General features: G+C 70.3%; 54 protein-coding genes and 4 pseudogenes. 48 read left to right on the top strand and 10 right to left on the bottom strand.

Going from position 1 to position 43,329, the window contains the following annotated elements:
- Nucleotides 1-209: 209 nt before the first annotated feature.
- On the top strand, nucleotides 210-416 hold the full coding sequence (locus tag A5655_RS29315) for a PE-PGRS family protein (RefSeq protein WP_156765024.1): 207 nt from the start codon (nucleotides 210-212) through the stop codon (nucleotides 414-416).
- 4 nt (nucleotides 417-420) lie between these two features.
- On the opposite strand, the gene A5655_RS24805 is transcribed toward A5655_RS29315, so the two are convergent.
- On the bottom strand, nucleotides 421-678 hold the full coding sequence (locus A5655_RS24805) for a hypothetical protein (protein ID WP_156765023.1): 258 nt from the start codon (nucleotides 676-678) through the stop codon (nucleotides 421-423).
- A gap of 170 nt (nucleotides 679-848) precedes the next feature.
- On the opposite strand from A5655_RS24805, the gene A5655_RS24800 reads away from it, so the two are divergent.
- From A5655_RS24800 to trmD, 5 genes are all read left to right on the top strand, one after another.
- On the top strand, nucleotides 849-1,268 hold the full coding sequence (locus A5655_RS24800) for a nuclear transport factor 2 family protein (RefSeq protein WP_067015041.1): 420 nt from the start codon (nucleotides 849-851) through the stop codon (nucleotides 1,266-1,268).
- Between the two features lie 161 nt (nucleotides 1,269-1,429).
- Nucleotides 1,430-1,966 carry a 30S ribosomal protein S16 gene (gene rpsP / locus A5655_RS24795; RefSeq protein WP_067015030.1) on the top strand — a complete coding sequence of 179 codons (537 nt, stop codon included), beginning with the start codon at nucleotides 1,430-1,432 and terminating at the stop codon, nucleotides 1,964-1,966.
- A gap of 5 nt (nucleotides 1,967-1,971) precedes the next feature.
- Entirely contained in the window at nucleotides 1,972-2,214 is a 243-nt protein-coding gene (locus A5655_RS24790) for an RNA-binding protein (RefSeq protein WP_003878715.1), read from the top strand.
- A gap of 7 nt (nucleotides 2,215-2,221) precedes the next feature.
- A complete protein-coding gene (gene rimM, locus A5655_RS24785) occupies nucleotides 2,222-2,737 on the top strand; it encodes a ribosome maturation factor RimM (protein ID WP_067015026.1) in 516 nt (171 codons plus the stop codon).
- Nucleotides 2,738-2,746: 9 nt separating this feature from the next.
- Nucleotides 2,747-3,433, top strand: a complete 687-nt coding sequence (gene trmD, locus A5655_RS24780; protein WP_067015024.1) for a tRNA (guanosine(37)-N1)-methyltransferase TrmD — start codon at nucleotides 2,747-2,749, stop codon at nucleotides 3,431-3,433.
- 5 nt (nucleotides 3,434-3,438) lie between these two features.
- On the opposite strand, the gene A5655_RS24775 is transcribed toward trmD, so the two are convergent.
- Nucleotides 3,439-4,392: a hypothetical protein gene (locus A5655_RS24775; protein ID WP_067015021.1), complete on the bottom strand. Its 954-nt coding sequence runs from the start codon at nucleotides 4,390-4,392 to the stop codon at nucleotides 3,439-3,441.
- A gap of 310 nt (nucleotides 4,393-4,702) precedes the next feature.
- On the opposite strand from A5655_RS24775, the gene rplS reads away from it, so the two are divergent.
- From rplS to A5655_RS24755, 4 genes and pseudogenes are all read left to right on the top strand, one after another.
- Nucleotides 4,703-5,044: a 50S ribosomal protein L19 gene (gene rplS, locus A5655_RS24770; RefSeq protein WP_066930268.1), complete on the top strand. Its 342-nt coding sequence runs from the start codon at nucleotides 4,703-4,705 to the stop codon at nucleotides 5,042-5,044.
- 48 nt (nucleotides 5,045-5,092) lie between these two features.
- On the top strand, nucleotides 5,093-5,953 hold the full coding sequence (gene lepB / locus A5655_RS24765; RefSeq protein ID WP_067015014.1) for a signal peptidase I: 861 nt from the start codon (nucleotides 5,093-5,095) through the stop codon (nucleotides 5,951-5,953).
- Between the two features lie 2 nt (nucleotides 5,954-5,955).
- A pseudogene (locus A5655_RS24760) lies at nucleotides 5,956-6,691 on the top strand (ribonuclease HII); the annotation flags it as partial.
- Nucleotides 6,692-6,724: 33 nt separating this feature from the next.
- Entirely contained in the window at nucleotides 6,725-7,030 is a 306-nt protein-coding gene (locus A5655_RS24755; protein WP_003875077.1) for a DUF2469 domain-containing protein, read from the top strand.
- A gap of 20 nt (nucleotides 7,031-7,050) precedes the next feature.
- Here the strand turns inward: A5655_RS24755 and A5655_RS24750 are convergent, their stop codons facing one another.
- On the bottom strand, nucleotides 7,051-7,791 hold the full coding sequence (locus A5655_RS24750) for a GAF and ANTAR domain-containing protein (protein ID WP_067015008.1): 741 nt from the start codon (nucleotides 7,789-7,791) through the stop codon (nucleotides 7,051-7,053).
- A gap of 101 nt (nucleotides 7,792-7,892) precedes the next feature.
- On the opposite strand from A5655_RS24750, the gene A5655_RS24745 reads away from it, so the two are divergent.
- From A5655_RS24745 to A5655_RS24705, 9 genes are all read left to right on the top strand, one after another.
- Nucleotides 7,893-8,873: an NAD-dependent epimerase/dehydratase family protein gene (locus tag A5655_RS24745; protein WP_067015006.1), complete on the top strand. Its 981-nt coding sequence runs from the start codon at nucleotides 7,893-7,895 to the stop codon at nucleotides 8,871-8,873.
- Nucleotides 8,874-8,911: 38 nt separating this feature from the next.
- A complete protein-coding gene (fdhD, locus tag A5655_RS24740; RefSeq protein ID WP_067015005.1) occupies nucleotides 8,912-9,727 on the top strand; it encodes a formate dehydrogenase accessory sulfurtransferase FdhD in 816 nt (271 codons plus the stop codon).
- A 4-nt stretch (nucleotides 9,728-9,731) separates the two neighbouring features.
- Nucleotides 9,732-9,905: a 5'-phosphate oxidase gene (locus A5655_RS24735; protein ID WP_067015004.1), complete on the top strand. Its 174-nt coding sequence runs from the start codon at nucleotides 9,732-9,734 to the stop codon at nucleotides 9,903-9,905.
- Nucleotides 9,906-10,033: 128 nt separating this feature from the next.
- Nucleotides 10,034-10,411 carry a YraN family protein gene (locus A5655_RS24730; RefSeq protein WP_067015002.1) on the top strand — a complete coding sequence of 126 codons (378 nt, stop codon included), beginning with the start codon at nucleotides 10,034-10,036 and terminating at the stop codon, nucleotides 10,409-10,411.
- Nucleotides 10,411-11,922 carry a YifB family Mg chelatase-like AAA ATPase gene (locus A5655_RS24725; RefSeq protein WP_067015001.1) on the top strand — a complete coding sequence of 504 codons (1,512 nt, stop codon included), beginning with the start codon at nucleotides 10,411-10,413 and terminating at the stop codon, nucleotides 11,920-11,922. Before A5655_RS24730 ends, A5655_RS24725 begins: the two co-directional genes overlap by 1 nt.
- A complete protein-coding gene (gene dprA / locus A5655_RS24720; RefSeq protein WP_067014993.1) occupies nucleotides 11,919-13,070 on the top strand; it encodes a DNA-processing protein DprA in 1,152 nt (383 codons plus the stop codon). Before A5655_RS24725 ends, dprA begins: the two co-directional genes overlap by 4 nt.
- Nucleotides 13,071-13,101: 31 nt before the next feature.
- Complete coding sequence (locus tag A5655_RS24715; RefSeq protein WP_067014991.1) at nucleotides 13,102-13,950, top strand: siderophore-interacting protein; 849 nt, start codon at nucleotides 13,102-13,104, stop codon at nucleotides 13,948-13,950.
- A gap of 7 nt (nucleotides 13,951-13,957) precedes the next feature.
- Nucleotides 13,958-15,121: a lactate 2-monooxygenase gene (locus tag A5655_RS24710; protein ID WP_067014986.1), complete on the top strand. Its 1,164-nt coding sequence runs from the start codon at nucleotides 13,958-13,960 to the stop codon at nucleotides 15,119-15,121.
- 32 nt (nucleotides 15,122-15,153) lie between these two features.
- The gene (locus A5655_RS24705) at nucleotides 15,154-16,044 is read left to right on the top strand and encodes a tyrosine recombinase XerC (protein ID WP_067014984.1); all 891 of its coding nucleotides are present in this window, start codon (nucleotides 15,154-15,156) and stop codon (nucleotides 16,042-16,044) included.
- Between the two features lie 87 nt (nucleotides 16,045-16,131).
- Here A5655_RS24705 and A5655_RS24700 read toward each other — a convergent pair.
- Nucleotides 16,132-16,575 (bottom strand): annotated as a pseudogene (locus A5655_RS24700) (M23 family metallopeptidase); the annotation flags it as partial.
- A 270-nt stretch (nucleotides 16,576-16,845) separates the two neighbouring features.
- On the opposite strand from A5655_RS24700, the gene rpsB reads away from it, so the two are divergent.
- From rpsB to A5655_RS24685, 3 genes are read left to right on the top strand one after another with little or no spacing between them, the layout of a single operon-like run.
- Nucleotides 16,846-17,688 (top strand): 30S ribosomal protein S2, encoded by an 843-nt coding sequence (gene rpsB / locus A5655_RS24695; protein ID WP_067014976.1) that lies wholly within the window; start codon nucleotides 16,846-16,848, stop codon nucleotides 17,686-17,688.
- 11 nt (nucleotides 17,689-17,699) lie between these two features.
- On the top strand, nucleotides 17,700-18,518 hold the full coding sequence (gene tsf / locus A5655_RS24690) for a translation elongation factor Ts (RefSeq protein WP_067014974.1): 819 nt from the start codon (nucleotides 17,700-17,702) through the stop codon (nucleotides 18,516-18,518).
- Nucleotides 18,519-18,548: 30 nt separating this feature from the next.
- On the top strand, nucleotides 18,549-19,964 hold the full coding sequence (locus A5655_RS24685) for an amidase (RefSeq protein ID WP_067014971.1): 1,416 nt from the start codon (nucleotides 18,549-18,551) through the stop codon (nucleotides 19,962-19,964).
- Here A5655_RS24685 and A5655_RS24680 read toward each other — a convergent pair whose 3' ends face one another.
- A complete protein-coding gene (locus A5655_RS24680; protein ID WP_067014968.1) occupies nucleotides 19,965-20,387 on the bottom strand; it encodes a MarR family winged helix-turn-helix transcriptional regulator in 423 nt (140 codons plus the stop codon). It lies immediately after the preceding gene.
- Between the two features lie 97 nt (nucleotides 20,388-20,484).
- Between A5655_RS24680 and A5655_RS24675 the strand changes: the two genes are divergently transcribed.
- Genes A5655_RS24675 through A5655_RS24625 form a run of 11 tightly spaced genes read left to right on the top strand, consistent with a single transcriptional unit; the run spans nucleotide 20,485 to nucleotide 26,492 of the window.
- On the top strand, nucleotides 20,485-21,021 hold the full coding sequence (locus A5655_RS24675) for a DUF1360 domain-containing protein (RefSeq protein WP_067014965.1): 537 nt from the start codon (nucleotides 20,485-20,487) through the stop codon (nucleotides 21,019-21,021).
- A gap of 14 nt (nucleotides 21,022-21,035) precedes the next feature.
- Entirely contained in the window at nucleotides 21,036-21,449 is a 414-nt protein-coding gene (locus A5655_RS24670; RefSeq protein ID WP_067014963.1) for a ChaB family protein, read from the top strand.
- Entirely contained in the window at nucleotides 21,439-21,918 is a 480-nt protein-coding gene (locus A5655_RS24665) for a Na+/H+ antiporter subunit E (protein ID WP_067014962.1), read from the top strand. The genes A5655_RS24670 and A5655_RS24665 overlap by 11 nt, the downstream gene beginning before the upstream one ends.
- Nucleotides 21,915-22,169 (top strand): hypothetical protein, encoded by a 255-nt coding sequence (locus tag A5655_RS24660; RefSeq protein WP_067014959.1) that lies wholly within the window; start codon nucleotides 21,915-21,917, stop codon nucleotides 22,167-22,169. The genes A5655_RS24665 and A5655_RS24660 overlap by 4 nt, the downstream gene beginning before the upstream one ends.
- Complete coding sequence (locus A5655_RS24655; protein ID WP_067014957.1) at nucleotides 22,166-22,471, top strand: monovalent cation/H(+) antiporter subunit G; 306 nt, start codon at nucleotides 22,166-22,168, stop codon at nucleotides 22,469-22,471. The genes A5655_RS24660 and A5655_RS24655 overlap by 4 nt, the downstream gene beginning before the upstream one ends.
- Entirely contained in the window at nucleotides 22,468-22,728 is a 261-nt protein-coding gene (locus A5655_RS24650; protein WP_067014955.1) for a DUF4040 domain-containing protein, read from the top strand. The genes A5655_RS24655 and A5655_RS24650 overlap by 4 nt, the downstream gene beginning before the upstream one ends.
- Nucleotides 22,725-23,468 carry an MnhB domain-containing protein gene (locus A5655_RS24645; protein ID WP_067014952.1) on the top strand — a complete coding sequence of 248 codons (744 nt, stop codon included), beginning with the start codon at nucleotides 22,725-22,727 and terminating at the stop codon, nucleotides 23,466-23,468. Before A5655_RS24650 ends, A5655_RS24645 begins: the two co-directional genes overlap by 4 nt.
- Complete coding sequence (locus tag A5655_RS24640) at nucleotides 23,465-23,815, top strand: sodium:proton antiporter (RefSeq protein WP_067014948.1); 351 nt, start codon at nucleotides 23,465-23,467, stop codon at nucleotides 23,813-23,815. The genes A5655_RS24645 and A5655_RS24640 overlap by 4 nt, the downstream gene beginning before the upstream one ends.
- Before the next feature lie 7 nt (nucleotides 23,816-23,822).
- Nucleotides 23,823-25,646, top strand: a complete 1,824-nt coding sequence (locus tag A5655_RS24635) for a complex I subunit 5 family protein (protein ID WP_197508793.1) — start codon at nucleotides 23,823-23,825, stop codon at nucleotides 25,644-25,646.
- A 23-nt stretch (nucleotides 25,647-25,669) separates the two neighbouring features.
- The gene (locus A5655_RS24630) at nucleotides 25,670-26,167 is read left to right on the top strand and encodes a DUF421 domain-containing protein (protein WP_067014945.1); all 498 of its coding nucleotides are present in this window, start codon (nucleotides 25,670-25,672) and stop codon (nucleotides 26,165-26,167) included.
- A 46-nt stretch (nucleotides 26,168-26,213) separates the two neighbouring features.
- The gene (locus A5655_RS24625; protein WP_067014941.1) at nucleotides 26,214-26,492 is read left to right on the top strand and encodes a DUF2795 domain-containing protein; all 279 of its coding nucleotides are present in this window, start codon (nucleotides 26,214-26,216) and stop codon (nucleotides 26,490-26,492) included.
- Between the two features lie 16 nt (nucleotides 26,493-26,508).
- On the opposite strand, the gene A5655_RS24620 is transcribed toward A5655_RS24625, so the two are convergent.
- The gene (locus A5655_RS24620) at nucleotides 26,509-27,348 is read right to left on the bottom strand and encodes a glucose 1-dehydrogenase (RefSeq protein WP_067014935.1); all 840 of its coding nucleotides are present in this window, start codon (nucleotides 27,346-27,348) and stop codon (nucleotides 26,509-26,511) included.
- A 270-nt stretch (nucleotides 27,349-27,618) separates the two neighbouring features.
- Here A5655_RS24620 and A5655_RS24615 point away from each other — a divergent pair, with 270 nt between their 5' ends.
- Both A5655_RS24615 and A5655_RS24610 read left to right on the top strand, forming a co-directional pair.
- Complete coding sequence (locus A5655_RS24615; RefSeq protein ID WP_067014933.1) at nucleotides 27,619-28,176, top strand: MPT63 family protein; 558 nt, start codon at nucleotides 27,619-27,621, stop codon at nucleotides 28,174-28,176.
- Between the two features lie 94 nt (nucleotides 28,177-28,270).
- Nucleotides 28,271-29,206 (top strand): lysophospholipid acyltransferase family protein, encoded by a 936-nt coding sequence (locus tag A5655_RS24610; RefSeq protein WP_067014929.1) that lies wholly within the window; start codon nucleotides 28,271-28,273, stop codon nucleotides 29,204-29,206.
- A gap of 72 nt (nucleotides 29,207-29,278) precedes the next feature.
- On the opposite strand, the gene A5655_RS24605 is transcribed toward A5655_RS24610, so the two are convergent.
- Nucleotides 29,279-30,025 (bottom strand): winged helix family transcriptional regulator, encoded by a 747-nt coding sequence (locus tag A5655_RS24605; protein WP_067014926.1) that lies wholly within the window; start codon nucleotides 30,023-30,025, stop codon nucleotides 29,279-29,281.
- Nucleotides 30,026-30,224: 199 nt separating this feature from the next.
- A complete protein-coding gene (locus A5655_RS24600) occupies nucleotides 30,225-30,461 on the bottom strand; it encodes a CsbD family protein (protein WP_066930240.1) in 237 nt (78 codons plus the stop codon).
- Between the two features lie 316 nt (nucleotides 30,462-30,777).
- Here A5655_RS24600 and pyrH point away from each other — a divergent pair, with 316 nt between their 5' ends.
- From pyrH to A5655_RS24560, 8 genes are all read left to right on the top strand, one after another.
- Nucleotides 30,778-31,527, top strand: a complete 750-nt coding sequence (gene pyrH / locus A5655_RS24595; protein WP_066930239.1) for a UMP kinase — start codon at nucleotides 30,778-30,780, stop codon at nucleotides 31,525-31,527.
- Between the two features lie 16 nt (nucleotides 31,528-31,543).
- Nucleotides 31,544-32,101 (top strand): ribosome recycling factor, encoded by a 558-nt coding sequence (gene frr, locus A5655_RS24590; RefSeq protein ID WP_067014923.1) that lies wholly within the window; start codon nucleotides 31,544-31,546, stop codon nucleotides 32,099-32,101.
- Between the two features lie 16 nt (nucleotides 32,102-32,117).
- On the top strand, nucleotides 32,118-33,047 hold the full coding sequence (locus A5655_RS24585; RefSeq protein WP_067014918.1) for a phosphatidate cytidylyltransferase: 930 nt from the start codon (nucleotides 32,118-32,120) through the stop codon (nucleotides 33,045-33,047).
- 24 nt (nucleotides 33,048-33,071) lie between these two features.
- On the top strand, nucleotides 33,072-34,166 hold the full coding sequence (rlmN, locus tag A5655_RS24580) for a 23S rRNA (adenine(2503)-C(2))-methyltransferase RlmN (protein ID WP_067014916.1): 1,095 nt from the start codon (nucleotides 33,072-33,074) through the stop codon (nucleotides 34,164-34,166).
- Between the two features lie 129 nt (nucleotides 34,167-34,295).
- Nucleotides 34,296-34,796, top strand: a complete 501-nt coding sequence (locus tag A5655_RS24575) for a protein disulfide oxidoreductase (RefSeq protein ID WP_067014911.1) — start codon at nucleotides 34,296-34,298, stop codon at nucleotides 34,794-34,796.
- Between the two features lie 4 nt (nucleotides 34,797-34,800).
- Nucleotides 34,801-35,694: a cytochrome c biogenesis CcdA family protein gene (locus tag A5655_RS24570; RefSeq protein WP_067014907.1), complete on the top strand. Its 894-nt coding sequence runs from the start codon at nucleotides 34,801-34,803 to the stop codon at nucleotides 35,692-35,694.
- Between the two features lie 4 nt (nucleotides 35,695-35,698).
- Nucleotides 35,699-36,190 (top strand): histidine kinase, encoded by a 492-nt coding sequence (locus tag A5655_RS24565; RefSeq protein ID WP_067014903.1) that lies wholly within the window; start codon nucleotides 35,699-35,701, stop codon nucleotides 36,188-36,190.
- Nucleotides 36,191-36,225: 35 nt separating this feature from the next.
- Nucleotides 36,226-37,032, top strand: a complete 807-nt coding sequence (locus A5655_RS24560; protein WP_067014888.1) for a DUF4097 family beta strand repeat-containing protein — start codon at nucleotides 36,226-36,228, stop codon at nucleotides 37,030-37,032.
- Here the strand turns inward: A5655_RS24560 and A5655_RS24555 are convergent.
- Nucleotides 37,025-37,279: a DUF2631 domain-containing protein gene (locus A5655_RS24555; RefSeq protein WP_067014885.1), complete on the bottom strand. Its 255-nt coding sequence runs from the start codon at nucleotides 37,277-37,279 to the stop codon at nucleotides 37,025-37,027. The genes A5655_RS24560 and A5655_RS24555 overlap by 8 nt on opposite strands.
- 80 nt (nucleotides 37,280-37,359) lie before the next feature.
- Here A5655_RS24555 and dxr point away from each other — a divergent pair, with 80 nt between their 5' ends.
- The 5 genes and pseudogenes from dxr to A5655_RS24530 all read left to right on the top strand — a co-directional run.
- Nucleotides 37,360-38,547, top strand: coding sequence for a 1-deoxy-D-xylulose-5-phosphate reductoisomerase (dxr, locus tag A5655_RS24550; RefSeq protein ID WP_067015037.1), 1,188 nt, complete (start codon nucleotides 37,360-37,362; stop codon nucleotides 38,545-38,547).
- 19 nt (nucleotides 38,548-38,566) lie between these two features.
- The gene (locus A5655_RS24545; RefSeq protein ID WP_067014877.1) at nucleotides 38,567-39,781 is read left to right on the top strand and encodes an RIP metalloprotease; all 1,215 of its coding nucleotides are present in this window, start codon (nucleotides 38,567-38,569) and stop codon (nucleotides 39,779-39,781) included.
- Nucleotides 39,778-40,944 (top strand): flavodoxin-dependent (E)-4-hydroxy-3-methylbut-2-enyl-diphosphate synthase, encoded by a 1,167-nt coding sequence (ispG, locus tag A5655_RS24540; RefSeq protein WP_067014874.1) that lies wholly within the window; start codon nucleotides 39,778-39,780, stop codon nucleotides 40,942-40,944. The genes A5655_RS24545 and ispG overlap by 4 nt, the downstream gene beginning before the upstream one ends.
- A 65-nt stretch (nucleotides 40,945-41,009) precedes the next feature.
- Nucleotides 41,010-41,864, top strand: a complete 855-nt coding sequence (locus A5655_RS24535; RefSeq protein WP_067014871.1) for a GNAT family N-acetyltransferase — start codon at nucleotides 41,010-41,012, stop codon at nucleotides 41,862-41,864.
- Between the two features lie 154 nt (nucleotides 41,865-42,018).
- Nucleotides 42,019-43,164, top strand: a pseudogene (locus A5655_RS24530) (NTF2-like N-terminal transpeptidase domain-containing protein); the annotation flags it as partial.
- 65 nt (nucleotides 43,165-43,229) lie between these two features.
- On the opposite strand, the pseudogene A5655_RS29485 reads toward A5655_RS24530, so the two are convergent.
- A pseudogene (locus tag A5655_RS29485) lies at nucleotides 43,230-43,316 on the bottom strand (penicillin-binding transpeptidase domain-containing protein); the annotation flags it as partial.
- Between the last annotated feature and the right edge of the window lie 13 nt (nucleotides 43,317-43,329).

Below are 43,329 nucleotides of genomic sequence, written 5' to 3'. Positions count from 1 at the left end.
GCCACGACCAACAGGTCTAGCCGGCCCGCGGCCGTACGGTTGGCCAGTGCCCGTCACCGACCTGTTCGCGCGGCGGGGCCATCGAGTTCGGCGTCGCCGGCCATGGCGGCGCCGGCGGCACCGGCGGCGACTCCGGGACGGTCACGGGCAGCGCACCCGGTACCGGGGACACCGGTGGGGCCGGCGGGGCGGCCGGCGCCGGCGGCGAGGTGATCGGAATCGGGTTCGGCGGTGACGGCGGTACCGGCGGGGCCGGCGGCAACTCCCCGACCGGCCACGGCGGAAACGGCGGTACCGGCGGAGACGGCGGCGGCCCGGGGCTGATCGGCCCTGCCGGTCACGGCGGCGCCGGCGGCCAAGGCGGCACCGGCCCCGGCGGCGACGGCACCAGCGGACAGCCAGGACAGCCCGGCTAAGGCGTCAGTGCCAGGGCATGTCGCGCCAGGAGTAGTTCGCCCCGTCGCCGATGTCGTGCACGCCGTAGTAGTCCCAGTAGTAGTCATGGCAGATGTTGCCGTCCCACGGGACGGGCCGGCCCGCGGGAAGGACGTCACCGGGGCACCAGTGCTGGCAGGATTTCCCGGCCGGGCACGGGGCGGCCTGGGCGGAGGGCGCGACCAGCCCCGCGCCGCCGAACATCAGCAGCGCCGTTGCTAATCCCGCGATCGTTGCTTTCATACCCACGGGATTATTCCCCTCGGCGGCCGCTGGTGTCCTGCGAAAACGGGAAAATTGCCGCGCTTGGCTCATGTCGGGCTCCTTCGTTGCTGGCGGTCCTGCGCCAAGTGCACACCGCCCGCGGCGCTACCGATCCCAACCGCGGATTCGTCGCAGTGTTCAATCGATGCATGTTGAGCCTGGCCGAAATATCCGACCGCCTAGAGATCCAGCAGCTGCTGGTGGACTACTCCACCGCCATCGACAACCGCCGCTTCGACGACCTGGACAAGGTCTTCACGGCCGACGCCTACATCGACTACACCGCCCTCGGGGGCATCGAGGGCCACTATCCGGAGGTCAAGAAATGGCTGTCCGAGGTGCTGCCGAACTTTCCGGTCTACGCGCACATGCTCGGCAACTTCTCGGTGAACATCGACGGCGACAAGGCCTCATCGCGCGTCATCTGCTTCAACCCGATGGTGCTCGGCGGCGACAATGACCAGATCCTGTTCTGCGGCCTGTGGTACGACGACGAGTTCGTCCGCACCCCCGAGGGTTGGCGGATGACGCGGCGGGTGGAGACCAAGACCTTCCAGAAGGTCATGTAGCGGGATTTCTGGCGGGCGGCCCTGTTCTGGCACAATGGGCGGCTGTCCGCCGCGCGACCAAGGCCGTGTGGCGGTCATACACGCGAGGCAAAACCGGACCCCGGCATCCCGCCCGGGTCGCTGAATTGCAGCGTGACACATACAGGAGAAGTCGCTTAACCATGGCTGTCAAAATCAAGCTGACCCGGCTTGGCAAGATCCGCAATCCCCAGTACCGCATCGCCGTCGCCGACGCCCGGACCCGCCGCGACGGCCGCTCGATCGAGGTCATCGGCCGGTATCACCCGAAGGAAGACCCGAGCCTGATCGAGATCAACTCCGAGCGCGCCCAGTACTGGCTTTCGGTGGGGGCCCAGCCGACCGAGCCGGTCCTCAAGCTGTTGAAGATCACCGGTGACTGGCAGAAGTTCAAGGGGCTGCCGGGCGCCGAGGGCAGCCTGCAGACCAGGCCGCCCAAGCCGTCCAAGCTGGAGCTGTTCAACGCCGCGCTGGCCGAGGCCGACGGCGCGCCCACCACCGAGGCGGCCAAGCCGAAGAAGAAGGCCCCGGCCAAGAAGGCCGCCAAGGCGGCCGAGGCGCCTGAGGCGGCGGCTGAAGAGGCGGCCGAGCCCGCCGCCGCCGCGGAGCCGGCCGCCGAGGCCGCGCCGGCCGAGGGCGGCGAGCAGTCCGAGCAGTCCGAGCCGGCCCAGGAAGGCTGACCGAGGTGAGCACCGTCGTCGTCGACGCTGTCGAGCATCTGGTCCGCGGGATCGTCGACAATCCCGACGATGTCCGGGTGGACATGGTCACCAGCCGGCGTGGGCGCACCGTGGAGGTGCACGTCCATCCCGACGACCTGGGCAAGGTGATCGGTCGCGGCGGACGCACCGCGACCGCGTTGCGCACGCTGGTCGCCGGCATCGGCGGCCGCGGCATCCGCGTCGACGTGGTGGACACCGACCAGTAGCGCTCCCGTGGAGTTAACGGTCGGGCGCGTGGTCAAGGCGCACGGCATCGGCGGCGAGGTGGTCGTGGAAATCCGCACCGACGATCCCGCGGCGCGGTTCGCCCCGGGTAACACGTTGCGCGCCAAGAACTCCCGTACCGGCGAGGAGCGCACCGTCGTCGTCGACCAGGCGCGCGAGCACGGCGGCCGGCTGCTGGTGCGATTGGCCGGGGTGGAGGACCGCGACGCCGCCGACGCGCTGCGCGGCAGTTTGTTCGTCGTCGACTCCGACGAGCTGCCGCCGATCGACGAGCCGGACACCTACTACGACCACCAGCTCGAAGGGCTTGCCGTCCGCACGACGGCGGGGCTCGACGTCGGAGTCGTCGCCGAGGTGCTGCACACCGCGGCCGGCGAATTATTGGCGGTGCGGCGCGATTCCGGCGAGGTGCTGGTGCCGTTCGTCGGCGCGATCGTCACGTCGGTGTCACTGGACGACGGGTTGATCGTGATCGATCCGCCCGACGGCCTGCTGGAGCTGTAGGGGGCAGTCGTGCGAATAGACGTCATCACGATTTTCCCGGCGTACCTGGATCCCCTGCGACAGTCGTTGCCGGGCAAGGCGATTGCGTCGGGGCTGGTCGACCTGCACGTGCACGACCTGCGCCGGTGGACCCACGACGTGCACCATTCGGTGGACGACGCACCCTACGGCGGCGGCCCCGGGATGGTGATGAAGGCCCCGGTCTGGGGCGACGCCCTGGACGAGACCTGTTCGGGTGAAACGCTTTTGGTGGTTCCGACGCCGGCTGGCGCGTTGTTCACGCAGGCGACCGCCCAGCGCTGGACCACCGAGCGGCACCTGGTGTTCGCCTGCGGGCGTTACGAGGGCATCGACCAGCGGGTCATCGAGGACGCCGCCCGACGGATGCGGGTCGAGGAGGTCTCCATCGGGGACTACGTGCTGCCCGGCGGGGAGTCGGCGGCCGTGGTGATGATCGAAGCGGTGCTGCGGCTGATCGCCGGGGTGCTGGGCAATCCCGCGTCGCTACAGGACGATTCGCACTCGCCCGCGCTGAACCGGCTGCTGGAGGGGCCCAGCTACACCCGCCCGCCGAGTTGGCGCGGGCTCGACGTCCCCGAGGTGCTGCTGTCCGGTGACCACGCGCGAATCGCGGCCTGGCGCCGCGAGGTTTCGCTGCAGCGCACCCGCGAGCGCCGCCCCGACCTATTGGGCTGAGCCCGTCAGATCCGGCCGTTGGGGAATATCGTCTTGACGGCCTGGGTGATCGTCTGGCGCGCGGTGGCGTCGTCGGACGGCTGTAGCGACTGGACCACCATCACGTAGCGGTGGTCGGCGCCGATCACGCCGGTCGACAGGTGCACCCAGTCGGCGCCGATGCAGCACATCCAGCCCTGCTTGACCGCCACCGGCTCGGCGAACAGGCCGTCTGGGATGCCGAACCGCTGCGGGTAGCCGTCGACTCCGGTCGGCGTGGACCGGGCCAGATCGTTGACGATGACCGCGGCCCGCTCGGTCGGCAGCCCGCCCGACCCGTCGAGCAGCGCGTCGTAGTAGTGGATCAGGTCGCTCAGCGAGCTCATGGTGTTCCACCAGCGCCCGTCGCTGGGCGGCGTGGTGGAGGACAGCCCGTACCGGCCCGCGACCTGGGTGATGATGTTGTCGCCGCCGCCCTGGCCCCAGAACTTTTCGGCCGCGCCGTCGTCGGACGACTGCAACATGACGTCCAGGGCCTGGCGGTCGTCGGGGGACAGGGCGGCCCTGCCCTGGGACTCGGCCAGCAACAGATCGTCGGCGATGAAGAGCTTGGCCACCGACGCGGTGCCGACGATTTGGCTGTTGCCGTTGGAGACCAGCTCATGCGTCTTGCGGTCCAGGACGGCGACCGACAGCGTGGCCCCGGCGCCGGCCGCCTCGTCGATGGCCCGCTGGATCCGCGCCGGCAGGCCGCCGAACACCGTGCCGGACAGCGCCTCCGGCGGCCCGTGCATCGGCAGGGTGTCCAACAGCAGCTGAACCGTCTCCGGCTGTGGTTGGGACTGCCGAACGGGCTGGCCGTGCCCGGGGATGGAGGGCTTTCCCTGGCCCTGCGGCTCGACCAACGCCTCGTCGCACCCGGCCAGCACCAGCGTCACCGCCGCCACGGCGGCGAGCACGGCGAGCGGGCGGGTGCGCATGCGTCGGTCTCCTCGGTCTGCGCGGACGTTAAACGCGCACGTGGCGGGGCCGTTTCGGCCCGAATCATGTGTACCACTCACCAGCGTCTTTGGGGTGCTTAGAACCGCGAGGTTTACCTGTGATTTTCAATGCACGCGGGCCGTCTGGCACAATTGTTCAGTTGTCTCGAACCCGTCAGCGGGCCGGGCCGTTTCCCGGCGGCTGCGAGATGCGCACTAAAAGCCCGAAAACCATCGGCTTGATGACCGCCCCACGCCCGCGTGTGGGCAGCCGTCGCAGGCCGCGACCGCAAGGAAGAGTGTTCCTACGATGAACCGGCTGGACTTCGTCGACCAGACGTCGCTGCGCGACGACATCCCGGCCTTTAGCCCGGGCGACACCATCAACGTGCACGTCAAGGTCATCGAGGGCGCCAAGGAGCGTATCCAGGTGTTCAAGGGCGTGGTGATCCGCCGGCAGGGCGGAGGCATCCGCGAGACGTTCACCGTGCGCAAGGAGAGCTACGGCGTCGGCGTCGAGCGGACCTTCCCGGTGCACTCGCCGAACATCGACCATATCGAGGTGGTGACCCGTGGCGACGTCCGCCGCGCCAAGCTGTACTACCTGCGTGAGCTGCGCGGCAAGAAGGCAAAGATCAAGGAAAAGCGCTGACCGGGCGCGGTTTATCGGCCCACAAACCGAGCTGGCTACGCTGATCTCGTGACCGATACCCCGGACTCACCCGAGCGCCAGCCCGACGCCGGTCAGCCAGAGCCGAAGGTCTCCACCGCCGACCCCGACGCGCCCGCCGAAGCCTCGCCGCCCGCGGCGGACGAGCCGGAGCCCAAGAAGAAGTCCACGCTGCGCGAGCTCGCGCTTCTCGCGGTGATCGCCGTGGTCCTCTACTACGTCATGCTGACGTTCGTCGCCCGCCCCTACCTGATCCCGTCGGAATCGATGGAGCCCACGCTGCACGGGTGCACGGGCTGCGTCGGCGACCGGATCATGGTCGACAAGCTGAGTTACCGGTTCGGTCAGCCGCACCCCGGTGACGTGATCGTCTTCAAGGGCCCGCCGTCGTGGAACGCCGGCTACAAGTCGATCCGGTCGAACAACACCGTGTTGCGCTGGGTGCAGAACGCGCTGTCGTTCATCGGTTTCGTGCCGCCCGACGAGAACGACCTGGTCAAGCGGGTCATCGCGGTGGGCGGGCAGACCGTGCAGTGCCGAGCCGAGACGGGGCTGACCGTCGACGGCAAGCCGCTCAAGGAGCCGTATCTCGATCCGAACACGATGATGGCCGACCCGTCGAAGTACCCCTGCCTGGGCAGCGAGTTCGGGCCCGTCGCCGTCCCGGCGGGCCGGCTGTGGGTGATGGGGGACAACCGGACCCACTCGGCGGATTCCCGGGCCCACTGCACCAGCGTCCCGACCGAAGCCCTCAAGGGCATCCTGTGCACCGGTGACCCGAATTCGGGAACCGTGCCGGTCGCCAACGTCATCGGCAAGGCCCAATTCATCGTGTGGCCGCCGTCGCGGTGGGGTGGCGTCGGGTCGGTGAACCCCCAGCAGAGTCAGTAGCGATGGCCACCACGTGGCCGCCGCGGACCGTCATCCGCAAATCGTCCGGATTGCGCACCCTGGAGTCGGCGCTGTATCGCAGCGGCCTCGGGCCGGTGGCCGGCGTCGACGAGGTGGGCCGCGGCGCCTGCGCCGGCCCGCTGGTGGTGGCGGCCTGCGTGCTCGGCCCGAGCCGACTGGAAAGCCTTGCGGCCCTTGATGACTCGAAGAAGCTCACCGAAAAGGCGCGGGAGAGGCTGTTCCCCTTGATCCGCCGCTACGCCCTGGCGTACCACGTGGTCTTCATCCCGCCGGAGGAGGTGGACCGGCGCGGGGTGCACGTGGCCAACATCGAGGGCATGCGGCGCGCGGTGGCCGGCCTTTCGGTGCGCCCGGGTTACGTGCTCAGCGACGGCTTCCGGGTGCCCGGCCTGCCGATGCCGTCGCTGCCGGTGATCGGCGGGGACGCCGTGGCGGCGTGCATCGCCGCGGCCAGCGTGCTGGCCAAAGTCAGCCGCGACCGGCTGATGGTCGCGATGGACGCCGATCACCCCGGCTACGGCTTCGCCGACCACAAGGGCTACAGCACGCCGGCACATTCGACGGCGCTGACCGAGCTAGGCCCCTGCGCCCAGCACCGCTATTCGTTCATCAACGTCCGGCGCGTGGCGACCGGATCCGGTGCGCGCGTGGTGGCGGAGTGCAAACCGGACCCTCCGGCCGAGCCTGGCGGATGCCGGTGAGGAAAGATGGGACCAGGTTCCCACGTCAGGGAGAGGGACGTCTGAGCAGATGAGTGCAGAAGATCTCGAAAAGTACGAAACCGAGATGGAGCTCTCGCTGTACCGCGAATACAAGGACATCGTCGGCCAGTTCAGCTACGTCGTGGAAACCGAGCGGCGCTTCTACCTGGCCAACAGTGTCGAGATGACGCCGCGCAACGCCGACGGCGAGGTGTACTTCGAGCTGCGGCTGTCCGACGCGTGGGTGTGGGACATGTACCGGCCGGCCCGCTTCGTCAAGCAGGTGCGCGTGGTCACCTTCAAGGACGTCAACATCGAAGAGGTCGAGAAGCCCGAGTTGCGGCTGCCGGAGTAGTCCGGGGTTAAGTCCCGGGGTTAAGCCGTTTCGCCGTTGGCCGGCAATTGGCCGCGATTCTCGATGACGGCGCGCGCCACATCGGCGAGCTTGATGTTCAGCGCCTGGGAATGCCGGCGCAGCAGGTCGAACGCCTGGTCTTCGGACATGTCGTGCAAAAGCATCAACATGCCGACCGCCTTGCCGGTCTCGCGATTGCTCATCAGCCCCCGGCGCAGGCTCGCGGCGTCCTCGCCCTTCGCGACCGCGTTGATGGCCACGCTGGCGAACGACGCCAGCACCGCCGCCCGGCCCGCGGATTCGGCGTCGAACACGTTGGGACTGTCGCTGAACAGGTTGAGCGCGGCCCCCTTGCGCTTGTCGACGAGGAGGCGAAAGCCCATGGCCCCGCGCACCGGCGTCTCCTCGATGAGGACCTTGGCGAGCCTGGGCCACAGCGACGGCGTGGTCAGGTCGGGGTCGATCTGGGGGGTCTCCTCCTCGATCGCGTCGACGCACGGGCCGTCGCCGGAACGCCGTTCCATCTCGTCGATGTGCTGCGCGACCTGGTCGCTGGCGCCGACCGTGACGTAGCGGTCGCCTTCGCGCACCAGCAGGCTGGCGTGGTCACAACCGCGCACGGTCAGGGTCGCGGCGATGCAGATGGCCGCGTACATCTGTTTGGCGTCCGAGCCCTGGTAGATGATCTCGGCCAGGGCGGCGAAGACCGTCGCCGGGTCGGCCTTGTCCCCGCCCGGTGTCGAACTCGAGTCGTCTGCCACCCTTTTGCCCCGTTCCCGCTCGTGATCCCTTGTCGAGAGTATCGGCCGGCGACTTTCGCGAGCGCGGTTTGGTAGGCGGTTCCGAAGGGAAGCACACCCGGGTGGGACTGACAGTGGCGGTGACCGGGCCAACCGGGGAGATCGGTGTTGCGGCGGTGACGGCGCTCGAGCGGGAGCCCGCGGTGGAGACGATCATCGGGATGGCGCGCCGGCCCTTCGACCCGGCTTCGTGCGGCTGGCAGAAAACCACCTACCAGCAGGGCGACATCACCGACCGCGAGGCCGTCGACGCCCTGGTGGCCCAGGCCGACGTGGTGGTCCATCTGGCATTCATCATCATGGGCTCGCGCGACGAGAGTGAACGCATCAACCTGCAGGGCACCCGAAACGTGTTCGAGGCGACGGTCGCCGCGCAGCGGCCGCGGCGCCTCGTGTACACCTCGTCGGTGGCGGCCTACGGCTACCACTCCGACAATCCGGTCCCGCTGACCGAGGACGTGCCGACGCGGGGAACCGCCGAGCACTACTACTCGGCGCAGAAGGCCGCGTGCGAGGCGCTGCTCGCCGACATCACCGAGGGCTCGTCGCTGGAGGTGTTCGTGCTGCGGCCGTGCATCGTCGCCGGGCCCCGCGCGACGGCTTTGGCCGACGCGATGCCCTGGAACCAGCTGCCCGCCCCGGTGCGCGCCGTCGCCAAGGTGGCGCCGGTGCTGAAGCCGGTCGTGCCGGATCCGGGTATCCCGTTGCAGCTGGTCCACCACGACGACGTCGCGGAAGCGATCGCGCTGGCGGCGACGGCCCCCGCGCCGCCGGGCGCCTACAACATCGCCGGCGACGGGGTGGTGACGGTGTCGGATGTGGCCAAGGCGCTTGGTGGGCGGCCGGTGCGGGTTCCCGCGATCGCCGCCTCGGCGGCGTCGGCGGCGATTTCCAAGGTGCCCTTTGTCCCGTCCATGCTCGAATGGCTGCACTCCGCGCGGACGTCGGTGGTGATGGACACCGGCAAGGCCCGGACCGTGCTCGGGTGGCGGCCGGTCCACTCGTCGGCGGAGACGCTGGCGGCGCTCGCCGAGGCGGTCTGAGGCCGGCCAATGTAGTTTGGCTGCATGAGGTTCGGCTGGTGAGCCGCGTGACGGCGCGGCGGCGCGCGCGGCATCTGACCGCCGACCGCTCCGTCACCCGGCCCGAAACCCTGGCCGTCGAGGAGCCGCTGGAGATCCGTGTCAACGGCGCGCCCGTGACGGTGACGATGCGCACGCCAGGCTCGGATTTCGAACTGGCGCAAGGCTTTCTGCTCACCGAGGGCGTTATCGGCGGGCGCGACGACGTGCGGACCATCCGCTACTGCGACGACCGCGCCGACCCGAACACGTACAACGTCCTGGACGTCACGCTGGCTCCCGGGGTCGCCCCGCCGGACCTCGACGTCACCCGCAACTTCTACACCACGTCGTCGTGCGGCGTCTGCGGCAAGGCGTCGCTGGACGCGGTGCGGTTGATCGGACGCTTCTCGCCCGGTTCGGACCCGGCGACCGTTTCCGCGGCCACGCTCAAGGCGATGCCGGGCCAATTGCGCTCCGCGCAAAAGGTTTTCGACAGCACCGGTGGGCTGCACGCCGCGGCGTTGTACGGCGTCGACGGAACGCCGCTGGTGGTCCGCGAGGACATCGGCCGGCACAACGCGGTCGACAAGGTCGTCGGCTGGGCGCTGGAACGTGGGCGCGTTCCGCTGCAGGCCTGCGTGCTGCTGGTCAGCGGGCGGGCGTCGTTCGAGCTGACGCAGAAGGCCGTGCTGGCCGGAATTCCCGTGCTGGCCGCGGTGTCCGCGCCGTCGTCGCTGGCGGTGTCGCTGGCCGAGGAGTCCGGCATCACGCTGGTGGCGTTCCTGCGGGAGGACTCGATGAACGTCTACACCCGGGCCGACCGGATCGGGTAGGGCCATGTCGCGGTTCAAGACGGAAATGGCGACCTGCCCCGCCTGCCGGCGCGAGGCCGAGGCCACGGTCGAGTACACCTACGACAGCGACGGCAACGTGACCGGCAGGCGGGTACGCGACGTGCACTGCCGGGCCGCCGACTGCCCGGGCAACGACGTGCCCCCGCACTGGAGCTAGCGTCCGGGTCAACCGGCGCCGGTCGCGGCTGTGGATGGACGCCGGACTGGGGATAACCGCCCGCCGCACCGGGCTCCAGGCCGCTGACCGGACCGCGCGTGTCAGCGCAGCCGGGCACCTTGGCCCGCATGACGACCGAACACACCATGACCCGCGTCCAGCTGGGCGCGATGGGCGAGGCGCTCGCGGTGGATCACCTGACCCGGATGGGGTTGCGGATCCTGGACCGCAACTGGCGCTGCCGCTACGGCGAGCTGGACGTGATCGCGGCCGACGAGGCCACCCGCACCGTGGTTTTCGTCGAGGTGAAGACCCGCACCGGGGACGGCTACGGCGGGCTGGCGTACGCGGTGACCCCGCGCAAGGTGTGGCGGCTGCGCCGGCTGGCCGGGCTGTGGCTGGCCGGCCAGGACACGCGGTGGGCGGCGCTGCGCATCGACGTGATCGGCGTGCGGGTCGGGCGCCGCCGCACCCCCGAAATCACCCACCTGCAGGGCATCGGCTGATGGCGCTGGGGCGGGCGTTCTCGGTGGCGGTGCGCGGGTTGGACGGCGCGACGGTCGAAATCGAGGCATTCATCACCAATGGCCTGCCGGGCGTCCACCTGGTCGGGCTGCCCGACGCCGCCCTGCAGGAGTCGCGCGACCGGGTCCGGGCGGCGGTCACCAACTGCGGCAACGACTGGCCCCAGGCCCGGCTCACGCTCGCGCTGTCGCCGGCGACGCTGCCGAAGATGGGATCGGTCTACGACATCGCCCTGGCCGCCGCCGTGCTGTCGGCGCAGCGCAAACACCCGTGGGAGCGCCTGGAGAAGACGGTGCTGCTGGGCGAGCTGTCGCTGGACGGCCGGGTGCGACCGGTGCGCGGGGTGCTGCCGGCCGTGCTGGCCGCCAAACGCGACGGCTGGCCGGCCGTCGTCGTCCCGGTGGACAACCTCGCCGAGGCGAGCCTGATCGACGGGATCGAGGTGTGGGGCGTGCGTACGCTGCGGCAACTGAAGGGCTGGCTCGGTGGCTCCGGCGGCCTGGACGGCCGGATCAGCGGGGGAGTCACCGAGCCGGAGCCGGCGGCCGATCTGGCCGACGTGGTCGGGCAGGCGCAGGCGCGGTTCGCGGTGGAGGTCGCGGCCGCCGGGGCGCACCACCTCATGCTCACCGGACCGCCCGGGGTCGGCAAAACGATGCTGGCGCAACGCCTTCCGGGGCTGCTGCCGCCGCTGTCGGACGACGAGTCGCTGGAGGTCACCGCGATTCACTCTGTGGTCGGGCTGCTGTCGGCGGACACGCCCCTGATCACCCGGCCGCCGTTCGTGGCGCCGCACCACAGCTCCAGCGTCGCCGCGCTCGTCGGCGGGGGATCGGGGATGGCCCGCCCGGGCGCCGTCAGCCGGGCGCACCGCGGGGTGTTGTTCCTCGACGAATGCGCAGAGATCAGCGTCAGCGCGCTGGAAGCGCTGCGAACGCCGTTGGAAGACGGGGAGATTCGCCTCGCCCGCCGCGACGGGGTGGCATGTTACCCCGCCCGCTTCCAGCTGGTGCTGGCCGCCAACCCGTGCCCGTGCGCGCCGGCCGACCCGCAGGACTGCGTCTGCGCGGCCCCGGCCAAACGCCGTTACCTGGGCAAGCTGTCCGGCCCGCTGATGGACCGCGTCGACCTGCGGGTGCAGATGCATCCGGTGCGGGCCGGGGCGATCGCGGTCGCCGGCGGCGAGTCGACGGCGCAGGTTCGCCGGCGGGTGGCGGCGGCGCGCGACGCGGCCGCCGAGCGGTGGCGCCCACACGGATTCCGCACCAACGCCGAGGTGAGCGGAACGCTGTTGCGGCGAAAGTTTCGGCCCAGCAACGCCGCGATGGACCCGCTGAAAAAGGCGCTGGACCGTGGGCTGCTCAGCATCCGCGGCCTGGACCGCACGCTGCGGGTCGCGTGGAGCCTGGCGGACCTGGCGGGCCGGCCGATGCCCGGCGTCGAGGAAGTCGCCACCGCGCTCAGCTTCAGGCAACCGGGGGCGCAGCGATGACCGATCACGTGGAGCGGGCGTGGGCCTACCTGTCCCGGGTGGCCGAACCGCCCTGCGCGCCGCTCGCCGCCCTGGTGCGACGCGTGGGACCGGTCGAGGCCGCCGACCGGGTCCGGCGCGGATCGGTCGACGCCGACCTGGCACGCCACACCGAGGCCAGGCGCGAAATCGACCGCGCCGCGGCCGATCTCGACTTCCTCGACGACCGAGGCGGCCGGTTGATCACGCCCGACTCCGACGAGTGGCCGCTGCTCGCGTTCGCCGCCTTCGGCAATGCCGAGGTCAGGGCCCGCGGCGGGCCACCCATGGTGTTGTGGGCGATGGGCCCGGCGCGCCTCGACGAGGTGGCCCAACGCGCGGCGGCCGTAGTCGGAACGCGGGCGTCGACCGTATACGGCGAGCAGGTGGCCGACGACCTGGCCGCCGGGCTGGTCGAGCGCGACGTGGCGGTGGTCTCCGGCGGCGCGTACGGCATCGACGGCGCGGCGCACCGCTCGGCGCTGAACGGCGACGGAATCACCGTGGCCGCGCTTGCCGGCGGGCTCGACATCCCTTATCCGGCGGGCAATTCCGGGCTGCTGCATCGGATCGGCCAGCAGGGGTTGGTGTTCACCGAATACCCGCCCGGTGTCCGCCCGGCCCGGCACCGGTTCCTCACCCGCAACCGGCTGGTCGCCGCGGTCGCCGGGGCGGCGGTGGTGGTCGAGGCCGGCCTGCGCAGCGGCGCGGCCAACACCGCGGCGTGGGCGCGGGCGCTCGGCCGGGTGGTGGCGGCGGTGCCCGGACCCGTGACGTCGTCGGCGTCGGCGGGTTGTCACGCGCTGTTGCGCAACGGCGCGCACCTCGTCACCCGCGCCGACGACGTCGTCGAGCTCGTCGGCCGCATCGGAGAGCTGGCGCTCGAAGAGCCGCGGCCCAGCACGCCGCTCGACGGGCTGGGCGACGCCGAGCGCCGGGTGTACGAGGCGTTGCCCGGTCGCGGCGCCGCCACGGTCGACGAGCTCGCCGTCGCGTCGGCGCTGGCGCCCGAGCAGGTGCTCGGGCCGCTGGCCATGCTCGAGATGGCCGGTTTGGCGCGCCGCGACGACGGGCGGTGGCGGATTGTCCGCGCCGGCGCGGCCCGGGCCGCCACGGCGCGGCTCGTATAGTCGACGGGGGTCGGGTCCGACAGGAGGATAAGTGGCAGGTCGACCTCTACAAAGCTTCGAAGTAACCCGCACCGAGCAGCTCACCCCGCACATGGTCCGGGTGGTGCTCGGCAGCAGTCATTTCGAGACCTTCGCGCCCAGCAAATTCACCGACTCGTATGTCAAGTTGGCCTTCGTCACCGACGACGTCGACATGGCGGCGTTGCCGCAGCCGTTGACCCTGGACAGCTTCGCCGACCTGCCCCCGGAGAAGAAGCCGTCGGTGCGGACCATGACCGTGCGCGGCGTCGACGTCGCCGCCGGCGAGCTCACGATCGACATCGTCGTGCACGGCGAGCACGGGGTCGCGGGCACGTGGGCGGCCTCGGCCCAACCCGGCCAGCCGATCTATCTGATGGGACCGGGCGGCGCCTACACCCCCGACCCCGCCGCCGATTGGCACCTCTTGGCCGGCGACGAGTCGGCGCTTCCGGCCATCGCCACGGCGCTGGAAGCCTTGCCCCCCAACGCCGTTGGCAAGGCCTTCATCGAGGTCGCCGGCCAGGAAGACGAGATCCCGCTGACCGCACCGGACAACGTCGAGGTGAGCTGGGTCTACCGCGGCGGTCGCGCCGACCTGGTGCCCGAGGACCGCGCCGGTGACTTCGCGCCGCTGATCGAGGCGGTCACCACCGCGCAGTGGCTGCCCGGGCAGGCGCACGTGTTCATCCACGGCGAGGCGCAAACCGTCATGCACAACCTGCGGCCCTACATCCGCAAGGAGCGCGGCGTGGACGCGCAATGGGCTTCCTCGATCTCGGGGTACTGGCGGCGCGGCCGCACCGAGGAAACGTTCCGGCAGTGGAAGAAGGAGCTGGCCGAGGCGGAGGCGGGGGCTTAAGCCGGGCATGGCGCATTTCGGGGACTACCAGAACGAGATCTACCTGCAGGGCCTGGCCGGCGTGGTGCCGCAGTTTCCGATGGTGTTCTCCGAGTTGGAGGCCAAGGCGGCCACGGCGCTGCCGCCCTCGGTCTGGTCCTACGTCGCGGGCGGGGCCGGCGACGAGCGCACGCAGCGGGCCAACTGCACGGCATTCGAGGGCTGGGGCTTGATCCCGCGCATGTTCGTCGGCGCCGCCCAACGCGACCTGTCCGTCGAACTGTTCGGGATGACCCTGCCGTCGCCGGTCTTCATGGCGCCCATCGGGGTCATCGGCATCTGCGCCCAGGACGGCCACGGCGACCTGGCCACCGCGCGCGCGGCCGCGGCCACCGGCGTGCCGATGGTGGCCTCCACCTTGACGGTCGATCCGATGGAAGACGTGGCCGCCGCCCTCGGCGACACGCCCGGCTTCTTCCAGCTCTACACACCGACCGATCGGGACGTGGCCGCCAGCCTCGTGCGGCGCGCCGAGGCGGCCGGCTTCAAGGGCATCGCCGTCACCCTCGATACCTGGGTGACGGGCTGGCGCCCCCGCGACCTGAGCACGTCGAACTTTCCCCAGCTGCGGGGGCACTGCCTGGCCAACTACACCAGCGACCCGGTCTTTCGCGCCGGCCTGCCGCGGCCACCCGAGGAGGACCCGCAGGGCGCGGTGCTGCGCTGGATACAGCTCTTCGGAAACGCGCTGACCTGGGACGACCTGCCCTGGCTGCGCTCGCTGACCGACCTGCCGCTGCTGGTGAAGGGCATCTGCCATCCCGACGACGCGCGGCGCGCCCGGGACGGCGGCGTCGACGGCATCTACTGCTCCAACCACGGCGGCCGGCAGGCCAACGGCGGCCTGCCGGCGATCGACTGCCTGCCCGGCGTGGTCGAGGCGGCCGGCGGGCTGCCCGTGCTCTTCGACTCCGGCATCCGCAGCGGCGCCGACATCATCAAGGCGCTCGCGCTGGGAGCCACCGCGGTGGGGATCGGCCGCCCGTACGCCTACGGCCTGGCTCTTGGTGGCGTCGACGGGATCGTGCACGTGCTGCGCACGATGCTCGCCGAGGCCGACCTGATCATGGCCGTCGACGGGTATCCGACGCGCAAAGATCTCACCCCGGAAACGCTTCGGCGCGTCAGCTGAGCCGAACCCGCCGCGCCTGCGACGGTAAGGGCGTGGAGGCGATCCTCGAGGAGTTCGACGAGTACCTGGCGCTGCAATGCCACCGCTCGGCGCACACCCGCCGGGCGTACCTGGGCGACCTGCGCTCGCTGTTCGCGTTCCTGGACGGCCGCGGCGTGGAAAGCCTGAGCCTGCCGGTGCTGCGGGCGTGGCTGGGCTCGGCCGCCGGCGCGGGCGCGGCCCGCACCACGCTGGCCCGCCGCACCTCGGCGGTCAAGGCGTTCACCGCGTGGGCGGCGCGGCGCGGCCTGATCACCGGGGACCCGGCCGCGCGCCTGCAGGTGCCCAAGGCGCATCGCACCCTGCCGTCGGTGCTGCGCCGGGATCAGGCGCTGCAGGCCCTGGCGGCCGCGAAATCCGGTGCGCAACAAGGGGATCCGCTGGCCCTGCGGGACCGGCTGATCGTCGAGATGCTGTACGCCACCGGAATTCGGGTGAGCGAGCTGTGCGGCCTGGACGTCGACGACGTGGACACCGGGCTTCGGGTGCTGCGGGTTCTCGGCAAGGGCAACAAGGAACGCAGCGCCCCGTTCGGGGTGCCGGCCGCCGAGGCCCTGCACGCGTGGCTGGCCGACGGTCGTCCCGCCCTGGTGACCGCGGAGTCCGGGCCCGCGTTGCTGCTGGGCGCGCGCGGCGGCCGGCTGGACGTGCGCCAGGCGCGCACCGTCGTGCACCAGACCGTCGCGGCGGTGGACGGCGCCCCCGACATGGGGCCGCACGGGCTACGCCACAGCGCGGCCACCCACCTGCTCGAAGGCGGGGCCGACCTGCGCGTCGTCCAGGAGTTGCTGGGCCATTCCAGCCTGGCGACCACGCAGCTGTACACCCATGTCGCGGTCTCCCGGCTGCGCGCCGTGCACGACCAGGCCCACCCCCGCGCCTGAGTGTTGCGCCAGGGACCTCGGGTGTGACCCCTGGGCGACGACACGCCGAGCGGGGTCGCCCAAGGTTCACACGCGGGCCTACCCGTCGAGCGGCTTCAGCCGGACCGGCGTGGCCTTCAACAGCCCCAGCGGGTCCACGTAGTCCGCGCGCGACGCCGGGCCCCACATCGCGCCCCAGTGCAGGCACGCCGCGGCCCGGCAGCCGGCGTGCCCGGGCACCAGCGAGCCGATCACCGTCTCGGCGGTCACCGCCTGACCCACCCGCACCACCGCCCGGACCGGCTCGTAGCTGGTCCGCAGGCCGCCGGGATGGGCCAGCGACACCACCGGCCGCCCGGCCAGCACCCCGGCGAACACCACGGTCGCCGCGCCCGCGGCGTACACCGGCTGACCGGGCGATCCGGGCAGGTCAACGCCCCGATGCCCGGGACGCCAGTCGGGTGAGGGGCCGTCGAACCCGCGCGCGACGGCCGGGGGCGGCCGCAGCGGCCAATCCAGCCGCACGTCGTCGGCGACGGCCGGCACCGCGCTGACCAGCCCCAGCATCAGCACCAGCGTCATCCACCGCACCGCATCAGTTCAGCGCCGCGCCGCCGATCCGGCCAGCCAGCGCTGTGGACAAAGCACCTGGCTGAACGGTGTAAACTCCATTCCGCGGTCCGTGTAAACGGGCTGACTTCGCGTGTCTGCGCAACAACCGGATGCCGAGCGGTCCCGAGTAAGGGTTCGACATCTCAGCAGGCGCCAGGGCCCGGCCTCACCCGATGCCGGGCGACAACCGACAACAAAGGAATGGCGGCAATGGCTGTCGTAACCATGAAGCAGCTGCTCGACAGCGGCACCCACTTCGGGCATCAGACCCGTCGCTGGAACCCCAAGATGAAGCGGTTCATCTTCACCGACCGCAACGGCATCTACATCATCGACCTGCAGCAGACGCTGACCTTCATCGACAAGGCGTACGAGTTCGTCAAGGAGACCGTCGCCCACGGTGGGTCGGTGCTGTTCGTCGGCACCAAGAAGCAGGCGCAGGAATCGGTCGCGGCCGAGGCCACCCGCGTCGGCATGCCGTACGTCAACCAGCGCTGGCTGGGCGGCATGCTCACCAACTTCTCCACGGTGCACAAGCGCCTGCAGCGCCTCAAGGAGCTCGAGGCGATGGAGCAGACCGGCGGCTTCGAGGGCCGCACCAAGAAGGAGATCCTGGGCCTGACCCGGGAGAAGAACAAGCTGGAGCGCAGCCTCGGCGGCATCCGCGACATGAACAAGGTGCCGTCGGCGATCTGGGTCGTGGACACCAACAAGGAGCACATCGCCGTCGGCGAGGCCCGCAAGCTGGGCATCCCGGTCATCGCGATCCTGGACACCAACTGCGACCCCGACGAGGTCGACTACCCGATCCCGGGCAACGACGACGCGATCCGCTCGGCCGCGCTGCTGACCAAGGTGATCGCCTCCGCGGTCGCCGAGGGTCTGCAGGCCCGCGCCGGCCTGGGCCGCGGCGACGGCAAGCCCGAGGCGGAGTCCGCCGAGCCGCTCGCCGAATGGGAGCAGGAGCTGCTGGCCTCGGCGACAGCAACGGCCGCCACAGCCCCCACCGACGCCGCTGCGGGCCCAACCGAAACAACCACTGACCCCTCCTAGGGAAGGCTGAAATGGCGAATTTCACCGCTGCCGACGTCAAGCGGCTTCGGGAGCTGACCGGCGCCGGCATGTTGGACTGCAAGAACGCGCTGGCCGAGAGTGACGGCGACTTCGACAAGGCCGTCGAGGCGCTGCGGATCAAGGGCGCCAAGGACGTCGGCAAGCGCGCCGAGCGGGCGACGGCCGAGGGCTTGGTCGCGGCCAAGGGCGGCGCGCTCATCGAGCTCAACTCCGAGACCGACTTCGTCGCCAAGAACGCCGAGTTCCAGAAGCTCGCCGACGAGATCGTCGCGGCGGCGGCCGAGTCCAAGGCCACCGACGTCGACGCCCTGAAGGCGGCCAGCACCGGCGCCACCACGGTCGAGCAGGCCATCGCCGACCTGTCGGCCAAGATCGGCGAGAAGCTCGAGCTGCGCCGCGTCGCGTTCTTCGACGGCACCGTCGAGACCTACCTGCACAAGCGCGCGGCGGACCTGCCGCCCGCGGTCGGCGTGCTGGTCGAGTACAGCGGCGCCGACGGCCAGGAGGCCGCGCACGCCGTCGCGCTGCAGATCGCCGCGCTCAAGGCGCGCTACCTGTCCCGCGACGACGTGCCCGAGGACGTGGTGGCCAGCGAACGCCGCATCGCCGAGGAGACCGCCAAGGCCGAGGGCAAGCCGGAGCAGGCGCTGCCCAAGATCGTCGAGGGCCGGCTCAACGGCTTCTTCAAGGACGCGGTGCTGCTCGAGCAGCCGTCGGTGTCCGACAACAAGAAGACCGTCAAGGCCCTGCTCGACGAGGCCGGCGTGACGGTGACGCGGTTCGTGCGCTTCGAGGTGGGCCAGGCCTAGCCACCGAGCGCGAGCGGCTAGCGTCGTGTCATGCGACGCGTGCACGCTTTCGGCGACGATGCCCTCGGTGACCTCGACGCGGTCGGCCTGGCCGACGCCCTGAGGGCCGGTTCGGTCGGCAGGGCCGAGGTCATCGAGGCCGCCATCGCCCGCACCGAGGCCGTCGACCCGGCGCTCAACGGTCTGGCGTACGCGGCGTTCGACCAGGCGCGGGCCGCCGCGTCGACCGCCCCCGCGAACGGCTCGCGGTTTTTCGACGGCGTCCCGACGTTCGTCAAGGACAACGTCGACGTCGCGGGTCTGCCGACGATGCACGGCACCGACGCCTGGACGCCCTGGAACGCCACCTCCGACGGCGAATTCACCCGGCTCTACCTGGCCACCGGGTTGGCGCCCGTCGGCAAGACGCAGTTGTCGGAATTCGGGTTCAGCGCGTCCGCCGAACATCCCCGCCTGGGCCCGGTCCGCAACCCGTGGGACACCGACTACAGCGCCGGCGCGTCGTCGTCGGGCTCGGGCGCGTTCGTCGCCGCGGGCGTGGTGCCGATGGCGCACGCCAACGACGGCGGCGGCTCGATCCGCATTCCGGCCGCGTGCAACGGGCTGGTCGGGCTCAAGCCGTCCCGGGGGCGATTGCCGCTGGACCCCCACCTGAGCCGGATGCCCGTGGGCATCGTCGCCAACGGGGTGGTCTCCCGCTCGGTGCGGGACACCGCGGCGTTCTACCGCGAGGCCGAGCGCATCTGGCGCAATCCCAAGCTGGCGCCGGTGGGCGACGTGACCGGTCCCGGCAGGCAGCGGCTGACGATCGCGGTGGTGACGCGATCGGTCCTTCGCGAGTGCAGCCCGCAGGTGCGCGAGCTGACGCTGAAGTCCGCCGCCCTGCTCGAGGAACTCGGCCACCGCGTCGAATACCTCGACAAGCCGCCGGGGGCGGCCAGTTTTGTCGATGATTTCGTCCTGTACTGGGGATTCCTGGCGCTGGCGCAGGTGCGGATGGGGTCGCGCGTGTTCGGCAAGACGTTCGACCGCACCCGGCTCGACAGCCTGACGCTGGGACTGGAGCGCAACACCGGCCGCAACATCCACCGGCTCCCGTTGGCGATCCTGCGCCTGCGCCGGGTGCGCAGGCGCACCGCCCAGCTGTTCGGCACCTACGACGCGGTGCTGACGCCCACCCTCGCCGACCAGACGCCCCGCATCGGGTACCTGGCGCCCACCGACTATCGCCAGGTCATCGACCGGCTGATCGACTGGGTCTCTTTCACCCCGCTGCAAAACGTCACCGGTGAGCCGGCGATCTCGCTGCCGCTGGCCCAGTCCGCCGAGGGGATGCCGGTGGGCATGATGCTTTCGGCCGACATCGGGCAGGAGGCGCTGCTGCTGGAGCTGGCCTACGAGCTCGAAGAGGCCCGGCCGTGGGCCCGCATCCAGGCCGCCGGCTGATCAGTCGGATCCGAGCTTTTCCAGCATGCGCTTGAACTCGCGCTGCTGTGCGTCGGTCAGCTTGCTCAGGATCCGGGCATCGGCGGTCCGGACCGCGGCTTCGGCGCGCTTCAGCAGCGCGCGGCCCTGAATCGTCAGCGTCGCCGGTAACGCGCGCCCCGACGAGACCGACGTGGGCCGCTCCACCGCCCCGACGTCCTGCAGCCCGCGCAGCACGGTGTTCATCGCCTGCGGTGTGACGTTGGTGTGCCGGGACAGCTCGGCGCTGGACATGCCCGGGTTCATCGAAAGGATGCGCATGCAAACGAATTCGGGCAGCGTCAGGCCCAGCGGACCGAGCACCGCGGAAACCTCCGGCCGCAGCACGGCTGCCACCCGGTACAGCAGGTAACCGAGCGGAGCGTCTTCAACCTGACCACCCATGTCAGCGATCTTGACATATCCCGGGCACGCGGACGCGCACGTTGGCCGGTGCGGCCCGGTCGTGATTTTCCTGGGCTCAAAGGGGTAACCCACGCCCATGGGCGATGCAACCGAAGTTACTGAACGCGTGGCCGAGCGCGCGCGGCGCGAGGCCGACGCGTATCGCGGCGACAACCCCCGACCGTTGGAGGGCTACTCGGTGGTCCTTGGCGTCTACGGCCTGCTGGTCGCGCTCACGGGCGCTTTGGCCGCGGCCACCGGACGAAGGCTGCCGCAGCGCTGGAGCCTGCAGGACCTCGTCACCGTCACCGTCGGCACCCACAAGTTGTCGCGCACCATCTCCAAAGACGCGGTGACCAGCCCGCTGCGCGCGCCGTTCGCGCGCTACGCCGGGTCGGGCGGCCCGGCCGAGGTGATGGAGGAAACCCGGCACGGCGGCCCGCTGCGCCACAGCCTGGGCGAGCTGCTGACCTGCCCGTTCTGCCTCGACATGTGGGTGGCCACCGCGTTCGTCATCGGGCTGATTTTCGCGCCGCGACTGACGCGGCTGGTCGCGGGCACCTTCACCGCGCTGGCGGGCGCCGACTTCTTGCAGCTGGCCTACGCCAAGGCGCAGCAGATCACCGAGGGCTGACAGGAGGAGGTCCGATGCCCAAGACGACGAGGAGCGGCCAGCCGAAGAAGGACGAATTGCCGAGCACCCTGCGGCGTTCCGATGCCAAAGCGCAACGCACGTTCGCGAAAGCCCACGACTCGGCCGCCGAGCAGTACGGCAGCGAGGAGCGCGCCCACCGGGTGGCCTATTCGGCGGTCAAGCACAGCTTCGAAAAGGTCGGCGATCACTGGGAGCCCAAGGAGCAGAGGGGTCCGTCGGACGAGCGGGCCGAGCGCGGTGGTCTGCGAAACACCGGCCGGTCGGCCGAGGGCGTGGACGCCAACGCCAGCAAGAAGCACCTGCTCGACGTGGCGCGCCGGCTCGACGTGCGCGGCCGCTCGACGATGAGCAAGTCGGAATTGGTCGACGCGATCAAAAAGGAGAACCGGCGGGTCCGTGGCCGCTAAGCGCGAGCCGTTAGTCCAGCTTCTCGGCGAGATCGGCCTGTGGTGGCTGCTTACCGCCGGTATTTGGCTGGCCACCCTGAGCTCGCGCACGTGGCAGGAACTGACGGTGATGGCGGCGTGCACGCTGCCGTGTGCGGTCATGGCCCGCTCGGCCCGGCGGGCCAACGCCGGCCGCTGGCGGTTTCGCATCGCCTGGCTGCGTTGGCTGGCGATGGCGGCGGGCGAGGTGCCGCGCCAGGCCTTCCGGGTTTGGACCTACGCGGCCACGTCGCGCGCCCCGGTGATCCGGCACCTGCCCTTGCCCGACGAGCCCGCGCGGGCGGCGGCGGCGCGCCGGGCGGCGGCGGTTCTCGCGCTGGTCACCACGCCGGGAACCGTTGTCCTGGACAGCGATCCGCGCACGCATTCGGTGCTGGTGCACCTGATCCGGCGGCAGCCGAGCCGGCTGGAAACGGCGGTGCAAAGGTGACCGCCGGCGAGGTTGCGGCGCTGCTGCTGGCCCTCGGGGCGTTCGCGCCCGGCATCGTGATGGCCTCGCGGGGGCTGCCGCACCAAAGGCTGTTGGGCCTGGAGTTCGTCAGCGTCGCCGCCACGCTGGAGCTGACGGTGCTTTCGGTTGCGTGGCAACGAGATTCGATCCTCATCGTTCCGCTGGTGTTATCGCTCTTATCGCTTCCGGGTGCGCTGGTCTACACCCGCCTCCTTGCCCGCAAGAGATGAACGCCCAATCCGTAGCGTGGGCCGTCGTCTTCGCCGGGATCGCGGTGGTGTCGCTCAGCGCGGTCGTCGCGGTGGCGCTGCCCGGGGTGTTCAACCGCCTGCACCTGCTGACGGTCACCACGTCGCTCGGCGCACCGATAATCGGTGTGGGCCTGATGATTTTGCGGGGATGGACCGAGGCGTCCGCGATGATCGCCGCGATCACGGCGTTGATCGTGCTGAGCGCGCCGGTCATTTCGGTGGCGACGGCTCGGCTGGCGGCGCAGCTCGGCAACCTGCTCGACGAGGACGCGCCGTCATGACCGTGCTCGTCGTGGTCGCCGTGACGTTGGTCGGCGTCACCGGGACGATCGTCGCGCTGACGGCGGCCCCGGACCGTCAGGCCGTTCCCCTGTCGGTTTTCGGCCTGGCCCTCACCGTGCTGTTCGTGGTGCTGCAGGCCCCTGATGTCGCCTTGTCGCAGTTGGCCGTTGGCGGGGTGGTGGTGCCGTTGATGGTCATGCTCGCCATTCGGGCGGTGCGTCGGCAGGACGACGAGCCGGGGGAGCCCGCGCCGTGACGCGCGGCATCCGGACCGCAGTGTTCCTCGTCGGGGCGGCGGGTCTGGCGGCGTTGCTGTGGATCGGTTTCACCGAACTGCCGGTGTTTGGCCGCCACGATCACCCGTACCGCGATCTCGCGGTGGCTGCGGCGCTTTCGCGCGCGACCGCCAACTCCGTCGCGTCGGTCAACTTCGATCAGCGGGCGCTCGACACGCTGGGGGAGGAGACAATTCTGCTGGGCTCGGTGCTCGGCGTGATGGCGCTGCTCCGGCCGGCCGTCGAAGAGCGGGAATTCCAGCCGCCGCAACGGGATACGGTACTGGACGCGACGCGACTGGTCGGCTACGTGATGTTGCCGGTGACGACCGCGATCGGCGTCGACCTGATCGTGCACGGGCACCTGACGCCGGGTGGCGGATTCCAGGGCGGCGTGGTGCTGGCCGCCGGGTTGCATCTGCTCTATGTCACCGGAAGCTTCCGGGCGCTGGATCGCCTGCGGCCGGTGAACGTCTTCGATATCGGCGAGGTGGTGGGGGCGGCGGCGTTCGCGGTGATCGGCCTGCTCGGCCTGATCGTCTGCGGCGCGTTTCTGTGCAACCTGTTGCCGACCGGCACGCTGGGCAATCTCTTTTCGGGCGGTTCGGTGCCGTTGCTCAACGTCGCCGTCGGGGTGGAGGTGGCCTGCGGGATGACGGTGTTGCTGGCGCAGTTCCTGGCCCAGGAGATCACGATCGTCAAGAGGGGTGATGGCCGGTGAGCGTATATCCCTACTGTGTCGCCGGCTGGCTGGTGCTGATCGGCGCGTTCGGAATCGTGCGCAGCCGCAACCTGATCCACGCGGTGGTGTGCTTGTCCGTGGCCCAGTCCGGCACCTACCTGTTGCTGCTGGCGGTCGGATTTCAGCGCGGCGCGGCGCCCCCGATCTTCGGCGGGTCGAACTCGCCGGCGCCCGCCCAGGTGGTCGACCCGGTGGTGCAGGCGATGACGTTGACCGACATCGTGATTCAGGCGACCGTCACCGCCTTGTTGCTGGCGCTGGCCATCCAGATCCACAAGCGCCACGGCACGCTGGACCCCGATCAGCTGTCCGCACTGAGGGGCTGAGCCACCGGTGCAGGCAATCGCATCCGCGCTGTTGCCGCTTCTGGTCGCCGTCCCCATCGTGATCGCCTGTCTGCTGCTGGCGTTGAGCCAGCGGCTGTCGCGCGCGGCCGCCAGCTGGGTCACGGTGACGGCCGCGGCCGCCTCGACGGCCGTCGCCGGGTTCGTGGCGGTGGCCGCGCGGGAGCACCCGGTGCTGACCTGGATCGGCGGCTGGTCCCCACAGGGACGGACGGCGGTCGGCATCGCGCTGGCGGCGGATCCGCTGTCGGCCGGCCTCGCCACGCTGGTGGGTGCGTTGATGGCGTGCGCGGCGCTGTACAGCCGCCGCGGGCTCGACGAGGCGGGGCCGCGCTTCGACGGGCTCATGCTCATTTTCCTGGCGGCGATGAACGGTTTCGTGCTGGCGACGGACGTGTTCAACCTCTTCGTGTTCCTCGAGTTGATGGGCGCCGTCGCCTACGCGCTGACCGGGATCAAGATCGAAGACAAGTCGGCCATCCAGGGGGCGCTCAACTTCGGCATCATCCAATCGCTCAGTGCCAGCGTCACTTTGGTGGGCATCGGGATGCTCTACGCCCGGGTGGGTCAGCTGGGCATGGCGCAGCTGGGCATCGCCCTCGCCAAGCGGCCGCCCGACGCGGTCATCGTCGGCGCCTTCGTCCTGATCTGCGCCGCGCTGATGGTGAAGGCCGCGATCGTCCCGCTGCATTTTTGGCTGGCCGACGCGCACGCCGTCGCCCCCGCGCCCGTCTGCGTGCTCTTCTCCGGGGTCATGGTCGAGCTCGGCCTGTACGGGATGTGGCGGGTGTACTGGGCGGTCTTCGCGGACGCGTTGCCGCGGGCGGCGGTGTCGCGGACGTTCGTGGTGGTCGGCGCGCTGACCGCGGTCGTCGGGGCGGTGATGTGCCTGATTCAGCGGCATCTCAAACGGCTGCTGGCCTATTCGACGATCAGCCACATGGGCCTGTTCCTGGTCGCCGCCGCGACGTTGCGCTCCGACGCGATCGGCGGCACGGCCGTGTACGTGCTCGGTCATGCCGGCGCCAAGTCGGCGCTGTTTTTGCTCGTGGGAATCCTGCTGGACCGTTACCGGACGGTCGACGAGCTGGAGCTGTCCGGGCTCGGGCGTGGCCAGTGGTTCCTCGGCGGCCTTTACCTGGCGGCGGCGTTGGCGCTGGCCGGGCTGCCGCCGTTCGGCACGGCGCTGGGCAAGTCGCTGAGCGAGGAAGCCCTGCGCTCCGGATGGGGCTCGGCGCTGTTTGTGCTGGTGTCGGTGGCGACCGGCGGCGCGGCGCTGCGCGCCGGCGTGCGCTGCTTCACCGGCTGGGGCGGCGATCGGGGCAGCCCGGTCAACCGGTCAGGTGCGGACGAGCCGAGCAAGGGCGAGGAGGAACCGGACGCGACGCTGCTCCGGACGCCGTTCAGCATGTATGTCCCGACCGTCGTCCTGCTGTTGGGCTGCCTTGCCATCGGGGTGCTGCCCGGGGTGAGCGACGCGGCCGCCGGCGCGGCACGGCGGTTCACCGACACCGCGGGCTACGCGGCCACCGTCATCCAGGGCGCGGCCCCCTCCCCGGGCGCGGGGGCGGGCCACGGCTGGTCGCTCACCGGCGTGGCGCTGGCGGTGATCGGTGCCGTCGCCGCGGCCGGCGTCGCATATGTCGGGCTGCGGCCGCCATCCAACGCGGCGCGGCGCGCCGTCGCCGCCGCGGCGCGGCCCGCGGTCGCGGCGCTGCATCGCGCCCACTCCGGTCACATCGGGGACTACGTCGCCTGGCTGTTCGCCGCCCTCACGGCGCTCGCGGGCGTGCTGGCCCTTCAGCTGCAGTAACCATCAAGCATTGAGGAGTTCCGATGCTCAACCAGTTGTCGCAAGCGTTCTTCGACGGGTGGCAGCCCGCGATGTGCGCCGCCGCCAAGGCCGTCGCCCTATTCGCCACTGCCGCGGCGGCTTTCCGCCTCACCCAACGGCGCACCATCGCCGAATTCACCCCGTTCGACTGGGTGACGGCCGTCGCGGTCGGCGCGATCGTCGGCCGCACCGCGACCGCGTCCGGCACGTCGTGGCTGACGGGTACCGCCGCGCTGATCGCGCTGATACTCGCCCACTCCGCTGTCGCCCGGCTGCGGTTCTTCAGGTGGTTTCGCCGGCTGGTCGACCCGCCCGTTCGGGTGCTGATCCGCGACGGGGAAGTGCGCGGCGACAACCTGCGCCGATGCCGCCTCACGGGCGCGGATCTGGATGCGGCGCTGCGGCAGCAGGGCTACGAGAACGCCGAACGCGTGCATCTGGCGCTCTTCGAGGCCAAGGGCGCCATATCAATCCTGCAGAAACCGCGGGGCGCCGAATGACGCGCCGTCACGTTTAGCCGACGGCCCGCTGGGCACCCCGACAGCCATGGTCGCATCCACCACCACCCGTAGCCGACTCCGAAAGTGCCTCAGCGACGTGGACTTTCCGGCCAACAAGCAGGATCTGCTCGACGCCGCGGGCCGCAACGGCGGCGACGACGAAACCGTCCGGGCGCTGCGGGGCATCCCGCCCGAGACCTACACGAACCTGGGCCAGGTCGCGTCGTCGGTGACCATCGCCGACGAACGGGAACGCGACGGCGCCACGAAGACCGCCGCCCAAAGCCCGATCGTCGAGGAGTTGGGCGAAAACCGGGGCTCCTGAACGCCGTTCACGCGCCCTAGAGAATCGGCCGTCCGCCGGTCACCGCCACCCGCGCCCCGGAGATGTAGCTGGCGTCGTCCGAGGCGAGCAGCACGTAGATGGGTGCCAGCTCGGCCGGCTGGCCGGCGCGCCCGAGCGGCACGTTCTCCCCGAAGGATTCCACGCTGTCCGGGGGCATCGTCGACGGGATCAGCGGAGTCCAGATCGGGCCGGGGGCCACACTATTGACCCGGATTCCCTTGTCGCCCAACAGCTGTGCCAGGCTGGCCGAAAAGTTGGCGATGGCCGCCTTCGTCGCGGCGTAGGGCGCCAGGGTGGGATTGGGGGAATCGGAGTTGACCGACGAACTCCCGATGATCGACGAGCCGGGACGCATGTGCGGCAGCGCCGCCTTGGCGAGGTAGAAGTAGGCGCCGACGTTGAGCCGGAAGGTGTAGTCCCATTCCTCGTCGCTGATCTCTTCGAGGTCCTTGTGCATCATCTGGTAAGCGGCGTTGTTGACGAGGATGTCGACGCCGCCGAATTCCTTTACCGCCCGGTCGACCACGGCGCGGCAGTGCGCCGGGTCGGACAGGTCGCCGGGGACCAGCACGCAGTTGCGGCCCGCGTCTTCGACGTAGCGGGCCACATCGCGCGCGTCGTCGTCCTCGTTCAGGTAGGAGATGAGCACGTCGGCACCTTCGCGGGCAAACGCGATGGCGACGGCGCGGCCAATGCCGCTGTCGCCGCCGGTGACGATCGCCTTTTTACCCGTGAGCTTTCCCGAACCCCGGTAGCTTTTTTCGCCGCAGTCCGGAATGGGCTGCATTTGTGCCTGGATGCCCGGAGCGGTTTGTTGCTGAGCCGGAAAGCCCATCGCCACTTCCCCTTTCCTGATTCGGGTTGACTTTTACGATTCGCGGTTTGTCGGGCCGGCCGTTGGGACGTCCGGAGTTCTAGGCTGCGGCTACCCCTTGCCGCCGCAAATAATCACTGGCGAACCGAAACCACTGATGCCCGTGTGAATTCTGTGGCGCGAAAAGCGGTTCGGCGCGATTCGCTCGGGTTTAGCGCCGCGACCAAAGGGTTATGCGGAAGGCCAGTGCGGTTATCGCCCTGCGTGGGTGTTCGACACGAAAGGAAAACCATGAAGGTCACCAGAACAGCCGTCAAGAGTGCAATTGCTGCCGGCGGGATAGCGGCCGCGGGCGTTTTGGCAGCGGCAACCGCTTCCGCTGCGCCCAACATCCAGGGATTCGGCACCAGCGAGCAGCTCATCGACGGGCCCCTGATCACCAACTACACGGTGAGCAACCTGCAGCCGAGCAACGCCACCATCCCCGGCTACACGCCCAAGGGGACGCTCTACCAGGCGGACGTCACCGCCAGGTCGGACGGCGGGCTCGTTACCCCGATGGTCAACGACTTCATCGCCCGCGGGCCCAACGGGCAGAACTACCGGGTGATCGACAAGGTCGCGGCCCCCGGCAGCCTGAACCCGGCGCCCATCCCGCAGGGGCAGGAGTCGACGGGCACGCTGTACTTCGACGTGACCGGCGCGCCGCCTAACGGCGTCGTCTACAACGACGGAATGCAGGACATCCTGATGTGGACGTCGAACGTGCCGGGCGGCTCCGCGCCTGGCGCGCCGCCGAACGCCAGCCCGGCGCCCGGCCAACCGCCGGCCCCGGCGCCACACACCTGATCCGGTTGCAAACATCTCCCCGCGCTACCCCGATAGCGCGGGGAGATTTGCGTAGGCGGGAATCCCGCGCGCCGGAAGCGGGTATCCGAAACCCATGAGTAATCCCGATCACAGACCAGCCGAAGTACGCGCCCAAGCGAAGCTCCACGCCAAGCGGGCGCGGGTAACCATGGGCGAGCGGCGCAGCCGGCAGGACGGCGGGATCAGCGGCTGGCTGGCCAAGCGCGCCGGTCAATGGGACCTCAGCGGGCAGGACGAGGCCACGCTGCAGCGCCAGAAGTTTTTCTGGAATGTGCTGGTGGACTACTGGTTCCGCATGGAGATCGACGGCTGGGAGAACATCCCCGAGCCGCCGGCGCTGCTGATCGGGATCCACTCGGGCGCCCCGTTCGTGTGGGACGCCTGGACCGTCGGCCTGCAATGGTGGCGGCGCTTCGGTCAGGACCGCCCGCTGCATGGCACGGCGCACGACGCGTTGATGGCCATCCCGCTCTTCGGGCGCTACTTCCGGGCGATGGGCGTGCTGCCGGCGGCGCCGGACGCGATCGCCACGGCACTGGCCGAGGGTCGCGACGTGGCGCTGTGGCCGGGTGGGGAAGTGGACTCGCTGCGTCCGTGGAGCGAGCGCGATCGCGCAAACCTGGCGGGGCGAAAGGGTTTCGTGAAAATGGCCATTCGCGCCGGGGTGCCGATCGTGCCGATCGCGACCGTCGGCGGGGCGGACGCGATGCCCGTGCTGATCCGTGGCGATCGGCTGTCCAAGGCGCTCAAGCTCGACCGGGTGCTGCGGCTCAAGGTGTTCCCGCTGGCGGTCTCGCTGCCGTGGGGCATCGCCCCGGCGGCGCTGCCCCAGCTGCCGCTGCCGGCCAAGATCAGGACCCGCTTCATGCCGGCCGTCGAGCTCGACCGCGATCCCGCGCGCGCCGATGACGACGACTACGTCGATGCCAAGTACCACGAGGTCGAAGGCGCCATCCAGGAAGGCATGGACGCGCTGGCGCGCAAGCGGGCATTGCCGCTCTTTGCCTGATCGGTCTGCATCGATCTGTGAAAAATCTATGAAAAGCGCAGCCCGGCAACGCCTTTGAGGCCGGTGGGTTCGCTACCGCGCGACGGGATCCGTGGCGGGCCGCGCGGTCGACGTCCAGACCGGCGTGAGCGTCGAGCCGCTGAGAATCCACTGCGGTTGCGGGGGTGTGGCCGCCATGTAGCCGACACCGCGGACGGTGTCGATCATCGACTCGTGCTCCGGGCCGAGCTTGGCGCGCAGCCGCCGCACGTGGACATCGACCGTGCGGACGCGGCCGTTGCAGTCGTAGCCCCACACCTCGTGCATCAGCCGGGTACGGGTGAACGCCCGGCCGGCATGCTGCACAAGGAAATTCAACAGCTTGAACTCGGTGAGCGTCAGGCTTAGGTCGTCGCCGTGCAGCGAGGCGGTGAAGCTGGCCGGGTGCAACACCAGGTCGCCGAACTTCAACGAGCCGTCCATCGCGCTGCGCCGACGCGAGATCGCCATGCGTAGCCGCGCCTGCAGCTCGTCGGCCCCTGCCGCGGGCAGCAGCACGTCGTCGAAGTGCCAGTCGACGTCCACGGACACGAAGTCCGCCGGCGCTACCACCGCCACCACCGCGATGGACGGCGCGTCGGCCGTCAGTCGCCGGCAGGCATCGCGGGCCGCGTCGAGGTCGGTGCGCGCGTCGATGATCGCCACGTCGGCGCCGCCGCGGTGCCCGTCGATGTGGCCGGCAAGGGGGGCGCGCCGCACCGTTTGAGTGAACGACCTCAGCGTGGGCAAGGCCGATTCGAAATCATCTGCCTCGGTAAGCAGTAAAACTTCCAACGACATCTCCAAACTCGTGAGTTTGTCATCGCCCCCCACCCGTAGGCACCTCACGGTGAGATGTCTGCCAGCGCAGCGCTGAGTACCCGATTCAGAGCAAAACCAAGCAAAGTTTATTGCGCATGTGCGCAGGATCAATACTCTGGCCCGGGAAAGTCGATGGGTCCGGCCCGTTTTCACGGACCGGACCCATCGCAGCGGCAAGCTACTGGTTGGCCTTTTGGCGCTCCTCAGCCGCCTCGGCGCCGCCGCGAGCGGCCTCCGCTTGCGCTTCCTTCTTCGCCGCGTCGCGCTGGGCTTCCGCCTTGTCCTGCTGGGCCTCGCCCTCGCGGGTCAGGTCATCCCGACCGGTCACCGCGCCGACTGCTTCCTTCGCCTTGCCCTTGACGTCCTCGACGACGCCCTTAACGGCTTCGGCAGGTCCCGATTTGTTGTCCGCCATGGATCTGTTCCTCCTTGTTGGCGTACGTGGTTGAGCGATTCCCGCTCAACGCCGACCGCGAGCGATCGGCCCCTCACACGGCGAGGCATGGTCCTTATTCTCAAGACCGTAGGTTCGCCCCCCCGCGTTGGTGCGGATTCCCCGCCCCGCCGTTCGCTCAAACATCCGGCACCGGAAGGAGAGCAGATCCACTCGGATCGCCAACCGCGCAGATAATGACCCCCGCCGGCGCAACATTGTGCTGCGATGAGGCAGGATGTGAAATGCCGTTCCGGACGAGTTCGCCCCGGGATGGCACTCTCATGCGAGGAGTCTGATGACGGAGCCGACGAACGGGGCTTCCGGCCAGCCGGAGAGCCGATCCAAGTATTCGAGAGTGTTGCTCAAGCTCGGCGGTGAAATGTTCGGCGGCGGCCAGGTCGGCCTGGATCCCGACGTGGTGGCGCAGGTCGCCCGCCAGATCGCCGAGGTGGTCCGCGGTGGGGTCCAGGTCGCGGTGGTGATCGGCGGCGGCAACTTCTTCCGCGGCGCGCAGCTGCAGCAGCGGGGCATGGAGCGCACCCGTTCGGACTACATGGGCATGCTCGGCACCGTGATGAACAGCCTCGCCCTGCAGGACTTCCTGGAAAAGGAGGGCATCGTCACGCGGGTCCAGACCGCGATCACCATGGGTCAGGTCGCCGAGCCGTACCTGCCGCTGCGCGCCGTCCGCCACCTGGAGAAGGGCCGGGTGGTGATCTTCGGGGCCGGCATGGGCCTGCCGTACTTCTCCACCGACACCACTGCCGCGCAGCGGGCGCTGGAGATCGGCGCCGAGGTGGTCTTGATGGCCAAGGCGGTCGACGGCGTGTTCTCCGCCGACCCGCGGCATCACCCCGAGGCCGAGCTGATCACCGCGATCAGCCACCGCGAGGTCATCGACCGCGGGCTGCGCGTGGCCGATGCCACGGCGTTCAGCCTGTGCATGGACAATGGCATGCCGATCCTGGTGTTCAACCTGCTGACCAATGGGAATATCGCTCGTGCGGTCGCTGGTGAGAAGATCGGAACGCTGGTCACCACTTGAGGGGAAGACGCGGAAAATGATCGATGAGGCACTCTTCGACGCGGAAGAGAAAATGGAAAAGGCCGTATCCGTAGCCCGCGACGACCTGTCAACCATCCGAACCGGGCGCGCCAACCCCGGCATGTTCAACCGGATCGTCATCGACTACTACGGCACCAACACGCCGATCACGCAGCTGGCCAGCATCAACGTCCCCGAGGCGCGGCTCGTCGTCATCAAGCCCTACGAGACCAGCCAGCTGCACGCCATCGAGACGGCGATCCGCAATTCCGACCTGGGCGTCAACCCCACCAACGACGGCACGTTGATCCGGGTGGCGGTGCCGCAGCTGACCGAGGAGCGGCGCCGGGAGCTGGTCAAGCAGGCCAAGCACAAGGGGGAAGAGGCGCGCGTGTCGGTGCGCAACATCCGTCGCAAGGCGATGGAGGAGCTGCACCGAATCCGCAAGGACGGCGAAGCCGGCGAGGACGAGGTCGGCCGGGCGGAAAAGGATTTGGACAAGACCACCCATCAGTACGTCACACAGATCGATGAGTTGGTCAAGCACAAAGAAGGCGAGCTGCTGGAGGTCTAGCGGCCGCTCAGCAATCATGTCCGTGGCATCCACCGGCGCAGGCGATCCGCCCGACGAGCCCGCGCGTCCGCCCGAGAACACGATGCAGAAGCCGGCCAAGAAGACGTCGCGGGCGGGTCGGGACCTGCGCGCCGCGATCGCGGTGGGCGTCAGCATCGGCGCCGTTCTCGTCGTCACGCTGATCTTCGCGCCCCACGTCTGGGTGGCCTACTGCGCCGGGGCCATCCTGGTCGCCAGCCACGAGGTGGTGCGCCGGCTGCGCGAGGCCGGCTACGTCATCCCGCTCATCCCCCTTCTGGTCGGCGGGCAGGTGACCGTGTGGCTGACGTGGCCGTTCCATGCCGCCGGCGCGCTGGCCGGCTTCGCGGCGACCGTGGTGGCCTGCAATGTCTGGCGGCTGTTCATGCAGGACAACAGCCACCGACCCGAGCCGTTCGCCGGGTCGCCGTCGGCGAACTACCTGCGCGACGCGTCCGCCACCGTCTTCCTGGCCGCCTGGGTCCCGCTGTTCGCCTCCTTCGCCGCGCTGCTGGTGTATCCGAAGGACGGCGCCGGGCGGGTGTTCTGCCTGATGATCACCGTCGTCGCGTCCGACGTGGGCGGCTACGCCGTGGGCGTGCTGCTGGGCAAGCACCCGATGGTCCCGGCGATCAGCCCGAAGAAGTCCTGGGAGGGATTGGTCGGTTCGCTGGTCTTCGGCATCACCGCCGCGATCCTGACCGCGACCCTGCTGGCCGAAAAGCCGCTGTGGATCGGGGCGCTGCTGGGTGTGGTCCTCGTGCTGACCTGCACGCTGGGCGACCTGGTGGAGTCGCAGGTCAAGCGCGACCTGGGCATCAAAGACATGGGCCGGCTGCTGCCCGGCCACGGCGGCCTGATGGATCGCCTCGACGGGATCCTCCCGTCGGCCGTCGCGGCATGGATCGTGCTGACCCTGGTTCCCTAGCCGGTGACCGATACTGGACAGGTCATGGTCCAACAACTGGTGTTCACCGAGCCGCGCCCGAGCAGGCCGCCGCGGCACCTCGCCGACCTCGACGCCGCGGGCCGCGCGTCGGCCGTCGCCGAGCTGGGCCTGCCGGCCTATCGGGCCAAGCAGCTCGCGCACCAGTACTACGGCCGGCTGATCGCCGATCCCCGGGACATGACCGACCTCCCGGCGGCCGTGCGCGACGCGATCGCCGACGCGATGTTCCCCACCCTGCTCACGGCGGCCGCCGAGGTCACCTGCGACGCCGGGCAGACGCGAAAGACGTTGTGGCGCGCCCTCGATGGCGCCACCGTCGAGTCAGTCCTGATGCGCTACCCGGACCGCAACACGGTGTGCATCTCGTCGCAGGCCGGCTGCGGCATGGCCTGCCCGTTCTGCGCCACCGGCCAGGGCGGCCTGACCCGCAACCTGTCCACCGCCGAGATCCTCGAGCAGGTGCGCGCCGCCGCGGCGGCGCTGCGCGACGAGTTCGGCGACCGGCTGTCGAACGTGGTTTTCATGGGCATGGGCGAGCCGCTGGCGAACTACAACCGGGTGCTGGCCGCGGTCCGGCGCATCACCGAGGCGCCGCCGCAGGGCTTCGGCATCTCGGCGCGCTCGGTCACGGTGTCCACCGTCGGCCTGGTCCCCGCGATCCGCAAACTCGCCGACGAACGGCTCGGGGTCACCCTGGCGCTGTCGCTGCACGCGCCCGACGACGAGCTTCGCGACACGCTGGTCCCGGTCAACAACCGGTGGAAGATCGCCGAGGCCCTCGACGCCGCCCGCTACTACGCCGACGTGACCGGCCGGCGGGTCTCGGTCGAGTACGCGCTGATCCGCGACGTCAACGACCAGCCCTGGCGGGCGGACCTGCTGGGCAAGCGGCTGCACGGCGCGCTCGGCCCGCTGGTGCACGTGAACCTGATCCCGCTCAACCCCACGCCGGGCAGCGACTGGGACGCCAGCCCGAAGGCGGTGGAGCGCGAGTTCGTCCGGCGCGTCCGGGCCGCCGGGGTTTCCTGCACGGTGCGCGACACGCGCGGGCGTGAGATCAGCGCCGCGTGCGGGCAGCTGGCCGCCGAAGGCGGATAGGCCCCGCGCCGAGCGTCAAGCTGGGGCGAGTTTCCGCGAATTCTTCGCCGTGGCTTCACGCCCGGCGATCTGAACCGCGAGGGCGTCCACCACGTCTGTTAAGGCATAACCAGCAAACGAGGTGACGCCATGAGGTTCTTGACTCCGCTCAAACTTTTCGCCGCGGCGCTTTTCGCCGCCGCCCTGATATTCGGGCTCGCCGACGCGCCGCGCTCCGCGGCCGCCGACGACCGCCTGCAGTTCACCGGGACCACGCTCAGCGGTGCGCCGTTCAACGGCGCGAGCCTGCAGGGCAAACCGGCGGTGCTGTGGTTCTGGACGCCGTGGTGTCCGTTCTGCAACGCCGAGGCCCCCGGCGTCAGCCAGGTGGCTGCCGCCAACCCCGGCGTCACCTTCGTCGGCATCGCGGCGCACTCGGACGTGGGGGCGATGCAGAACTTTGTCTCCAAGTACGGCCTGAATTTCACCAACCTCAACGACGCCAACGGCTCGATCTGGGCCCGCTACAACGTCCCCTGGCAACCGGCCTACGTGTTCTACCGGGCCGACGGCAGCTCGACGTTCGTCAACAACCCCACCGCGGCCATGCCCCAGGACGAGCTGGCCGGCCGGGTGGCCGCGCTGCGCTGACCCGGTGGATCAAGGTCTGATCGGTCTGGCCTTCGCCGCCGGACTGGTCGCGGCGCTGAACCCGTGTGGGTTCGCCATGCTGCCCGCGTACCTGCTCCTCGTGGTGCGAGGGCAGCGGCCCGCGGCAAACCCCGTCAGCGCGGTGGGCCGCGCGATCGGGGCCACCGTCGGGATGGCGCTCGGCTTCCTGACGGTGTTCGGGTTGTTCGGCGCGCTGACCATTTCGGCGGCCTCGACCGTGCAGCGATACCTGCCCTACGGGACGGTGGTCATCGGCGTTGTGCTTGTCGCGCTTGGGGTTTGGCTGCTGTCGGGCCGGGAGCTGACGGCGCTGACCCTCCGGCCGCTGGGCCCGCGCTGGGCCCCCACCGTGCGGCTGGGCTCCATGTACTCCTACGGCGTCAGCTACGCGATCGCGTCGCTGTCGTGCACCGTCGGGCCGTTCCTGGCCGTCACCGCCGCCGGCTTGCGGGGCGGATCGCCGGCCACGGGCGTCTCCGTCTACCTCGCCTATGTCGCTGGCCTGACGTTGGTGGTGGGCGTCCTCGCCGTCGCGGCGGCGACGGCGAGCTCGGCCCTGGCCGACCGGCTGCGGCGCGTCCTGCCGTTGGTCAACCGGATCGGCGGGGCGCTGCTGGTGCTGGTCGGCTCGTACGTCGGTTATTACGGCGTCTACGAGTTGCGCCTGTTCACCACGAACGCGAATCCCGAGGACGCGGTGATCCGCGTCGCCGCGCGCCTGCAGGGAGCGCTGGCCGGCTGGGTGCACCAACACGGCGTGCTGCCCTGGGCGGTTGCCCTGTCCGTCCTGGTGGCCGGCGCGGTCGCCGCCGCCTGGCGACGGCGGATCCGGCACCAGCGCGACACTTGCAACGACACCAAAATGATGTCATCATGACACCATGGATCTGCAGCCGTACGTCGACGCCGTACGCCAGGAATTGCTCGTCGCCGCGGCGGCCGCCGGCGCGGAAGCGCAGGAGCTGGCCGGGCGGCTGAGCGCGCCGTTGGAGTCGGCGATGCGGCTGGCGCTGCTGGAAGCCCTGTCGGCCGCCGCCGAGGAGATCACCGGCGAGCTGGCGCCCGGGTCCGTCGAGGTCCGGCTGCGGGGCCGCGACCCCGAGTTCATCGTCAGCGGTGGGGTCGACGAGGCGCCCGATGATCGCGCGTTCGCCGCGCATTACGACGACGACGGCGGCACCTGGCGCGTCACGTTGCGCCTTCCCGAGGGGTTGCGGTCGGCGGTCGAGTCGGCCGCCCGCCGAGACGGGGCGTCGCTGAACGCCTGGCTGGTGCGCGCGGCCGCCGTGGCCAGCCGTGGCGAGGCTCAGCCCGCCTCCAAGGCCGGTTCCGGCCGGACTTCCGGCCACCGCGTGACCGGCTGGGTGCGCTGACACACCGAACACACCGTCCATCGAAGGAGAACACAATGCCGACGTTTGCCACCCCCGAGCCGATCGCCGTGAGCATCGAGGCCCGGAATGGCTCGATCCGGCTGGTGGCCACCGACCGCGCCGACACCGTCGTGCAGGTGCGGCCCCGCGACGAATCGCGGAGCGCCGACGTCGCGGCCGCCGAACAGACCCGCGTGGACTTCCGCGACGGCAAGCTCGTCGTTTCCGGCGCCAGGCGCGGGATCCCGCTTTTTCGAGACGCCGCCGTCGACATCGACATCGTGTTGCCCGCGCGGTCGCGGCTGCACGCGTCGCTGGCATCGGCCGACCTGCGCGCCGAGGGCGACTTCGGCGACGTCCGGGTCGCGTCGGCCAGCGGCAACGCCGAGGTGGACTCCGTGACGGGAAAGTTCAAGGCCTCCACCGCATCCGGGCCCATCAGCCTGCACGCGATCGCCGGCACCGCTTCGATCGCCACCGCGTCGGGCGACGTGACGGTCGGCGACCTGGACGGCGACTTGAAGTTCAAGGCCGCCAGCGGCTCGCTGAGTGTCGACCGGCTGAGCGGCTACGTGAAGGCGCGGAGCGCCTCGGGGTCGGTGGACGTCGCGGTCGCCGTCCGGGGCGGGGTGTCGGCCCACGCCAGCAGCGGCGACGTCGCGGTCGGCATCGCCGAGGGCACCGCGGTGCGACTGGACATCGTCACCGGATCGGGCATCGTCAGCAGCGAACTGGAGCCATCGGACGGCCCGCAGCAGGGCGACGAAAAGTTCGCCCTAACCGTGCGCAGCGGTTCGGGTGACGTGAGCATCCGGCGGACGAAAGCGGCGGACGCTACCTGATCCAGCCGCGGCGGCGGCCCCACAGGTCGCGCACCAGCACGACGAGCGTCAGGGCGGCGAACACGATCAGGAACCAGTTCTCGACGTGGCCGACGTGGTTCCCCCACATCATCGCCAGCAGGAAGATGACGATGAAAAGCCCGACGGCGTGCCAGGTGCGCACGTTGATCCTGCTCCATCCCCAGGCCGCCGACGGCACCTCGGCGACGTCGACGCCGTTGTAGTGCTCCACCTCGGTACTGGCCACGGCGAATCCTCTTTCCTGTCGGCTTCTTCGTGGAGATTCTGGCACACCCGCCGCGCGGCCGTGCGGGGCACAATGAGTGGGTGACTAACGAGACCACCGGGGGCCGCCTGCGCGTGCTGGTGCTGGGCAGCACCGGCTCGATCGGCACCCAGGCGCTGGAGGTCATCGCGGCCAACCCCGACCGCTTCGAGGTGGTCGGGCTGGCCGCCGGGGGCGCCAACCCCGAGGCGCTCGCGCGCCAGCGCGCCGAGACCGGGGTCACCAACCTCGCCGTCGCCGACGAGCGCGCGGCCCAACAGGTCGGGGACGTCCCCTACAGCGGCCCGGACGCGGTGACCCGGCTGGTGCAGGAGACCGACGCCGACGTCGTCCTCAACGCCCTGGTCGGGGCGCTGGGCCTGCGGCCGACGCTGGCCGCGCTGGACTCCGGGGCCCGGCTGGCGCTGGCCAACAAGGAATCGCTGATCGCCGGGGGGCCGCTGGTGTTGCGGGCGGCGCGCCCCGGCCAGATCGTGCCCGTCGACTCCGAACACTCGGCGCTGGCCCAGTGCCTGCGCGGCGGCGCCCCCGGCGAGGTCGCCAAGCTGGTGCTGACCGCCTCGGGCGGGCCGTTTCGCGGCTGGGCCGCCGCGGACCTCGAGGCCGTCACGCCCGAGCAGGCGGGCGCCCACCCGACCTGGTCGATGGGCCCGATGAACACGCTGAACTCGGCGTCGCTGGTCAACAAGGGGCTCGAGCTCATCGAAACCCACCTGCTGTTCGGCGTGCCCTACGACCGCATCGACGTCGTCGTGCACCCCCAGTCGATTGTTCATTCGATGGTCACCTTCGTCGACGGCTCGACGATCGCCCAGGCCAGCCCGCCCGACATGAAGCTGCCCATTTCCCTGGCCCTCGGGTGGCCCGACCGGGTGCCCGGCGCCGCCCCCGCCTGCGACTTCGCCACCGCGTCTAGCTGGGAATTCGAGCCCCTGGACAACGACGTTTTCCCGGCCGTCGAGCTGGCCCGGCACGCCGGTCAGACCGGTGGCTGCATGACCGCCGTCTACAACGCCGCCAACGAAGAGGCCGCCGAAGCGTTCCTCAACGGCGGGATCGCATTCCCCGGAATCGTCAAAACCGTCGCCGACGTGCTGCACGCCGCCGACCAATGGTCCGTTTCACCCGCTAACGTGGATGAGGTACTCGACGCGCAGCGCTGGGCGAGGGAGCGGGCGCGGCGCGCGATCGCCCAGGCGGGCGCCCACAGGGTCTCGGGAATGGTTTGAGGAAGGTCTTGGCAGCGAAATGATGTTCGCAATCGGCATTGTGCTGTTCGCGCTCGCCATCCTGATCTCGGTGGCCCTGCACGAGTGCGGCCACATGTGGGTCGCGCGCGGCACCGGCATGAAGGTGCGGCGCTATTTCGTCGGCTTCGGGCCCACGCTGTGGTCGACCCGACGCGGCGAGATCGAGTACGGCATCAAGGCCGTCCCGCTGGGCGGCTTCTGCGACATCGCCGGGATGACCCCGGTCGAGGACCTCGAGCCCGACGAGCTCGATCGCGCCATGTACAAGCAGGCGACCTGGAAGCGGGTCGCGACGCTGTTCGCGGGCCCCGGCATGAACTTCGTCATCTGCCTGGTCCTGATCTACGGCATCGCGCTGGTCTGGGGGTTGCCAAACCTGCACCCGCCCACCAAGGCCATCGTCGGCGAAACCGCTTGCGTCGCACCGGAAACCGCCCCGGGCAAGCTCGGCAACTGCAGCGGGGCCGGTCCGGCGGCGGCCGCCGGGATCCGCCCCGGCGACGTCGTGGTCAAGGTCGGCGACACCCCGGTGTCCACCTTCGAGGAGATGGCCGCCGCGGTGCGCAAGCTGCACGGCACCGTTCCCGTCGTCGTCGAGCGGGACGGCTCCACCATCACCACGTACGTCGACGTGACCCCGACCCAGCGCTTCCTGACCAAGGGCGGCAAAGGCCAGCCGGAGGCCGCCACCGTCGGCGCCATCGGCGTCGGCACGGTGCGGGTCACCCCCACGCACTACGGCGTCCTCTCGGCGATACCGGCCACCTTCGCGTTCACCGGCGACCTGACCGTCGAGGTGGGCAAGGCGCTGGTGACCATCCCGACGAAGGTCGGGGCGCTGGTGCACGCCATCGGCGGCGGACAGCGCGACCCGGGGACGCCGATGAGCGTCGTCGGCGCCAGCATCATCGGCGGCGACACCGTCGACCACGGGCTGTGGGTGGCGTTCTGGTTCTTCCTGGCGCAGCTGAACCTGATCCTGGGCGCCATCAACCTGGTGCCGCTGCTGCCCTTCGACGGCGGCCACATCGCCATCGCGGTGTTCGAGAAGATCCGCAACCTGATCCGGTCGGCGCGCGGCATGGTCGCGGCCGCGCCGGTGAACTACCTCAAGCTGATGCCCGCCACCTACGTGGTGCTGGTGTTCGTGGTCGGCTACATGCTGCTGACCGTGACCGCCGACCTCGTCAACCCGATCAGGCTGTTCCAGTGAGCATCGGCCTCGGCATGCCGGACGCCCCGGCGCCGACGCTCGCGCCCCGGCGTAAGACGCGGCAGCTGATGGTCCGCAACGTCGGGGTCGGCAGCGACCACCCGATTTCGGTGCAGTCGATGTGCACCACCAAGACGCACGACGTGAACACGACGCTGCAGCAGATCGCGGAGCTGACCGCCGCGGGCTGCGACATCGTCCGGGTCGCCTGCCCGCGTCAGGAGGACGCCGACGCGCTGGCCGAGATCGCGCGGCACAGCCAGATCCCGGTGATCGCCGACATCCACTTCCAGCCGAAGTACATCTTCGCCGCCATCGACGCCGGGTGCGCCGCGGTGCGGGTAAACCCCGGCAACATCAAGGAATTCGACGGCCGGGTCGGCGAGGTCGCCAAGGCCGCGGCGGGCGCCGGCATCCCGATCCGCATCGGCGTCAACGCCGGCTCGCTGGACAAGCGGTTCATGGAGAAGTACGGCAAGGCCACGCCCGAGGCGCTGGTCGAGTCCGCGCTGTGGGAGGCCTCGCTGTTCGAGGAGCACGGCTTCGGCGACATCAAGATCAGCGTCAAGCACAACGATCCCGTCGTGATGGTCGCCGCCTACGAGCAGCTGGCCGCCCAGTGCGACTACCCGCTGCACCTGGGCGTCACCGAGGCCGGTCCGGCCTTCCAGGGCACCATCAAGTCGGCGGTCGCGTTCGGCGCGCTGCTGTCGCGGGGGATCGGCGACACCATCCGGGTGTCGCTGTCCGCGCCGCCGGTCGAGGAGGTCAAGGTCGGCATCCAGATCCTGGAGTCGCTGAACCTGCGTCCCCGCGGGCTCGAGATCGTGTCCTGCCCGTCGTGCGGTCGCGCCCAGGTCGACGTCTACACGCTGGCCAACGAGGTCACCGCCGGACTGGACGGGCTCGACGTCCCGCTGCGGGTGGCCGTGATGGGCTGCGTCGTCAACGGCCCGGGCGAGGCCCGCGAGGCCGACCTGGGCGTCGCGTCGGGAAATGGCAAGGGGCAGATCTTCGTTCGCGGCGAGGTGATCAAGACCGTGCCCGAGGCCCAGATCGTCGAGACGCTGATCGAGGAGGCCATGCGGTTGGCCTCGCAAATGGAAACTGGTCACGGACCGGGAACAGAAACGAGCGGTTCGCCGATTGTGACCGTAAGCTGATAGGGGCCCGCGCCCCTGCTCTGTTTTTCTAGATCGTCAGTTCGTCACCACAGAGAGTTCCCCCGATGTCGGCTCCGCCCATCTTTCGCCTTGTCGGCGAGCGGCGGGTGTCCGTGGTGCGTGACGCCGCCGCGGTTTGGCGGGTGCTCAACGACGACCCGGTCGGCTCGTGCATGGTGGCGGCCCGGGTGGCCGACCACGGCATCGACCCCAACTCGATCGGCGGCGAACTGTGGACGCGCCGCGGCCCCGACGAGTCGCTGTGCTTCGCCGGCGCCAACCTCATCCCGCTGCGCGGCGGACCGGCCGACCTGAACGCCTTCGCCGACGAGGCGATGAGCGGGACGCGGCGCTGTTCCTCCCTGGTCGGCCGGGCCGACCTGGTGATGCCGATGTGGGAGCGCCTGGAGTCGGCCTGGGGTCCGGCGCGCGACGTACGTGACCAGCAGCCGCTGATGGCCCTGACCAGCCACCCGAACTGCGACATCGACCCTGGCGTGCGGCAGGTGCGCCCGGACGAGCTGGACGCCTACCTGGTGGCCGCCGTCGACATGTTCATCGGCGAGGTCGGCGTCGACCCGCGGCTCGGCGACGGCGGGCGCGGCTACCGGCGGCGGGTGGCCAGCCTGATCGCGGCGGGCCGGGCCTGGGCCCGCTTCGAGCACGGCCAGGTCATCTTCAAGGCCGAGGTCGGGTCGCAGTCGCCGGGCGTCGGTCAGATCCAAGGGGTTTGGGTGCATCCGGAGTGGCGCGGCCTCGGGCTGGGCACGGCGGGCACTGCGACGGTGGCCGCCGTGATCGTGGCGACCGGGCGGATCGCCAGCCTGTACGTGAACAGCTTCAACACCGTCGCCCGCGCGGCGTACGCGCGGGTGGGCTTCGCCGAGGTGGGCAACTTCGCGACGGTCCTGCTGGACTGAGGTCCTCCACCCCGCGAGCGTGCGGCTGGCCGCACACTCGGCACCGAACGTGCGGCTGGCCGCACGTTCGACGCGAGGGTTGTTGCGCGCGTAACGGTTCGGTCTCGGTGTGTCGGCGCTGGTCTCGGCGCCACACTTCTTAACATCTGTACCGATGGTCACAAAAACCCCACTGGTATCGGTAGCGGTGGCATCGCTCCTCGTCGCGGCGATCGGACTGTCCGGCTGCACGCCCCGGCCCGACGGCCCCGGCCCGGCCGCCGAGAAGTTCTTCGGCGCCTTGGCAATCGGGGACACCGCGACGGCCGCGCAGCTCAGCGACAACCCGAACGAGGCCCGCGAGGCGCTCAACGCCGCCTGGTCCGGGCTGCAGGCCACCCACCTGGACGCGCAGGTCCTCAGCGCGAAGTACGCCGAGGACACCGGCACGGTCGACTACCGCTTCACCTGGCACCTGCCCAAGAACCGGACGTGGAGCTATGACGGCCAGCTGAAGATGGCCCGCGACGAGGGCCGCTGGGAGGTCCGGTGGGCCACCACCGACCTGCATCCCAAACTGGGGGAGCATCAGACGTTCGCGCTGCGGGCCGATCAGCCGCGGCGCGCCTCGGTGAACGAACTCGGCGGCAGCGACGTGCTGGCGCCGGGCTACCGCTATCACTACACGCTGGACGCCGCCGCGGCCGGACCGCCACAGTCGCTGAGCTTCACCACCCACACGATCGTCGACGTGCTGCGGCCGTTCAACGACACGTTGACCGACCCGCAGCTGCTCGCCGAGAAGGCCAGCTCGACGACCAACCAGGTGGACCTGGGCGTCACGCTGCTGCCCGCCGACAACGACAAGGTCTTTCCCGCGATCGGCCGGCTGCCCGGCATCGTCGTCACGCCGCAGCCCGAAATGCTGCCCACCGACCCGCATTTCGCGCCCGCCGTCATCGGCGAGGTGAAGAAGGCCGTGATGGATCAGCTCGACGGCCAGGCGGGCTGGCGGGTGGTCAGCGTCAACCAGAACAACGTCGACGTGGCCGTGCTGCACGAGGTCGAGGGGTCGCCGGCGCCGTCGGTGTCGATCACGCTGGACCGGGTCGTGCAGAACGCCGCGCAGCGCGCCGTGGACAACAAGGGCGGCAAGGCGATGATCGTCGCGATCAAGCCGTCGACGGGGGAGATCCTCGCGATCGCGCAGAACAAGGGCGCCGACGCCGACGGCCTGCCGGCCACCAACGGCCTGTTCCCGCCCGGGTCGACGTTCAAGATGATCACCGCCGGCGCCGCCATCGACCGCGACATGGGCACCACGCCCAGGTCGAAGCCGCCGTAGTTGGGGATGGTGCGATGCCCGATGTCGATGTGGCCCGGGCAGCCCAGCATCGAGTTGGGCGTGGCCATGTCGCGGTCGATGGCGGCGCCGGCGGTGATCATCTTGAACGTCGACCCGGGCGGGAACAGGCCGTTGGTGGCC

This window comes from Mycobacterium sp. 1081908.1, assembly GCF_001673535.1.
Taxonomy (GTDB): domain Bacteria; phylum Actinomycetota; class Actinomycetes; order Mycobacteriales; family Mycobacteriaceae; genus Mycobacterium.
This window is presented reverse-complemented; position numbering and strand designations above follow the sequence as displayed.

Bases quoted from the DNA above. Each gene is read 5' to 3' on its own strand.
- A5655_RS24805 (WP_156765023.1), bottom strand. From the start codon at position 678: ATGAAAGCAACGATCGCGGGATTAGCAACGGCGCTGCTGATGTTCGGC.
- A5655_RS24800 (WP_067015041.1), top strand. From the start codon at position 849: ATGTTGAGCCTGGCCGAAATATCCGACCGCCTAGAGATCCAGCAGCTG.
- rpsP (WP_067015030.1), top strand. From the start codon at position 1,430: ATGGCTGTCAAAATCAAGCTGACCCGGCTTGGCAAGATCCGCAATCCC.
- A5655_RS24775 (WP_067015021.1), bottom strand. From the start codon at position 4,392: ATGCGCACCCGCCCGCTCGCCGTGCTCGCCGCCGTGGCGGCGGTGACG.
- rplS (WP_066930268.1), top strand. From the start codon at position 4,703: ATGAACCGGCTGGACTTCGTCGACCAGACGTCGCTGCGCGACGACATC.
- A5655_RS24755 (WP_003875077.1), top strand. From the start codon at position 6,725: ATGAGTGCAGAAGATCTCGAAAAGTACGAAACCGAGATGGAGCTCTCG.
- A5655_RS24735 (WP_067015004.1), top strand. From the start codon at position 9,732: ATGTCGCGGTTCAAGACGGAAATGGCGACCTGCCCCGCCTGCCGGCGC.
- A5655_RS24730 (WP_067015002.1), top strand. From the start codon at position 10,034: ATGACGACCGAACACACCATGACCCGCGTCCAGCTGGGCGCGATGGGC.
- A5655_RS24725 (WP_067015001.1), top strand. From the start codon at position 10,411: ATGGCGCTGGGGCGGGCGTTCTCGGTGGCGGTGCGCGGGTTGGACGGC.
- dprA (WP_067014993.1), top strand. From the start codon at position 11,919: ATGACCGATCACGTGGAGCGGGCGTGGGCCTACCTGTCCCGGGTGGCC.
- A5655_RS24710 (WP_067014986.1), top strand. From the start codon at position 13,958: ATGGCGCATTTCGGGGACTACCAGAACGAGATCTACCTGCAGGGCCTG.
- rpsB (WP_067014976.1), top strand. From the start codon at position 16,846: ATGGCTGTCGTAACCATGAAGCAGCTGCTCGACAGCGGCACCCACTTC.
- tsf (WP_067014974.1), top strand. From the start codon at position 17,700: ATGGCGAATTTCACCGCTGCCGACGTCAAGCGGCTTCGGGAGCTGACC.
- A5655_RS24685 (WP_067014971.1), top strand. From the start codon at position 18,549: ATGCGACGCGTGCACGCTTTCGGCGACGATGCCCTCGGTGACCTCGAC.
- A5655_RS24680 (WP_067014968.1), bottom strand. From the start codon at position 20,387: ATGGGTGGTCAGGTTGAAGACGCTCCGCTCGGTTACCTGCTGTACCGG.
- A5655_RS24675 (WP_067014965.1), top strand. From the start codon at position 20,485: ATGGGCGATGCAACCGAAGTTACTGAACGCGTGGCCGAGCGCGCGCGG.
- A5655_RS24670 (WP_067014963.1), top strand. From the start codon at position 21,036: ATGCCCAAGACGACGAGGAGCGGCCAGCCGAAGAAGGACGAATTGCCG.
- A5655_RS24655 (WP_067014957.1), top strand. From the start codon at position 22,166: ATGAACGCCCAATCCGTAGCGTGGGCCGTCGTCTTCGCCGGGATCGCG.
- A5655_RS24650 (WP_067014955.1), top strand. From the start codon at position 22,468: ATGACCGTGCTCGTCGTGGTCGCCGTGACGTTGGTCGGCGTCACCGGG.
- A5655_RS24630 (WP_067014945.1), top strand. From the start codon at position 25,670: ATGCTCAACCAGTTGTCGCAAGCGTTCTTCGACGGGTGGCAGCCCGCG.
- A5655_RS24625 (WP_067014941.1), top strand. From the start codon at position 26,214: ATGGTCGCATCCACCACCACCCGTAGCCGACTCCGAAAGTGCCTCAGC.
- A5655_RS24620 (WP_067014935.1), bottom strand. From the start codon at position 27,348: ATGGGCTTTCCGGCTCAGCAACAAACCGCTCCGGGCATCCAGGCACAA.
- A5655_RS24615 (WP_067014933.1), top strand. From the start codon at position 27,619: ATGAAGGTCACCAGAACAGCCGTCAAGAGTGCAATTGCTGCCGGCGGG.
- A5655_RS24610 (WP_067014929.1), top strand. From the start codon at position 28,271: ATGAGTAATCCCGATCACAGACCAGCCGAAGTACGCGCCCAAGCGAAG.
- A5655_RS24605 (WP_067014926.1), bottom strand. From the start codon at position 30,025: ATGTCGTTGGAAGTTTTACTGCTTACCGAGGCAGATGATTTCGAATCG.
- A5655_RS24600 (WP_066930240.1), bottom strand. From the start codon at position 30,461: ATGGCGGACAACAAATCGGGACCTGCCGAAGCCGTTAAGGGCGTCGTC.
- pyrH (WP_066930239.1), top strand. From the start codon at position 30,778: ATGACGGAGCCGACGAACGGGGCTTCCGGCCAGCCGGAGAGCCGATCC.
- frr (WP_067014923.1), top strand. From the start codon at position 31,544: ATGATCGATGAGGCACTCTTCGACGCGGAAGAGAAAATGGAAAAGGCC.
- A5655_RS24585 (WP_067014918.1), top strand. From the start codon at position 32,118: ATGTCCGTGGCATCCACCGGCGCAGGCGATCCGCCCGACGAGCCCGCG.
- rlmN (WP_067014916.1), top strand. From the start codon at position 33,072: ATGGTCCAACAACTGGTGTTCACCGAGCCGCGCCCGAGCAGGCCGCCG.
- A5655_RS24575 (WP_067014911.1), top strand. From the start codon at position 34,296: ATGAGGTTCTTGACTCCGCTCAAACTTTTCGCCGCGGCGCTTTTCGCC.
- A5655_RS24565 (WP_067014903.1), top strand. From the start codon at position 35,699: ATGGATCTGCAGCCGTACGTCGACGCCGTACGCCAGGAATTGCTCGTC.
- A5655_RS24560 (WP_067014888.1), top strand. From the start codon at position 36,226: ATGCCGACGTTTGCCACCCCCGAGCCGATCGCCGTGAGCATCGAGGCC.
- A5655_RS24545 (WP_067014877.1), top strand. From the start codon at position 38,567: ATGATGTTCGCAATCGGCATTGTGCTGTTCGCGCTCGCCATCCTGATC.
- A5655_RS24535 (WP_067014871.1), top strand. From the start codon at position 41,010: ATGTCGGCTCCGCCCATCTTTCGCCTTGTCGGCGAGCGGCGGGTGTCC.